Origin of the sequence: Streptomyces sp. NPDC051921 (assembly GCF_040680975.1) — a bacterium.
In the GTDB taxonomy this organism is placed as follows: domain Bacteria; phylum Actinomycetota; class Actinomycetes; order Streptomycetales; family Streptomycetaceae; genus Streptomyces.
This window is the reverse complement of the sequence record NZ_JBFAXU010000025.1, coordinates 1-57,671: the sequence shown is the minus strand read 5'-3', so window position 1 is coordinate 57,671 and position 57,671 is coordinate 1. Positions and strand designations below refer to the sequence as shown.

The window sequence follows — 57,671 nt, the reverse complement described above, 5'->3', positions numbered from 1 at the left end:
AGTGCGATGGTTCGTCCACGAGCACGGCTGTCGTGCGTACGCCGCCGTCGAGGTCCCTCGTCGCCTGGATCGTCCCGGCCAGGAAGTAGGCGCCGGCCGCCAAGGTCAGGAGGCCGACGACGAGGGGGAGGCCCACGGCCCGGCCGCGAGGGCGGCTGCGATCCCGTCGCATGTCGGTCGATCGAGTTCGTGTGCCCATGTCACCCTCCACCGGGGAGCGTAGCCATGGTCGGCCCGGCCGACGTGGAGAGGGCACCTCCCCGGACGGTGATGCAGGTCACACCGGCCTCCTGTCACGTTCCCCGGCGGCCCTTTGTCCCATGGGCGTCACCGGTACCGAAGCCGGTGCCTGAGCTGGGAGTTCGCCATGACCAACGGCCACCACGTCGTCGTCCTCGGCGCCGGTTACACGGGCATGTTCAGCGCCGTCCGGCTGGCCCACCGCACTCGCCGCACCGGCGTGAAGATCACCCTCGTCAACCCCTCGGGCCGGTTCGTCGAGCGGCTGCGGATGCATCAGATCGCCGCCGGGCAGAAGCTGCCCGACCATCGGATCGCCGACCTGCTCGCCGGCACCGGCGTCACGTTCGTCCAGGGCGCCGCCACCGCCATCGACCCCGAAGCCCGGCGCATCACCGTCGACGGCGCCGCGCCGCTCGCGTACGACACGCTCGTCTACGCGCTGGGCAGCGCGACCGACACCGGCAACGCCCCCGGCGCCGACACCCACGCCTTCACCCTCAACAGCCCCGGGCCCGCCGGCCTGTTCGCCGCACGGCTCACCGAGTGCTCCGGGGCCGGCGGCACGGTCACCGTATGCGGCGGCGGCCTGACCGGCATCGAGGCCGCCACCGAGATCGCGGAGGCCCACCCGGGGGTGAACGTCACGCTGATCAGCCCCGACGAGCCCGGCTCCATGATGGGCGACGAGGCCCGCGCCTACCTGCACCGCGCGCTGAGCCGCCTCGGCATCACCCTGGTCACCGGCGCCCGCGTCACGAAGGTGCTGCCCGAGGCCGTCCAGCTGGCCGACGGCCGGATCCTCCGTTCCGACGCCTGCCTCTGGACCGCGGGGGTGAAGGTGTCGCCGCTCGCAGCCGACGCCGGGATCGCCACCGACGACCGCGGTCTGATCCTGACCGACGCCACGCTGCGGTCCGTGTCCCACCCGGAGATCCACGCCGTCGGCGACGCCGCCGCGATCCGTATGGACTTCGGGCAGCTCCACGGCTCCTGCCAGAGCGGGCTCCCCACCGCCCAGTACACCGCCGACACCATCGCCCGGCTGGTACGCGGCAAGGCGGTGAAGCCGTTCCGCTTCGGCTACTTCCACCAGCCGCTCAGCCTCGGCCGCAGGGACGCCGTCATCCAGTTCACCAAGGCCGACTTCACACCGGCCCGCATCCGCCTCACCGGTCGCAGCGCCGTCTGGTACAAGGAGCTGGTCAGCGGCAGCCCGCTGCTGACGTACCGCTACAGCAAGCGCATGAACGTCACCACCATCATCTCCAAGGGCGGTCGCGCCACTCGTAGGCCCGCGGCATGACCGGCGCGTCACCCTCCCCCGACGCCCTGGTCCGCGCCTTGCCGTCTGCCCCGCAGCACCGGCAGCATGAGCCGGTGATCGACGCCGGCACCGGGCAGGACCCGTACCTCGAACACCGCAGACTGCTGTTCGCCACCGCCTACCGCATGCTGGGCACCGTCACCGACGCGGAGGACGTCCTGCAGGACGCCTGGCTGAAGTGGAGCACCACGGACCGCGACGCGATCAGCCACCCCAAGGCCTACCTGGTGCGCACCGTCACCAACCTCTCCCTGAACCGCCTCACCTCCGCCCGGGCCGCCCGCGAGACCTACGTCGGCCCCTGGCTCCCCGAACCCCTGCTCACCTCGCCGGACGTCGCCTCGGAGGTCGAAGTGGCCGACTCCGTCTCCACGGCCATGCTGGTCGTCCTGGAAACCCTCGGCCCCGTCGAGCGGGCCGTCTTCCTGCTGCGCGAGGTGTTCGGCTACTCCCACGGCGAGATCGCCGAGAGCCTCGACCGCCCCGAGACGACGATCCGCCAGATCGCCCACCGCGCCCGGGCGCACGTCCAGGCCCGCCGCCCGCGCTTCGACACCGACCCCGACCGGCGTCGGCAGATCACCGCCCAGTTCCTCGACGCCTGCGCGGGCGGCGACCTGAACGCCGTGATGGAACTCCTCGCCCCCGACGTGACCGCCTGGTCCGACGGTGGTGGCAAGGTCACCGCTGCCCGCCGTCCGCTCCACGGCATCGACCACGTCGCCCGCTGGCTCCTGGGGTTCCTCGCCAAACCCGAACTGGCCGCCCTGACCATGGAGTCCGCCGTCATCAACGGCGAACTCGGCATCCTCGCCCGCCTCGACGGGCACACCATCGGCGCCCTCTCCTTCGACATCGGTGAAGGGCGCATCCACAACCTGCGCTTCCAGGTCAACCCCGACAAGCTCGGCGGCCTGTCCCCCGGCAACGTCCTGGCGCCCATGGACGCCCCGCATCCGGACTGACGACGAAGGGGCCCCGACCAGCTCGGCGGTCACCGCCCCCGACTTCCGCTTCAACGGCTTCGCCGGGATTCCGGCCGAGACCCCGCGATCGAACTCCCGCCGGCCAACGAGCGGAACCGGAGAGCAGCTCCCCTCACACCGCGCCTGCCGCCCACGGGCGTTGGCTCACGGCGGTCCTCGACTGACCGCCGCTGCGGCGCCGGGACGGACCCCCTGGGAGCCCACCGGCGCCCTTATGGCGCTCGTCACATCGAAGGGATGTCACATGCGCTTGTCCCCGTGGCGTCTCCTGTGCGCGAAATCGATCAGCCCGCAGCACGGGGGACCCGGGAGAACGGAGAGAGAGCGCGATGATCGGAACCACGTTCCGTACCGACGATGTGCCGCTCGAGGGAAGATTCGACTGGTGGCGGGAGATGATCTTGCGAACGCGGTCGGCCGAGATCGTCAGCCCTCACGCCGCCGACTTCCGGGCGGAGTTGCGGCACATGGAGCTCGGTCCGGTGACGGTGTTGCACTCGTCCTTCGCACCGGCTCGGATCTGGCGCACCTCGCGCATGGCGCGCCGCAGCGACACCGGTACGTACCACGTGACCCTGCTGACCGACGGAGCGGTGGCGATGACGGCGGACGACGGACGCACCGAGGCACACGGCCCGCGCGACATCCATGTCATCGACAGCTCCCAGGCGTTCGAGCTCCGCCCCTGCGAGGAAGGCCGCGCCCTCGCCGGCATCGGCGTCGACTTCCCCCAGGCGCTGCTTCCCCTGCCGCCGCAGCGTGTACAGCACCTCCGGGGCAAGCTGCTCTCCGCTCGGGAGGGTACGGGCGCGCTGCTGGCGGACCTCCTCGCCGGCCTCCTGCGGCATGCCGACCTCCTGAGCCCCGCCGACGCGCCCCGCCTCGGCGCCACCGTCCTCGACCTGGTGCACGCCTGGCTGGCCCATGTGCTGGATGCCGAGGCCACCCTGTCAGCCGAGACCCGCGAGTGGGTCCTGACCGAGCGGGTCCAGACCTTCGTCCGGCGGCGGCTCCACGATCCCGAGCTGACACCTGTCGTGATAGCCGCCGCCCACCATGTCTCCCTCAGTCACCTGCACCGTGTCTTCACGCAGCAGTCAGGGGGGCAGACGCTGGCCGCCTGGATCCGCGCCCGCCGCCTGGAGGGAACCCACCGTGCCCTGGCGGACCCTGTTCTGCGCGCGACCCCGATCCATGTGGTGGCCTCCCGCTGGGGTTTCACCCGCGCTTCGGACTTCACGCGTGCCTTCCGCGCCACGTACGGGATGACGCCGCGCGAGCACCGCCGCCAGGCCCTCGCCGCGGCGGGCTCTTGAGGGGCACCGCAACCGTCGTCGGTGGGCGTCGCGCACCGGGTCGCGGCCCTGGGGGACCGCGACCGCACGGGCGGCCCGTCAGGAGGTCGCCACCTGGGCCAGACCTCGGTAGAAGGAGTGGTCCGAGACCTTGACGTCGTTGCCGGCGGCGTCCTTGACGATGTTGCCGGCGGCATCCCTGACGTAGAGGTCGATGGTGTACCCGCTGACGGAAGCGGGGTCGGTGGTCTCGGAATAGAAGAGGTAGTCGTACTTGGTCTGGGAACCGACGAGGGTCGGAGCGCCGCTGCGGCAGGCCTTCGCCGCCGCGTCACAGCCCACCTTGCCGTAGTGGTTCGCGTCGTCCTGGTCGGCCTCGTAGAACACGCCCCAGCCGCCGCCGGGCGCGGCGTCGGATCGGTAGAGGGCGTCCATGGCGGGCGTCCGGTTGTGGTCGGACCACGAGTTGAAGTCGCCGCCCACCACGACGATCTTGCCTGCGGCGACGTCACCGTCGAGGTCGGAGGCGAGTCGGGCGGCCTGGGCGGTGCGGGCCCGCTGGTTGATCAGGTCCGGGTCGTGGAAGGACCGCAGGTGGACGCTGCAGCCCTTGACCACGCGGCCGGGCAGGTCGGAGAGGGCCGCGTCGTAGCAGAGTGCGGTGAACGTCCGCGGCGGGTTCACGGGTTCGACCGCTCCCGTGGTCGCGTTCGTCTTGATCTGGTGCCGCTCGCCACCGAGGGCGATCTCGTCACGGTTGCTCAAGGTGCCTCGTGCGGCGACGACTTGACCGATCCAGCACCGGCGATCGTCGTTGTTCGGGTCGGTGTCCTCGTTCACCGCGCAGTTCGACGCTCCGCAGCCGGTGTAGTTGGTGAGGAGGCCGGTGTAGCCGAACTGGTAGGTGCCCGAGGCGAAGGAGTGGCTCTTGAACCACTCGTACTGCGACCAGCAGACCTCCTGCAGCATGACCATGTGTGGCTGGTACGCGTCGATCTGGTCGGTGATGTACGACAGCCTGCCGGTGCCGCCCTGGTTGCACTGACCGCCGCAGATGTTGTGACTGACCGTCTTGAGGCCGAGGGTGGCGGCTCCGGCGGCAGCCACCGCCGTGTCGGCGGACCGCTTCCCCGCTCCGGACGACTCGGCCGCCTGCCCACTGCCGGCGGAACCGGCCCTCAGCAGGTCGGCTCCGCCCTGACCGAGGCCGGCCATCAGGACGATGGCGAGGGCCGCCACGAAGGCCGCCATGGTTCTGCGCATCTGTAATCACTGCTCCTTTCGCATGGACGAGGCGTGAGCGTAACGACAGGGCCGGCGCGCCGAAGTCCCCCGCACACCGCGCTGAACCAGGTGTGGACGCAATGACAACTAGCCATGGACGCATTGCCAATTCCGTCAGTCGCGGTGTGGGGCATCCTCGATCCGCTTCCGGCCCAGAGACCGGTCGAACGATCGCCCTTCCGCCATGGAGGCGGACGGCACTGCCGGCGCGCGAACGAGCCGCGCCAACGGAGGAATCCCCATGTCATCGCGCTTCATCGGAGCCAGACGGCACAGATCCGCTGGTGGGCAACCACCTCTTCCACCCTCGCGGTCCGTACGGCGGCTGCGCCCGCCGGCCGCCACGCTGGCACTGCTCATGACCGCGCAGGCTGCCCTGGTGCTCGAGCCCACCGGTCAGGCGGTCGCCCTGTCACGAGTGCAGGTGGGCACGCAGGTGTCCGGCAGGACGCCGGGCCCGGGCCCCGCAACGGCCGCTTCGGAGCCGGCCGCCCGGCTGAAGGCCAGGCTGCAGAAGCGCCGGATCGAGGTCACCGACGCGCGTTCGGAGTCGTCGACCCGGTACGTCAATCCCGACGGCACCGTCACCGAGGAGTCCTATGCGGGCCCCATCCGGTTCAGGGGCCACGACGGTGCGTGGCACGACGTCGACCCCTCGCTCGTACAGGCCGAGGACGGTTCGATCCGGGCCGAGGGGCACCCCCACGGGCTGGCCCTCGCCGGGCGGCAGGCTGCTCCGAGGAACGTGTCGGCTCCCGGCGCGAAGAGCCCGTCGGCCGCCGTGCCACTGGTCTCCATGGACGACCCTTCGGGCCGGCGCCTGCGGCTCGACTGGTACGGCGCGCTCCCCCGGCCGTCCGTCGAGGGAACCGACGACACCGTCGCCCGCTACAAGGACGCGCTGCCGGCCACGGACCTGCTCGTCGAATCCACCCGGACCGGCTACGAGCAGTTCCTGGAGTTGAAGAACCGCTCGGCCGTCGACGCCAACGGCCGTGTCACCTATGCACTGACGGCGGTGGGACTGACCGCGAAGGCGCACCAGGACGGCTCGGTCTCCTTCGTCGACGGCAAGGGCGGGACCGCCGGATTCCTGCCGTCGCCCATGATGTGGGACGCGCGCACCGACAGGAACTCGGGCGAGCACACCCGCACCGCGAAGGTCGGAGTGGAGGTCGCCCAGGCCGGCGACACGGTCACCATCACCCTGACGCCGGACGCCGCCTTCCTCGCGGACGAGAAGACGCGCTATCCCGTCACGATCGACCCCTCGATCAATGTCGGCCCCAGCTTCGACACGTTCGTGCAGCAGGGCTACACGACCGACCAGTCGACTGCGACCGAGCTGAAGATCGGCAACAACGGCTCGTCACAGGTGGCGCGTTCCTTCCTGTCGTTCCCGATGGCCGGCATCACCGGGAAGCAGATCACCGACGCGAAACTGAACCTCTACGAGTTCCACTCGTGGTCGTGCACGCCCAAGGCGTGGGAGGTCTGGAGCACCGGCGCGGCCACCACGAGCACCCGCTCGACCAGCCAGCCCGCCTGGAACACCAAGTACGCCACGAGTACCCAGACGAAGGGCTTCTCCAGCTCCTGCGACGACGGCTGGGTCAACGCCGACGTGACCTCGATGGTCCAGGCCTGGGCGGCGAGCGGCAGCGGCTCCCACCACCTGGGCGTGCGGGCCTCGGACGAGACCGACCCGTACGGCTGGAAGAAGTTCAACTCCGGCAATGCCGCGTCCCGTACGCCGTACCTGTCGGTGACGTACAACTCCGTCCCCGGCGTGCCGACGCCCGTGGCCCCGGCCGACCAGGCCGCCACGAGCGACACCACTCCGACCCTGTCGGCCAAGGCCCTCGACGGCGACGGCGGCCAGGTCACCCTGGACTACGAGGTATGGGCTGCCGGCGCTGCCGCCGCCCTGCGTTCGGGCTCGAGCGCGGCCGTGGCCTCGGGCGCGACGGCCACCTGGGCACCGACGGCCTTGCCCGTCGGCGCCTACCAGTGGCGGGTGCGTTCCGGCGACGGCAGCGCGAAGAGCGCATGGTCGGCCTTCCGCACCCTCACGGTCGACACCACCGCCCCGTCCACGACGGCGGTGTCCTCCACCGACTTCCCCGCCGGACAGTGGTCCGGCACCCCCGACGCCAACGGTGACTTCACCGGGACCTTCACCTTCACCCCACCGACGGGGGACGTGACGGAGGTGCAGTGGAACCTGGACGGCGGTGCTTGGCAGTCGGCCGCCACCACGGGTGCCCCGGTCACCGGCAAGCCGGTCTTCCGCGCCGGTGGTCACACCCTGACCGCGCGCTCCAAGGACGCGGCCGGCAGCGTGTCGGCCGCCACTGCCTACCGCTTCTCCGCCGGCTCGGGAGCGGCGCTCCTCTCGCCCGGCGACGGTGACCGCCCGGCGCGGCGTACCGAGCTGACCGGACAGGGCAAGGCGAGCGACACCGGGGTGCGCTACCAGTACCGGCGCGGTGAGACGGACGCCTGGAAGGACGTCCCGGTCGCGGACGTCCGCCGCAAGGCCGACGGCTCGACGCCGACCGCCTGGCCCGGGAGCGTCACCGGCGGCACGTCCGAGGTGCTGATCTGGAACGTGACCGACACCCTCGCCGAGGACGGCCCGGTCGAGGTGCGTGCGGTGTTCACCGACGGCACCACCACGGACGCCTCCCCCGCCTCGCGGATCACGGTGGACCGCGACGCCGGCGAGGCACCGAGCGAGGAGGTCGGACCGGGCGGCGTGAACACGCTGACGGGTGACTACCGTCTGTCCGCCACCGACGCCTCGGCCTTCGGTCTGACGGTCGCACGCTCCTTCTCCTCCCGTCGTCCCGCCAACGGCGCACAGCAGGAGGGGCGGGCGGCGATCTTCGGCCCGCAGTGGACGGCCGGCACCACCGCCGAGGTCTCCGAGAGCGACTGGGCCTATCTGCGCAAGACCTCGGCCACCTCGGTGGCGGTCGTGGACGTGGACGGTGAGGAGGTCGGATTCACCGCGACGACGGGCGGTGGCTGGAAGCCGGAGTCCGGTGCCGAAGACCTGGCACTGGCCGGAAGCCTGACGGGGGCGTTCTCCCTGAAGGACACCGAGGGCACCACTTCGGTGTTCGGAAAGGTCGACTCCGCCGCCACCACGTGGCAGCTGACCAGCTCGTTCCTGCCCACGGACAAGTCGACCACCACGGTCGTCTCCGAGAAGGTCACGGTCGACGGCAAGACCCTGGCCCGTCCGAGGTACGTGATCGCTCCCACCTCGGCGGTGGCCGCGGACACCTGCGCCGCCACGCCGTCGGCCAAGGGGTGCCGGGTGCTGGAGTACGTGTACGCGAGCGCCACCACCGCCACCCCCACCGCGTTCGGCGACGTCGTCGGGCAGGTGAAGCAGGTCCGGCTGTGGGCCACCGACCCGGGCGCCCCGGCTGCGACGGCCACCGCGGTCTCGCAGTACGCCTACGACGGCCAGGGCCGTCTGCGCGAGGAGTGGGACCCGCGGATCTCGCCGGCCCTGAAGACGGCCTACGGCTATGACGCCGCGGGGCGCGTCGTCACGCTGACCCCCGCCGGGCAACTGCCGTGGACCTTCGAGTACGGCAAGGCCGGCAACGGCGCGGCGGCCGGGGACGGCATGCTGCTCGCCGTGTCCCGCCCGACCCTGCGGGCCGGCTCCAGGGACCAGCAGGACGGCGGCAAGGCCACCACCTCCGTCGTCTACGACGTTCCGCTGTCCGGCACCACCGCGCCCCACCAGCTTTCGACCGGAGACGCCGCCGCGTGGGGCCAGACCGACGCCCCGACGGATGCCACGGCGGTCTTCCCCGCCGACCGGATACCCGCCTCGCACAGCGGAGGCGACCTGGGCGCGGCCGACTACGACAAGGCGACCATCACGTACACCGACGCCTCCGGCCGGGAGGTGAACACGGGCCTGCCCGGCCGGCACCTGACCGTCAAGCAGTACGACCGATTCGGCAACACCACCTTCGAGCTGACGGCCACCAACCGAGAACTGGCCCTGGGCAACGCGGTCTACCAGGTCGACACACAGACCGAACTGGGCATCCTCTCGGCCTCCCCGGCCGAGCGCGCTCGCCGGCTGGGCACCGTCTCGGTCTACTCGGCCGACGGCAAGCGGGAACTGGAGGAATTCCAGCCGCTGCACCTGGTCACCCTCACCCAGCCCCTCGCGGGCGATGCGGACAGCCCCGCCCTTCCGGCCGGCGTGCAGGTCGCGGCGCGGGAGCACACCGTCAACCGTTACGACGAGGGTCGTCCCACCGACGGCACCGCCACCGTGACCGACCAGGTCACCACGACCCAGGTGGGCGCCTCGATCGACGGCTACCCCGCGGACGGTGACGTACGTACCACCGCCACCACCCATGACTGGGCCAAGGGGCTGCCCACCGGCGTGATCACCGACCCGAACGGGCTGAAGCTGACCAGGACCACCGGCTACGACACCCAGGGGCGGGTCGTCAAGGCCACGTTGCCGAAGTCCACCGGCACCGACGCCGGGGCGACGGTGACGCGCTACTGGTCCGCCACCGGCACCGGTACCTGCCAGGGCCGGCCGGAATGGGCCGACCTGGAGTGCTCCACCGGCCCGGCCGGCGTCATCACGGGCGGCGGTGCCAATCCGAGCGAACTGCCGGTCAGGACCACCGAGTACGACCGCTGGGGCAACCCGGCCAAGGTCTCCGAGACCGGCAACGGCGTCACCCGCACGACGGTCACCACCTACGATGCCGCGGGCCGTGCGAAGCGGACCGAGACCACGGGCGGAGTCGGCACGGCGGTGCCTGCACAGAGCACCACCTACGACCCGGCCGACGGCGAGGTGGCCACCGTCTCCGACGGCACCTCCACTATCGCCCGCACAACCGACCTGCTCGGCCGGGAGATCGCCTACGACGACGGGGCGGGCAACATCACGCGCACCGAGTACGACAGCCGCGACCGCAGGGTCCGGGTCACCGACTCGGCGCCCTCGACGCTCACTTACGACTACGACAACCCCGCCGGTCTCCCCACCCGGGTCCACGACTCGGTCATGGGCACCGTGGGCGATGTCACCGCCGCGTACGACTCCGACGGGCGTCTGTACAAGGAGGTGCTGCCGTGGAACATCGACGTCCAGTTCAACCTCGACCCCACCGGCAACGAGACTTCCCGCTACTGGCACTGGGAGTCCGGCTGGACCATCCAGGGCGAGTCCACCAGCGACTCCGTCCATGACCAGGTCGCCAACCGTACGACCTACACCGGTGGAGGCGCCTACCAGGAGTACACCTACGACGCGGCCGGTCGTCTGACCGGGGTCGACGACTCCCAGGCCGGTGTCACCACCCACCGGGCCTACGCCTTCGACGCCAACACGAACCGCACCTCCCTGACCACGACGGTCGACGACGTCGAGGGCGGCGCCCCCACCACCCGCACGGTCGGCTCGACCTACGACAGCGCGGACCGGCTGATCGCCGCCGGGACGGTCTACGACGCCTTCGGCCGCACCACCGCGCAGGCCGGCGGCGTCGAGAACGCCTACTACGCCAACGACCTGGTCCGCCGGATCACGGCCGACTCCAAGCGCACGACGTGGAATCTCGACGCGGCCGGGCGCCTGGCATCCTCCACGGCCGAGAGCCGGGCCGAGGACGGCACCTGGGGTGCCGCCGTCACCAAGACCGAGCACTTCGGCGGCGACGGCGACAGCCCGGACTGGACCGCCCAGGGCGACGGCACCGTCAGCCGGAGCGTCGAGGACATGGCCGGCAACCTGATCGCCACGACCAGCGCGACCGGCGACGTCGTCCTGCACCTGGCCAACCTGCACGGCGACATCGCCACGCAGATCCCCCTGGCCCCCGACACCACGCCGGTGGTCAACACGTACGACGAGTACGGAAACCCGTTGCCCGGCACCGACACCGCCCGCTACGGCTGGCTCGGCGGCAAGCAGCGCTCCACGGAGACCCCCAGCGCGGTGGTCCTCATGGGCGTGCGGCTCTACGACCCCGGCACGGGCCGGTTCCTGTCCGTGGACCCGGTGGCCGGCGGCAACGCCAACGCCTACGACTACGTGCACGCCGATCCGCTCAACGGCTACGACCTCGACGGAAGGTGGGGCTGGCTCAAGAAGAAGTGGAAGAAGGCCAAGAAGTGGGGGAAGGGGTTCTGGCGACGGAACAACTCCCAGATCATCGGGTTCGGGGTCGCGGCAGGCTGCAGCTTCATCACCGGATTCGCCGCGACCGTGGCGTGCGTGGCCGTGGGCTCCTCGGCCGCGGCGTCCCTGAACTACCGGTTGACCAAGTCCCGGAAGAAGCGCCACGCCGGTGGCTACTACGCGGCATCGTGGCGCGCCGCCTTCTGGGGCGGCGGAGGCAGTGTCTTCGGCCGGGTCGGGTACTGGGCCGGTAGGTACCGGCACGTCCGCAGGAGCGGCCGGATGGACCGCTCGGTCCACCATTGGGGAAGGATCTCGCGGTGACGTCGTCCGTGCGCCGAACAGGCAGGTCTGGAACGGATGTCAGGAAGGCGCAGCCGGCGACAGCTGCCGCAAGGCGGGCAAGGACGCCGTCCTCGGCCATCTCCCGCCGCAGCAGGACGCCGTCCGAAAGCCGCTGTTGGACGTCCGCCCGGACGCGGCGCCCGCGGTCGTTCTGATCCCGCGGTCCTGTGAGGGACCCGCCGGCAACGGGTGCCGTCGCACCGGCCGACGTCACTCGGGCCGCCGCGGCGACGCGGGCGCAGGGGTGCCCCGGAACGCGCAGAGCGTTCCGGGGCACCGGTCGTCCAGCGGTCCGCTCAGCCGCGCTCGACGGTGAAGGAGCACCACGCCGTCCAGGCGGAGGACGTGTCGCCGTCCTTCACGCGGACGCGCCGGCGGTAGGCACCGTCGGCGCCTGGACCCGGGTGTGCCGTCCGTGCCGTCCCACCGGGGGGAGAAGTGGCCCGGAACAGCGCCGACTTCGTCTGGTCGGCGGTACGGGTCGAGGACTCGGCACCGCCACGTCCCTCGTACGGTGTCAGGTGCGGACGATCTCCGCAGCGCCGAACGAAACGTCGAAGCGGTCGCACCAGATGCTCACGCTCGTGTACGCCGACACGTCGAGGTCCGCCGGCAGCGGATAGTTCTGGTCGCCCTTGTTCCCCTTGAGCTTGGCAAGGTTGACGTGCTTCCCGTCGTCGAAGACGCGCCAGCCGGCCGTCCCTTCCTTCACCGGCGCATCGCTCAGCCAGACGCGCAGGTCGGGGCCGTTGCTCGTGTCGAGGCCTTCGAGGCGGAGCGTGTGGGTGCCGTCCGCGAGCCGGATGATCTTCACCGTACCGGTCGTCGTGTGCTCGTGGCTCACGAACGAGCCCTGTGCCACGGTGGTCGGGCCGACGGGTGCCGTGGACGGCGTCACGGTCGCGGGGGACGACGGGCCCGTGGGCACCGTCGCCGTCGGCGTGGCCGGGGAGGGCAGCGCCTCGTTGACGGTCTCGTCCACCCACAGCGCCCAGGGCTTGAACCACACCAGCCCCGCCACCACGAGGACCGCGGTGACGACCGCCGCCCCCGCCCACCACTGCTTCTTCATGACGCGCCCCACGGCGCACCTCCTTCGGACCTCACGTCTTCTCCGGGCCATCCAACGCGACGCGGAGCACGGGCGGGAGGTCCGGCCCGATGACGAAAGGCTTACGTCATCGGCCGGGGCCACGGCGCGTTCACGTGCGCAAAGCTCGGCGCAAGACGGGCACGCATCACCGGCCGCGAGCCGCATCTCCGACGCGCGGTCCAACCACCGGAAATCCCGGCCGCGTGTACTAGGCTCCGCCGCTAGTACCACTCGATCGACCGTTCGCCCACCCAATCGGCAGGAGGCCCGATGATCGGCGTGCTCGTGACTTTCGCGCAGACCGACAAGTTCGATCGTTCCACCGTCGCCAGGATCGCCGACGAACTCCGGGGACCGTTCGAAGGAATGGCCGGCCTTCGCTTCAAGAGCTTCATGCTGGACGAAGACGGTGGTCGGGCGAGGAACTTCTACGTGTGGGACGACGAGGAGAAGGCCCGCGCCTTTTTCACGGAGGAGCTCGTCGACAAGGTGACGGGCGTTTATGGCGTCCCGCCCACCATCGAATATCTCGATGTCGTCGGGTTCGTCGACAACTCCGGCACCTGATTCTCGAAGAAACCGCCGCGAGTGCCCCTGCCGTCCGCGCCGTTCCGGCCCATCGGGGCATGGCACGGAACTTCCTCATGTGCGACCGAGGAAAACCGCCGCCGAAGCCCTGGTGGGACATTCCTTTGCGTCGGCGCACGGGTAAGTGCAGGGCGGCCGTGGCCTGGACGGGGTCGGGTCACCACTGGGCGACGAGCGGCGTGTCCGGTCCGTGCCGCCGCCAGGCCTCGCTGAGGCGGACGAGGCGAGCGGGGGCGGCGATGCCGCGCACGGTCGAGATCTTGCCGCCGGCGACGTCGAACGTCACGGCGCCGATGACCCGGTCGTCGAGCACGAAGAGGATGGCGGGGGCGCCGTTGACGGGCGCGTAGTGGAGGGCAGGCGTACCGCCCGCCAGTCGCCGCTTCGCGGGTGTGGGCTTGAAGCCGGCCCGTACGACGGCGGCGATGCGCCGCGGCGTGTCGTACCGCAGCAGCTTCTCGGCCAGGCCGCCGGCGCCGTCGGAGATCGCGGTCGCGTCGTCGGTGAGCAGCGCCACCAGTTGCTCGGTGCGCCCCGAGGAGGCTGCGGCGAGGAACTCCTCGACGATCCTGCGGGCGGATGCAGGGTCGACTTCGCCGCCGCCGCGGCGCGCCGCGGTGATGCGGCGGCGGGCCCTGTGGAGGTGCTGCTGGCTGCCGGACTCGGTGATGTCGAGGATCTCGGCGATCTCGGCGTGGCTGTAGGCGAACGCCTCGCGCAGGACGTAGACGGCCCGTTCGAGGGGAGACAGGCGCTCCATGAGCATCAGCACCGCCAGGGAGACCGACTCGCGCTGCTCGAAGGTGTCGGCCGGGCCGAGCAACGCATCGCCGTCGAGCAGCGGTTCGGGCAACCAGGCACCGGCGGTGCGTTCACGGCGGGCCTGGGCCGAGCGGAGCCGGTCCAGGCACAGGTTGGTGACGACCTTGGTCAGCCATGCCTCCGGCACGTTGATCCGCTGCCGGTCCGCGGCCTGCCAGTGCAGGAACGCGTCCTGCACCGCGTCTTCGGCGTCGGTGGCGGAGCCCAGTAGCCGGTACGCCAGCGAGGCCAGCCGGTTGCGGCCGGCCTCGAACCGGCTGATGTCGAAGCGCTCAGCTGCGGTGCTGTCCATGCGACCACCCTAGGGCGCCGATTCCGATGGTGAGGGGGGACCCCGCTACGCGCTCGCCTTCTCGGCGCGGGACGCGTCCGGTGCGGCGGCCAGGCGGTGTCGGCGCTTGGGCAGGCCGAAGGTCGGGTGGGCGGTGGCCCACAGCGACATCCTGACGATGCCCGCCTTGATCCGCGCGGCCTTCCGGCCGCCCACGTACTTCGGCTTCGCCCGCCCTTCGCCGTCGACCATCTGCAGGATCCCGTCCCGCCGCCCGAGGCTGATGTGGTTGCCCACGTACTCCAGCTTGGTGTCCGCGACCTCCCGGCCCGTCAGGCGTCCCACGATCGCGTCCGTGGCCTGCCGGCCGGTGTAGCCGGCCGAGGCGCAGGACATCGGCAGCGGTCGGCCGTTGTCGCCGATGGCGTAGGCGCTGTCGCCGGCGGCGTAGACGCTCGGGTGCGAGACCGAGCGCATGGTGCGATCGACGACGATCCGCCCGTTCTCGGTGACCTCCAGCCCGCTCGCGGCGGCGATGGGGGTGACCGCGAATCCGGCCGTCCACACGGTCGCGTCGGAGGCCAGGGCGGTGCCGTCGGCGCACAGCACCCGCGTGGCTTCGACGGCTTCGACGGCGGTGTGCTCCAGGACGGTGATGCCGAGCCGCTCGCAGGCGCGGCGCAGGTGACGGCGGGCTCCGGTGGCGAGCGGGGCGCCCAGCTCGCCGCGGGCGACCAGCGTGACCGACAGGCCGGGCCGGGATTCGGCGATCTCGGTGGCGGTCTCGATGCCCGTCAGACCGTCGCCGACGACCAGCACGCTCCCGCCTCCGTCCGCGTTGCTCAGGCTGTCCAGGCGCTCGCGCAGGCGCAGCGCGGAGGGCCGACCGGCCACGTCGAAGGCGTGCTCGGCCACGCCGGGGACGCCGTGGTCGGCGCCGTGGCTGCCGAGCGCGTAGAGGAGCGTGTCGTAGCCGAGCTCACCGCCGCCGTCGGCGTCGGCCACCGCGACGGCCCGGCGCTCGGGGTCGACGGCGGTGACGCGCGCCAGGCGCAGTCGTATCGCCGTGCCCGCGAAGACGTCGGTGAGCTGGGGGGCCGCGATCTCCTGGCCGGCCGCGAGCTGGTGCAGCCGCAACCGCTGCACGAAGTCCGGCTCGGCGTTGACCACGGTGATCTCGGTGTCCGCCGGGGACAGCCGGCGGGCCAGGGTCCCGGCCACATAGGCCCCGGCGTAGCCGGCGCCGAGGACGACGATGCGGTGCTTCATGTCTCGCTCCTGTCGTTTCGCTCGCTTCCGGTGACTTGAGCGGGACAGCGCCCTGATTCCTGACAGGAAGCGAATGTGACGTGGGTCACGCACCGAAGAGGCGGCCGGCGAGGACCCTCAGCCTCGTACGCGCGACGCGACGGGCGGACGACCGGTGCGAACGGCCGACACCACGGCGACGGCCAGCGCGGCGGCGGGGTACGCGATCGTGCCCGCGCCGGGGACGGCACGGGCTGTGACGTAGCAGGCCGCGCCGGCGACGGCGACGGCGAGCCACTCCCAGCGGCCGTCGAGCGCCACGAGGGCGATGAGGAGCAGGGCGTACCAGGAGTAGCCCGGGGTCGTCAGGAGGAAAGCGGTTCCGGTCACGAGGAGTGCTCCGCTCCAAGGGCGTCCGGGGTCGCCGCGGCGGATCACGTACAGGCTGACGGTGAGCATGCCCGCGATCACGGCGGGCACGGCCCAGGAGTCGGGCAGGACCAGGCGCAGGAGGGCGTAGCGGTTTCCGGAGGACGGGTCCTGGTAGCCCTCTTCCTCGGCGTACCCGCCCAAGTAGCCGAGGACGGAGGAGTGGGAGAGGTAGGCGTACGGGAGGTAGAGCACGGCCAGGACCGCGGCGACGGGCACCAGGGTGGCCGCAACCTCCCGTGGACGGCGTACGCCCGACAGGATGCCGGGGAGCAGGACGGCCGGCAGGAATTTGACGGCGGTCGCGAGGCCCAGGAGAGCGCCACCCCATGGACGGTGGCGGGCCGTCAGGCCGAGCGCGGCGACGGACAGGAGTACGGCGAGGGTGTCGACGTGGGCGTTGTTGACCGCTTCGAGGGGGACGGCCGGGCACCAGGCCCAGTAGGCGGCGGTGCGCGGGTCGCCGCGATCGCGGAGGATGCGCAGCAGCAGGAGGGTGACGGCCACGGCGAGGACGGCCCCGGCTGTCTGGAGTCCTTGGTGACGTGCTCCGTCCGGGGAGGCGGTGTGCACGAGGAGGAAGGCGAGCTCTGCGGCCGGCGGGTAGATGGTGTGCACCTGAGGACGGTTGATCCGGGTGCAGACACCACCGGAGACCGGCGTGAGGTCCGGACGGCCGCAGGTGGGCCCGGTGGGGAAGAGCCAGGTGTCGCGGAGCGGGACGAGGGCGGGGTCGGCGGGGGCGTGGTCGTACGGGGAGATGCCCGCGGCCTGCACCCGCCCGTCCCAGGCGTAGCGGAAGGAGTCGGTGCTCGTGCTCGGCGGGGCGAGCAGCCCGGTCGCGGCCATGGCGACGCTCCCCGCGAGGACGAGCGCGGCGGTGTGGCGGGCCGGCGCGTGGCGCAGGGCCATGACGGCTGCCGCGAACAGGACCCAGCACACGGCGTACCGCAAGGACAGGCCGACCGGGTCGGTGACGTACCCGTCCTGGCGGATGGTCGAGGCGGTGGCCGTGGTGAGCACGACCGTCAGGACGGACGCGGTCGCGGTCGCCCGGCGCGCGGCCTTCGGTGCTGTGGCGTCGGCTGTGGTGGGCGGGTGGGTCACGCCGCCACCCTGGCAGCCCGCGGGGCCGCGGGGCGCGTGGCGCGGCACGGCGTCCGCGTTTCGTAAGGTGTCGGAGCGGTCTGCGTGGCCGGTCCGCGCGGTTGCATGGGGCCATGGGATCTCGATTCGGTCGGCGCCTGAGACTGCCGACCTTCCGGTTGCCGTCGCCGAGCACGCCGGGGCTGCGGCCGGCCTCGCTCCGGCCCCCCGCTTTCTCCGGGCGGCTGCACGACGCGCGGACCGCCACCGTGGTGGGGCGCTGGCTGGGCACGGCGTTCGCCGTGTGCTTTCTGACCGGGCTGGTCAGCCATTTCCTGCAGCAGCCGCCGGGGTGGCTGGCAGATCATCTGCCCGCGCGGCCCGTGTGGGGCTACCGGCTGACACAGGGACTGCACGTCGCGGCCGGGCTCGCCGCGATCGTGCTGCTCCTGGCGAAACTGTGGGCCGTCTACCCCCGGCTGTTCGTGTGGCCGCCGGTGCGGTCGGTGCGACACGGGCTGGAGCGGCTCTCCGTGGCCGTGCTCGTGGCCTCGGCCGTCTTCCAGGTGTTCACCGGGCTGCTCAACATCGCCGAGTGGTATCCGTGGCCGTTCTCGTTCGTGCCCGTCCACTACGCCGTCGCCTGGATCGCCGCGGGGTCCGTCCTGCTTCACCTCGCGGTCAAGGCCCCCGACATCCGGGCCCACTGGAGCCGTCGGTCCGTCGGTACCCTCGCGCTGCCTGACGAGGAGCGGGACGGCCCGGACCGGCGGGCGCTGCTGCTCGGGGTGGGGGCGGCCGTGGGGGCGGTGACCGTGACGACGGTCGGTCAGTCCTTCACCCCGCTGGCCTCCCTCGATCTGCTGGCACCCCGTCACCCGGGCCACGGGCCGCAGGGACTGCCGGTCAACCGCACGGCTGCCGCGGCGGGGGTGACCGGTTCCGCCGTACGGGACTGGCACCTGGAGGTGCTCGGGCCGAGACCCTACCGGCTGTCCCTCGCGGAGCTGGGAGCGCTGCCGCAGGCGGAGGCCCGGCTGCCGATCGCGTGCGTGGAGGGCTGGAGCGTGGACGCCCGGTGGAGCGGGGTGCGGATCCGTGACCTGCTGGGGCGGGCCGGGGCCGTGCGCGGCTCCGGGCTGCGGGTGGTGTCGCTGGAGGTGGCCGGGGCGTACCGGGTGATGGAGATGGGCCGGGAGTACGCCGAGGACCCTCTGACGGTGCTGGCGCTCCGGCTGAACGGCGAGGTGCTGTCGATGGACCACGGGTACCCGGCCCGGATCATCGCGCCGAACCGGCCCGGGGTGCTGCAGACCAAGTGGGTCACCCGGCTGGAGGTGCTGTGAGGTCTTCGGTGTTCGGGTCCGTCTCCGTGACGCGGTGGGTCCTGGGTGGGCTCGGCGTGTGCCTGGTCGGGGTCGGCGCGTGGCATCTCGCGGCGCAGCCCGACCCGTACGACGCGCTGGTGTGGCTGGCGGGTGCCGTGGTGCTGCACGACGCGGTGCTCGCCCCGCTGGTGCTCGCCGCCGGTCTGCTGGTGGCGGCGGTGCCGGCCCGCCCGGTGGTCCGCGGGACGCTGATCGTCTGCGGGGCGCTGGTGCTGGTCACCCTGCCGCTGTTGCTCCGGCCGGGTGCGCCGCCGAATCCGTCGGCGCTCCCCCTCCCCTACGCGCGCAATCTGCTGGTCGTCCTGGCGCTCGTGACGGCGGCCGCCGTGGCTCTGGTGGTCCTGCCGCAGCTGTGGCGGCGGGCGCGGAGGGCGCGGTCCCGTCAGGCCCCGCCCAGGGGCTGAGGTCCGGGAACGCGGGCGAGTTCGGCGAAGTGGCGGCCGACGGCCGACCAAGTGTGGCCGATCCGCCAGCCGGCGGTCTCGGCGTGGCGTGCCAGGGCCTCGGACCCCAGCCGGGCCCAGGAGAAGGCCGTACCGAGTCCGCCGTTCCCGTCGTCGAGCCGTACCTCGCAGCGCTCGTCCACGTCGAGCGCCGCGGCCTCCGCGATCAGTCGTCCACCGGGGGCCAGAAGATCGGCGGTCCGGCGCAGCAGGGCCGCGGGGTCGCCGCCGATGCCGATGTTCCCGTCGACGAGCAGGGCGGTGTTCCAGCGTCCCTCCCCGGGCAGGCGCTCGAACACCGACCGGCACAGGGCGCTGCCGCCCCGGCGCACGGTGCTGGTCACCGCGGCCGGGCTCACGTCGATGCCGAGCGCCCGGTGGCCGCGCCCCGCCAGCGCGGTCACGAGCCTGCCCGGGCCGCAGCCGATGTCGAGGACGGCACCCCGGCACCGGGCGAGCACGCTGCTGTCCGCGGCGTCCGCGTCAGCGCACCAGCGTTCGACCTCCAGGGGCAGCAGCCAGCCATCCGTGCGGCGCAGGAAGAGCGGGCCCCGCCCGGCCCGCAGGGCCCGGGCGTACGGCTCGTCCCGCCACGCCGCCCCCGGGGCCGTGCGGGCGTGCGGGACGGCGGACGCGGTCATCGCGCAGCCCGTACGCCGGCGGTGAGGCGCCGGTGCAGCGCCGCGAAGCGTCCCGCCGGGAGCCGGGCCGCCACTGCTGCGGCGTCGGCTGCCGTGTCGACGTCCCGCAGGCACGGCAGCAGGGCGGTCCGCAGCCCGGCCGCGCGCAGACGTGCGTACTGCACGGCTCCGGTCTCCGGTACGGACATGGGGATGCCGAGCACCAGCGCGGGGTCGGGTGCGGCGAGGCCCAGGGCCCAGAATCCGCCGTCGGCTGCCGGGCCGAACCAGGCGTCGCACCGGTCGAAGGCGAGGGCGGGCGCCAGGAGGGCGGGAGTGACCTGCGGGGTGTCCATGCCGATGAGCAGAGCCGGGCCGGCGCAAGCGGCGAAGGCGGCGGCGAGGCGCTCGTCGAGGCCGCCGGCGCACTGGGGCAGGACCTCGAAGCCGGGCGGCAGCCACGGCCCGCGGTCGCCCTGGAGCACCAGGAGGTGCCGGTCGGCCGGGGTCGCGGCCACGGCGTCGAGGGTGTCGGCCAGCGCCGCCTCGGCGAGGGCCGCCGCCTCGTCAGGGGTGAAGGGCGGGGTGAGACGGGTCTTCACCCGGCCGGGGCGGGGTTGTTTGGCGATCACGAGCAGGGTCGTCATCGTGCACCTCCGAGGACGGTCGCGCGGGGAGGTTCGGCGAGGACGGCGCGCATGTCGCGGACCGCGTGCCAGGTGCCCCGCCAGGTCCCGGTGACCTTGGACTTCCCGGCCCGGGGCAGGTAGGGCACGGCCTCCTCCCGGATCCGCCAGCCGGCGTCCGCGGCCCGGACGACCATCTGGAGCGGGTAGCCGGAGCGTCGGTCGGTGAGGTCCAGGCCGAGAAGGGCCTCGCGCCGCATCGCCCGCAGCGGCCCGAGGTCGTGCAGGCGCAGCCCGGTGCGGCGGCGCAGCATCCGGGACAGGGCCAGGTTCCCGGCGCGGGCGTGCGACGGCCAGGCACCCCGAACCTGGGGCCGGCGGCGGCCGAGGACGAGGTCCGCCCCGTTCGCTGCGACGGTCCGGACGAACCCGGTCAGCAGGCCGGGGTCGAGGGAGGCGTCGCAGTCGCAGAAGCAGACGAACTCGGCGGCGGCGGCCAGCAGTCCGGCGTGGCAGGCGGCGCCGAAACCGCGCCGGGACTCCGGCACCACGGTGGCGCCGAAGGAGCGGGCGACGTCGGCGGAGCCGTCGGTGGACCCGTTGTCCACGACCAGGGCCCGCCAGCCGGCGGGGATGCGGGTGAGGACCCAGGGCAGTGCCTCGGCCTCGTTCAGACAGGGAAGGACGACGTCCACGGTGACGTCCACGGGGCAATCGGTCACGTCTGCCACCGTAGGAACTCTCGGCGGCCATGGCGGACATCGACTCCTTACGAAACACGGACGTCGCCCGGACGGGCACCCCGGCCGAGGACAGCGCCAGGCCTCAGGTGCGAGGCTGGCGCCATGAGTACGCCCCTGCCACCCGCCCGGATCCTCGTCGTCGACGACGACCCGACCGTCGCCGAGGTCGTCACCGGCTACCTCCACCGAGCCGGACACACCGTCTGCCACGCCGCCGACGGCCCCACCGCCCTGGACCGGGCCGCCCGGGAACGCCCCGACCTGGTCGTCCTCGACCGGATGCTGCCGGGCGTCGACGGACTGGAGGTGTGCCGCCGCCTGCGCGCCGACCGCCCCGTACCCGTGATCATGCTGACGGCACGTGGGGACGAGGACGACCGGATCGCGGGCCTGGAACTGGGCGCGGACGACTACGTCACCAAGCCGTTCAGCCCTCGCGAACTCGTCCTGAGGGTCGAGTCCGTGCTGCGCCGCAGCCGCGCCGCGGTGCCGGCGGAGCAGCGGCGTGCGGTCCTGCGCGGCGCCGGCATCCGGCTCGATCCCGAGACCCGCATCGCCACCAGGCACGGCATGGAACTCACGCTCACCTTGCGGGAGTTCGACCTGCTCGCGCACTTCCTCTCGCACCCCGGCACGGCGCACGGCCGGGAGCAGCTGATGCGGGACGTGTGGGGCTGGGACTTCGGGGACCTGTCCACCGTCACCGTCCACGTCCGGCGGCTGCGGGCCAAGATCGAGGACGATCCGGCGGCGCCCCGGCTCATCCGGACCGTCTGGGGCGTCGGCTACCGCTTCGACGTACCCGCCGAGGGAGATCCGCGGTGAAGGACGTCCTGTTGATCGTCCTGTTCGCCTTCGGCGGCGCGGCCTGCGCGGGCGTCCTCGGAGCCATGGCGCTGCGCCTGGTCCGTCACCGGTCGGTCGCCGTGTCCCTGGCCGTCGTCGCCGCCGTCACCGTGACCGCGATGCTCGCCGGCACCCTCGCCGTGGCGTGGGCGATGTTCCTCTCGCCGCACGACCTGACCGTCGTCACCCTGGTCGTCGCCATGGCCGCGGCCGTCTCCCTGGCCACCGCGCTGCTGCTGGGCCGCTGGGTCGTCGCCCGCAGCCGCGACCTCACCCGGGCCGCCCGCGACTTCGGCACGGAGGGCAGCTTCGCCGCCCCACCGGCCAGGGCCACCGCGGAACTGGCCGAACTCGGCCGCGAACTGGCCGCCACCAGCGCCCGACTGGCCGCCTCCCGGGAACGCGAGCGCGCCCTGGAGAGCTCCCGCCGGGAGCTGGTCGCCTGGATGTCGCACGACCTGCGCACCCCTCTCGCCGGGCTGCGGGCCATGGCCGAGGCGCTCGAGGACGGGGTGGCCGCCGATCCCGGCCGCTACCACCGCCAGATCCGTACGGAGGTCGAGCGGCTCGACACCATGGTCGGCGACCTCTTCGAGCTCTCCCGCATCCACGCCGGAGCGCTGGAGCTGAGCCCCAGCCGGGTCTCCCTGCGCGACCTGGCCGCCGACGCCCTGCTGGGCGCCGACCCCGTGGCTCGAGAGTGCGGGGTGCGGCTGTCCGGTGAGGGCTTCGCCCACGTTCCGGTGGACGTCGACGGGAAGGAGATGACCCGGGTCCTGGCCAACCTGCTCGTCAACGCCATCCGCCACACCCCGGCCGACGGCACCGTCGCCGTGGCCGTCGACCGTCACGCCGACGCCGCGGTGCTGTCCGTCACCGACGGCTGCGGCGGCATCCCGGAGGAGGACCTGGCGAGGGTCTTCGACACCGGCTGGCGCGGCAGCCCGGCCCGTACTCCCCCGGCCGGCGCCGGACTCGGGCTCGCGATCGTCCGCGGCATCGTCGAAGCCCACGCCGGACGGGCCGAGGTCCGCAACGTGCCGGGCGGCTGCCGCTTCGAGGTGACCCTTCCGCTCGCCGCCACGACAACCGGCTGACCACCGCCACGACGACCGGCCGGCCGTCGGCGCGGCCCGGGTTCGGCCGCCGGCCGGCGCCGCGAACCGCGCGGGCAGCGCGTGCCGGGTGCCCCCGCCCGGACTCGCGGCCCCGTGGGAGGGCCTCCCGCCCACGGCCGGCCAGGACCGCACGGCCGGCCAGGACCGCACAGCCGGCCGGGGCGGCCGGCGTCACACCGCTGCCGCCGGGGCACGCTGCGGGGCACGGGCGAAGTCGGCCATGCCTTCGGCGAAGCCGACGGTCGGACGCCATCCCAGGTCACGGCGCAGGCGGGAGGAGTCGGCCGTGATGTGCCGGACGTCGCCGAGCCTGAACTCGCCCGTCACCACCGGCTCGGGGCCGCCGTGCGCCGCGGCGAGTGCCGCCGCCATCTCCCCGACCGTATGCGGTTCCCCGCTGCCGACGTTGTAGGCGGCGTGCCCGCCTGCCGCCGTCTCCCCGAGTGCGGCCAGCGCGGCCGCGTTCGCCCGGGCGACGTCCCGGACGTGGACGAAGTCCCGCCGCTGGCCACCGTCCTCGAACACCCGCGGAGCCTCACCGCGAGCCAGCGCGGACCGGAAGAAGGACGCCACCCCCGCGTACGGGGTGTCGCGCGGCATCCCGGGCCCGTACACGTTGTGGTAGCGCAGCGAGACCGCGCGCCCGCCCTCGGCCCGGGCCCACGCAGCGGCCAGATGCTCCTGGGCCAGCTTGGTCGTCGCGTACACGTTGCGCGGGTCGGCGGGCGCGTCCTCGCTGACCAGGCCCGGCACCAGATCGGCCCCGCAGCGCGGGCAGCGCGGCTCGAACCGGCCGGATTCGAGGTCCTCCACGGCACGCGGCCCCGGCCGGACCGGCCCGTGGCACGGACACTCGTAGCGCCCCTCCCCGTAGACCACCATCGACCCCGCCTGCACGAGACGTCGTACCCCGGTCTCGGCCATGGTGGCCAGAAGGACCGCCGTGCCGAGGCCGTTGCACGACACGTAGGCCGGCGCGTCCGCGAAGTGCTTCCCGAGGCCCACCATCGCCGCCTGGTGGCACACCGCGTCGATGCCGCGCAGCGCACGGCGCACGGCGTCCGCGTCCCGGACGTCCCCCCGTACGAACTCGGCGTCCGGCAGATCGGGGGCCGTGGGATGGGCCTCGGGGAGCAGGAGGTCGAAGAGAACGGGTTCGTGCCCTGCGGACGCCAGTGAACCGACGACGTGCGAGCCGATGAACCCGGCTCCGCCTGTGACGAGTACGCGCATGGCGGGCACGCTACGGACTCCGGCCTTGTGGCGCCCGTTCCCGCGACGGGCCGTAAGGGTTCCGTCATCCGCGCCGACCGACCGGGCGGACTCCCCCCACCGGCCGTGCTCGTCCGTGGAGGCGTGCGCCACTCCCGGATGGCGCACCCGGATGGCGCACGGCGGCCGGTGGGCGGCCGTGCCCGGATCGGCGTGCGGCCGCGGACGGGTGTGCTCGCCGCGCGGACGGCCGGGGGCGTGCGTACGTTGGCGGCTGAGGTGCGCCTGGGAACGAGGAGCCGGTAGCCCGTGATCATTGACTACAGAGCGTTGTTCGCGGCGACGCCGAGCCCGTATCTGGTGCTGGCGCCGGACCTGGTGATCGTGGACGTCAACGAGGCGTACCTGCGGGCGACCGGCCGGACCCGGGAGGACCTGGTCGGCCGGCACCTGTTCGACGCCTTCCCGGACAACCCTGCCGATCCGGAGGCGGACGGGGTGCGCAACCTCGGGGCGTCGCTGGGACGGGTGCTGGCCACGGGCGAGACCGACACCATGGCGGTGCAGAAGTACGACATCCCCGTGGTGCAGCCGCCAGGCGGCTTCGAAGAGCGTTGGTGGTCCCCGGTCAACACGCCGGTCGAAGGACCGGACGGGCGGGTCGCGTTGATCATCCACCGGGTGGAGGACGTCACCGCGTTCATGCGCTCCCGCCGCTTCCGGCCTCAAGGCGAGGGCGTGCGGCTGAGCGAACGCGAGGAGGGCATGGAGGCCGAGCTGTACGCTCGGGCGCGGGAGCTCCAGCGGCTGAACGAGGAGCTGCGGGCGGCCCACGCCCGGGAGCGGGAGATCGCGGTCACCCTGCAGGAGGCGATGCTGCACTCCCCCGATCTGGCCCGCCACAACGACGTCGCGGTGCGCTACCTGCCCGCGATCGGCTCGCTGAACGTGTGCGGCGACTGGTACGACACCGTCGACCTGCCCGAGGGGCGGTTCACCGTCGCCGTCGGTGACGTGGTCGGTCACGGTCTGGAGGCCGCCACCGTCATGGGCATGTTGCGCAGCGCCCTGTCCGCGGCCAGCCGGGCGGCGTCCGGGCCCGCCCAGGCCCTGGAGGTGCTGGGCATGTACGCCCGCTCCGTCGTCGGAGCCCTCGCCGCGACCGCCGTCACCACGCTCGTGGACACCCGCTCCAGGCTGCTCGTCTACTCCAGCGCCGGACACCCTCCGCCGGTCCTGCTGCACATGGACGGCACCTGCGAGCTGCTGGACCAGGCCACCGACCCGCCGCTGGGAGCGAGGCCCGAGCACGTCCCCCGGCCCCAGGCCGGCACCGCCTACCGCCCGGGCGACACCCTCGTCCTCTACACCGACGGGTTGATCGAACGCCGCCATGAGGACATCTACACCGGCCTGGAGCGGCTCACCACCGCCGTGGCGGCCCTGAGCGAGCTCGGCCCCGAGCGGCTGGCCGATGCCCTGCTGGGGCGGCTCGGTGTGGCCGGCGGCGCCCGCGACGACATCGCACTCGTCGTCGTCCGCCTCTGATCCGGCACGCCGACTCCCGGGCGTCGATGTGCCGGACCGCCCCGACCGTCGCACGGCCCCGTGGGTCTTCCTCCGTCCGCACGGGGGGGGCGGCGCTGATCTCCGCCGCCCGCGGCGGCCGGTCCGGCGCCACGACCGCGGAGCCCCGGCGCCCCGCGGCTCCGGGGGCTGCGCCGACCGCGGAGGCCGGCCCGGCGCCCTGGTCCGACGGCGGGGGCGGTCAGCGTCCGGAGACCGGCTTCCCGGCCTGCGCGGTCCAGATCGTCTTGCCGGTGCTCGTGTAGCGGGTGCCCCAGGAGTCCGCCAGCTGGGCGACCATGAACAGGCCGCGGCCTCCCTCGTCCGTGGTCGCGGCGTGGCGCAGGTGAGGAGAGGTGGCGGCGGTGTCGGACACCTCGCAGATGAGCGAGCGGTCGTGGATGAGCCTCAGCCGGATCGGCGGGTTCCCGTAGCGGATCGCGTTGGTGACCAGCTCGCTGACGATCAGCTCGGTCGTGAAGGCGATCTCTCCCAGGTGCCACGAGGTGAGTCGGCGCTCCGTCAGGGCGCGGGCCTTCGCGACGACGGCGGGGTCGCTGGGCAGGTCCCAGGTGGCGACGCGGTCCTCGGCCAGGAGGCGGGTACGGGCCAGGAGGAGCACGGCGTCGTCCTCCCGCGCGGCGGAGGGGAGCGCGGCGTCGGCGGACGTCCGGGCGAGTGCGTCCAGCTGCGCGTGCGGCTGGACCAGGGCCTCGCACAGCCTGCTCAGCGAGCTGTCGACATCGCCTCCGCGACTGTGGACGAGGCCGTCGGTGAACAGGGCCACGAGGCTGCCTTCCGGCAGGTCGACGTCGGCGGCCTCGAACGGCAGCCCGCCGAACCCCAGCGTGGGCCCGACCGGCATCCTGAGGAGTTCCGCCGCGCCTCCCGGGCGGACGACGACCGGCGGCAGATGCCCGGCGCTGGCCGCCGAGCAGCCGCCGGAGACGGGGTCGTAGACGGCGTACAGGCAGGTCGCGACGGCCTCGGCGGGATCGCCGGCCGCCTGCTGGAACTCCTGCGTACGCCGCATCAGCTCGTCGAGGCGGGTGAGCAGTTCCTCGGGCGGCAGGTCCGACCAGGCCAGCGTGCGAACAGCCGTACGCAGCCGGGCCGCACGGGTGACCGCGACGAGCCCACGGCCGCTGACGTCGCCGACCACCAGCCCGACCCGGGCCCCGGAGAGGGGGATGACGTCGAACCAGTCGCCCGCGACGCCGGCATGGGCGCGGGCCGGGAGGTAGCGGTGTGCGGCCTCCAGTGCGCTCGGCTCGGGCACGCCGCTCTCCAGCAGACCCGTCTGCAGGGTGAGCACGTCCTGGTGCTCACGGGTGTAGCGGCGGGCGTTGTCCAGGCACAGGGCGGCTCGCGCGACCAGCTCCGCGGCGAGGGCCAGGTCGTCCGCGTGGAACGGTTCCGGCCGCTGCCACCGGTAGAGGTGGGCCAGCCCGAGGGTGACGTCACGGGCCCGCAACGGCAGCGTCATCACGGAGTGCACACCCGCTCCGAGGATCTTCGCGGCCTGCTCGGGACGGCGGGCCAGCCAGTCGGCGTCCTCGGCGAGCACCGGGATCAGCCGCGGTGCGCCGGTGACCATGCTGCGTGCCTGCGGGGTGTCCGGATGGTAGGTGATCAGCGCGTCCACCGGGTGCGTCGCCTCGGGCGCGTGGGCGAGCACCGAGCGGATCGCCGCGCGCCGGAGGACGGCCGCGCCGGGCACCGGACCCGAGGGCGGTTCCTCGCCCCTGGCGACACCCTCCAGGAGGTCGACGGCCATGAAGTCGGCCAGCTCGGGAACCATGACCTCGGTCAGTTCCCCCGCGGTCACGGTGACGTCGAGGGTGGATCCGATGCGCTCGCCGGCCTCACTGAGCAGAGCCAGGCGTCGTTGCGCCCGGTGGCGGTCGGTGATGTCGACGACGGCTGACGCCACACCGAGCACCCGTCCGGAAGGCGCCGCCAGCCGGAAGGAGGAGACCGACCAGACCCGCTCGCCCTCCGGGCTGCCGGCGCTCTCCCGGCCGGAGTGCTCGACCGTCTGCACGGGCTCACCGGTCTCCAGCACCGTACGGAGCCGCCGCTCCACCTCGTCGGACTGCGGACCGGGGAGCAGGTCGCGGGCATGCCGTCCGAGGACCTCCTCGGCGGGGACGCCCCGCATCCGCTCCAGCGCGGGGTTGACCCGTACCAGCCGCAGCTCGGTGTCGTAGACGGCGAGACCGATCGGGGACTGGCCGAACAGCCCGTCCAGAACCGCCGTGGACTCCACGCCCGACGGCACACCCAGCGGGGACAGTCCTCTGCTCATGGCCGCCTTCCTGGGACGACGTCCTGCGGTCGTGGCCCGCGCGCCCCCTCGTCCATCGTGCAGGCCACACCCGGCGGACCGCACGTCGCGCCGGGTCCGCCGCCCCGTGTGCCGACGGCCCGGACGGCGGCCGAGGGGTACGGGACGGGGGACCGTCCGGCCCTCCCGGCCGCCGTCGCGCGCGGCGGACACTGGATGCGCACACCGACGAGGACGTCCCGGACGAGCTCTTTCGCGTCCCCTCGGCTCGCCGCGGCGCCGGCGGCCGCCGGCTGCGCCTCCGTGCGGACGACGAGATCGAGGAGGAGATCCGCCGTTCCGTGCTCGGCGAGGCTCCCCTCCCGCCGGGGCCGGCCCCCGGCTGACCCTGCGCTCACAGACGGAACCACCGCTCCTGTCCGGGGGCGACCGTCACGCGCCGTCCGCCAGGGAGCACCACGGGGAGCGGGCCCTCGGGCGAGGCGGGCACACGGACGGCCAGCCGGCCGGGGAGCATCCGCAGGCGCACCCCTCGATGACGGCCGCAGCACACGGTGAAGGTGAACCGCGGGATCTCCGCGAGGGGCACCGGAGCCACCCGCAGCCCTTCCGGTCCCGTCTCCAGGCCGGTGATCCCGCGCTCGACCAGGTCGATCGTGCCCGCCATGGCGCCGAGGTGGATGCCCTCGCCGGTCGTTCCGCCCTGTACGTCGGCCACGTCGGCGAGCAGGGCCTCCTCGCAGTAGCGCCAGGCTCCGGCTCCCTTCTGCCGGGCCAGCACCCAGCCGTGGACGAGACTGCTGAGCGTCGATCCGTGGCTGGTGCGCCGCAGGTAGTACGAGACGGTCGAGCGCCACGTCTCGTCGTCCAGCCGGTAGCCCAGTCGGCGGAACAGGCCGTACAACTCCTCGGGGCGGAAGAGGTAGCCGAGCATGAGGGTGTCGGCCTGCTTCGACGCCTGGTAGCGGTTGACCGTGTCGCCCTCGGCCTCGAGGATCCGGTCGAGCCTTCGGATGTCGCCGTACCGGGTCCGGTACGCCTCCCAGTCGAGCTCCGCCAGGTCCCCGTAGCCCTCGAACTGGCTCACCACGCCCTGGTGGAAGGGGACGTGCAGGAGGTGCGAGACGTCGACCCAGCGGGCGACCTCCTCGTCGTCGAGTGCGAGCGCGTCCCGCAGCTCTCCCCGCCGGGCATCGGGCAGTTCGCCGAGCAGGTCGAGGCCCCGGGAGAGCACCCACGCGGCTGTCGCGTTGGTGTAGGCGTTGTCGTCGATCCCGGGGGTCGCGGCATCGGGATAGGCGTCGTGGAATTCGTCCGGTCCCACGACCCCGTGGATGCGGTAGCGGCCGGTCGCCGGGTCGAGGACGGCGGCCCCGGCCCAGTAGCGGGCCACGTCGAGGAGGATCTCGGCCCCGGCGGAGTGGAGGAATCCGCGGTCACCGGTGGCCTGGGCGTACCGCCAGACGTTGTACGCGACGGCCGAGCCCACATGACGCTGGAGCCGGGAGTGGTCGGTCAGCCAGCGTCCCGAGCGCGGGTTGAGGTGCATGACCTGCGTCTCCTCCCGGCCCGAACCGGCACTCTGCCAGGGGTACATCGCCCCTTGACGACCGGCGAGGCGGGCTGCGGCGCGGGCGGCCGGCAGGCGGCGGTGCCGGTACATGAGCAGCGCCCGGGCCACCTCGGGGAAGTGGAGGTCGAGATAGGGCAGGACGAAGAGCTCGTCCCAGAAGACGTGCCCCCGGTACGCCTCGCCGTGCAGTCCGCGCGCGGGCACCCCCACGTCGAGGTCCGCCGTGTGCGGGGAGAGCGTCTGCAGCAGGTGGAAGACGTGCAGCCGCAGGATGCGGCCCGGCTCGCCGGGCACGTGCAACTCGCCCTGCTCCCAGACGCGCTCCCAGGCCGCCTTGTGCGTCGAGAGCAGCCGGGGGAACGCCGGGGCGCGAGCGAGCACGTCGACGGCGGCGGAGAGCGGGTCGACGGTGGGCCAGTCCATCGAGGTGTGCAGCGCCAGCGTCTTCACGATCATCGCCGAGCGGCGGGGAAGGACGGGCAGCCGGTACGTCTGCACGGTGCCGGTCGGCGTGACGACCGCCCGTGCGGGTCGAGCGGGGCGGGTGACCGTGCGCACGGCCAGGGCGACCTGTGTGCCGGGGGCGGTGGTGCGGCAGGAGAGCCAGGCGACGCCGTCGAGCCCGAATCCGGTCCGGTGGTCCACGAGGTGACGCCCGTCGAGGTGCCGGTAGCGCGCGACTCCGGCGTTGGTCACCGCGCCGTCGAGGACGGACTGCACCTCGACGGCTCCGCTCCAGCCGTAGGCGCGGAACAGCGTGCACTGGGCCGCCAGGCGCGGGTCGCCCATGTGGACGACGCGGATGTGGCTGACGCGCAGGCCGCGCCCCCGGGGGTCCTCGAAGAACAGGCGCCGGGTGAGCACACCCGCGCGCAGGTCGAGGTGGACGTCGTAGTGACGCAGTTCCCGGGCGTCGGGTGTCAGCCAGTCACCGGGTGGTCCGGCGTCGGGCAGGCAGCGGTAGCGCAGCAGTGTCCAGTTCGGCAGGTTGACGAGGTCCTCGTTCTCGACGTGCTCACCGGCGACGACAGAGGTGCGGCGGTCGTAGCAGCCTGCGAGGTAGGTGCCCGGGTAGTGGGTGGTGTCGGCGGTGCACTCGGGTGCGGAGCCCCGGGTGGCGAACCGGCCGTTGCCGAGGGTGCAGAGGGCTTCGACCAGCGCCTCGCGGTCCGGGTCGTACCGGTCGTAGCTCCACGTCCAGCCGGTGCTCATCCGCGCTCGCCCCACACGCTCCGGACCAGCGTGGTGAGGTCGGGAACCACGAGGTCGGCGCCCTGCTCGCGCAGCGGGGCGGCAGCGCGCCGGACCGGGGTGCGGTCGACGCCGGCGACGAGACCGAAACCTCCGCGACGCGCCGCCTCGACCCCGGCGAGTGCGTCCTCGGCGACCGCGGTCTCCTGCGGGCGGCTGCCGAGGAGCAGGGCCGCGCGCAGGAAGAGCGCGGGGTCCGGTTTGCCGGCGAGGCCCAGCCGGGCGGCGTCCTCGCCGTCCACGACCACCGTGAGGAGACCGGAGAGCCCGGCGGCACGGATCAGTGCCCGGGCGTGCCGGGACGCGGACACCGCTGCGCACGGCACGCCCGCCGTGCGCAGGGCCGCGAGAGCGGTCCCGGCGTCGTCGAAGGCGGGGACCCCTTCCGTACGGAGCAGGTCGAGGAACGCCTGTTCCTTGCACGCGGCGACCGCCCAGACCGTCGCGCAGCCGGGCGGATCGCGGGGCGTTCCCGCCGGGAGTCCGAGGCCCCGGGCCGCCAGGAAGGCCGCCGCCCCGTCGTAGCGGGGTCTGCCGTCGACGAAGCGGCGGTACTCGGCGTCGGCGTCGAAAGGTGGCTGCTCGCCGCCCGCCACGGCCTCCAGGCAGGCGTCCAGAGCGGTCTTCCAGGCCTTCGCGTGCAGACCGGCCGAGTCCAGGAGCACACCGTCCGTGTCCAGCACGAGGGCCCGGAGCGGGCGCGGGCGTCGCCGCGGTTCCCGCCCACGGGGCTCCGCCCGGTCCACCGGCGTCCCATCACCCCGCTCGCCGTGTTCCCGGCCCGGGTGGGTACGGTCACCGGCAGCACGGTCCTGGTCGAGAGCGGGCATGCGCGGATCCTCCTCGACTGCGGTCCCTTCCAGGGTTTCGCTCCCCCGCCGCGCCGCAACCGGGAGCGGTTCGCCGGGAGGCCGCGGGCCGGCCGTGGTCGTCACCCGCGCCCCCGCCGACCGGTGCGGCTCCCCCGCGCACCACCTGCCGCGCGCACGACGGGCCACCTCCGCCGGTCCGGGCCCGTCCGGCACCCCGAGGTGGCGCTCGCGGCCCCGCCCGTGCCCGACCCCCCTGCGCGAGTCTGCGAGGGGAAGGGCTGGCGACACCTCGTGAGCACCGTGCGGAGACGCCAGGATCCCGTCACCGGGGCGAGCACCGCGGCGCGGCCCCTCCGGCCGCCGCTACGGGTACTGCGCAGGTCGTCGGACGTCCGGCCCGCTCCCCGCGTCGCGCGGCGCCGGAGCGGGCGCGTCCCCGGACGCACATGCGGTCCGTGCCGCCCTCCGCCGGGTCCGCCCGGCCGGAGCGCCGGCTCAGGCCGAGCTGACGCCGCTTCGGGCCAGGGCGAACACCCCCACGACGATCAGCGCGATGCCCGCCAGCTGGGGCAGCAGCCACCAGCCGCTCCGGAGGTGCTCCTCGTAGAGCAGTACGCCGAGGGTCAGGCTCACCGTGGCGTCGCCGAGGGTGAGGGCGGGCTGCGAGGCGACGAGCGGGCCGCCCTGCATGGCGTGCTCGAGCAGCAGCACGGCCGCGATCCCGGCCCCGCAGAACGCGTAGGTCTGCCAGGACGTCAGGAAGCCGACGAGACCGTCCTCCCCGAGGATGTGCATGGAGGTCTTCATCAGGGCGGCGGTCAGCGCGTAGCAGATCGCCGTCGCCGCGCCGAGGCAGCCCGCCCGCGCCCGGCCCGACGGCCGTCGCAGCCCCGCCGCCGCGAGCGCCACCACGGCGACGGCGCAGACGACGAGCGCCGGCACCCAGCGGTCCAGCTCGACACGGGTGCGGTTTCCGGCGGGTGAGGCGGCCAGCAGGGCCACGCCGAGCCCGCACACCACGGCGGCGACGGCCGCCCACAGCCGGCCGGGCAACCGTTCGCGGGCCATCACGGAGGCGATCAACAGGGCGAGGGGCAGTTCGAGCACGAACAGCGGCTGCACGAGGGACAGCGCGCCCGTCGCCAGGGCCGCCGCCTGCCCCACCCCCGCGACGATCACGGCAAGGATGCCGGCGAGCCAGAGAGGACGCCGCACCAGGTCCAGGATCAGCCCGGGACGGAAGGAGTCCGACCGCGGGACGGTCAGTGCGGCACGCCGCTGGAGCACGGTGGCCAGCGCGTTGCTGAACGCGGCACACAGCGCGAAGAGAACCGGCAGGACGACGCCCATGCCCCCATGATCTCCGGGACCGGGCGCCCGGCGGGTGACGACACCGGGGCGGCAGCGAGGTCGTGTCGCGCCGGCACGTCCCCCCGGCCGGGAAACCGGGCCCCGCCCGCCGCCGGGGCGTTCGGCCGAGCCGGCGGCGCGGACCGCGCGGCGCCGTGGACGCCGGGGGATGCGCGGCCCCGCCGCTCCCCGTGGCGCGGCGGGGCCGTCGCTCAGCGCCCGGCCCCGTCGTCGTGGCCCACGAGGGCGAGGAAGCGCCGGGTCAGGTCGTGCAGCCAGGCGGCGCGTTCCGTGGCGATCTCGCGGAGGCGTGTGTCGTCGCTGCGGGCGACGACGTGGCCCATGTAGGCCTCGTTGAAGCGGCCGTGCTCCTGGTGGAGGGTGCGCAGGGCCCGGGCCACGGGCCGTTCGGGGGCGTCGACGAGCCGGGCGAGTCGGGCGGCGTGCGGTTTCCATCGGCCTTCGACGGCCTGGCGGAGGAGGGCGTCGAGGTCTCCTGCCCGGCGGATGACGCGGAGGAGCCGGTCGGGCTCCAGACCCAGGGCTTCCGCGAGGAGGAGGGTCTGGCGGTTGCCTCCGGTCCAGTGGTGGTCCTGCTCGGCACGGGCGTAGGTGGGCGCGTCCATGCCGATGCGCTCGGCCAGGCGGTCGGCGGTGAACCGCCGGGCCAGGCGGTGTTCGCGCAGGGACCTGGGTCGCAGGGCCATGAGTTCCGGCACCGGGCACCACAACGCGTCCGCCAGGGCGAAGAGTTCGGTCTCCGAAGGGGCCAGTGCGCCCTGCTCCCACGACAGGACGGCGGTCGGTGTGCGGTGCAGGCCCAACTGGGCCATGGCTGCGGCGACCTGTTCGGGGGTCAGGCCGATGCGCAGACGGGCGGCGCGGGCCTGTTCGGGGGAGAAGGGCGGGTGGGGCACGGCGGATCACCTCGGTGGACGGCTCCGCGGAGCGGGGGCTGCGCGGCACGGGAGCGGGGTCAGCGGGTCCCTGCGGGCTGCGGTTCCGTCCCGTCGTCGTACGGGGTCAGCGCCTCCCAGTCGATGTCGCTCCGTGTGCGACGGCTCTCGAACAGATGGAAGAAGAGGTTCAGCAGGACCGCCGACAGCGTGCCGAGGGTGATGCCGCTGCCCAGCACGGCCCGTACCTCGGTGGGCATGCGCTCGAAGAAGGGTGCGACGGCGTTCGGGAGCATCGCGGCACCGAGGCTGACGGCCAGGATGAGGGCGTTGCGTTCCTCCTTCAGGTCGACCTTGGAGAGGATCTGGATGCCGACCGTCGCGACCATGCCGAACATCACGACGGCCGCGCCGCCGAGCACCGGGTGGGGCACCGAGGCCACCACCGCGCCGGCCTTCGGCACCAGGCCGAGGAGGATCATGAGGACTCCGGCCGCCACGACGACGAACCGGCTGGTCACGCGGGACATCCGGACCAGGCCGATGTTCTCGGCGAAGGCCACGTACGGGAAGGAGTTGAAGACGCCGCCGAGCACGGTGGCGAGTCCGTCGGCCCGCAGCGCGCGGCTGACCGTGTCGCCGTCGACCTCCCGGCCGGTGATCTCGCCCATCGCGTACACGTCTCCGGTGGTCTCCACCATGGTGATGAGCATGACGACGATCATCGCCAGCACCGGGAACACGGAGAAGTGCGGCAGCCCGTAGTGGAAGGGGGTGCTGACGCCTAGCCAGTCGGCCTGGTCGACCGCCCCGAGGTCGGCGTCGCCCAGCAGCCAGGCGACGGTGGTGCCTCCCACCAGTCCGAGCAGGACCGCGACGCTGCGCAGGAAGGGCCCGCCGAAGCGCACCACGAGCAGGATGAACAGGAGTGTCCCGCCCGCGTACGCGAGGTGCTCGGCGTCCCCGTAGTGCGGGCCGCCGAGGAGCGCCGAGCCGCCTCCGACGTCCTGGAGCGCGACCGGTATGAGGACGATGCCGATGACCGTGAGGAGGGTGCCGGTGACGATCGGGGGGAAGTACCTGGTCATCCTCCCGGCGAAGGGGGCGAAGAGGAAGGCGGCGAGCCCGCCGGCGATCACGGCGCCGTACACCACGAGCAGCCCGGCGGTGCCGCCGCCCGCGCCCTGACCGATGGCGATCATGGGCGGTACGGCCGTGAACGTGGCGCCCTGGACGAGCGGCAGCCTGGCGCCGATCCGCCAGAAGCCCCACGCCTGGATGACGGTCGCGATCCCGGCCGTGACCAGGTCGGCGTTGATCAGGTAGACGAGCTCCTGCCGCGAGAGTCCGAGGCTGCTCCCCAGCAGGACCGGAACGAGCACCGCACCGGCGTAGAACGCCAGGACGTGCTGGATTCCGTAGAGCGAAAGGGCGGGGAGCGGAAGGACCTCGTCCACCGGATGCGTGGTGGTGCGGGATCGTCGGCCCGGGGCCAGTGGTGCCATCTCTGCCTTGCCTGGGGGTAGGTGAATGAGAGGAGGGCGGCGCCAGGTCGCGAGGGGAGCGCCGGGCCGCGAAGTGAGCCTCGAAGGGGGCATCCGGGCGGCCGCGCGGATCGGGCGGTTCACCGGCTGGCGGCACGGGGTTGCCGGTGCGCGACCAGGCGTCCAGACAGGGAGGCGTGGGGCCGGGGCGGACAGACCCGGGCCGGAGACAGATCCTGGCGGATGGGCAGGCTCGCGCGCAAGGCGTGCGCTCATGTTTCCAAAGGAACACCGAGCGGTAACTTACGAATCGATGGCCAAGTGCCGCCGAGACTACGGAATTCGTTGCCCCACCCTGCGAACACTTCGCCGCCCAGAACCCTTGACGCCCCCGGCGAGCCCCTCCCATACTGACGGCCAAATCGATTTGGCCACTCGCTTTGGCTCCCCGTCCAGGGCCGGATCGCGGCTGAACCCCCGACGTGTCGAACGCCGATCGGAGCTCGAACGTGTCCCGTCCCCGTCAGTCCCCGCCCCGCACGGATCAACCGCCCCTGCAGCAGGCCCACCGGCCCGCGGACGTCCATCCCGTCGACGCGTCACGCCCCTTGGGCCGGATCCTGCTCTTCGGAATCCAGCACGTCCTCGTCATGGCCGCCACGCCGATCTCGGCGATCTTCCTGATGAGCGCCACCCTGCGGCTCGACGCCGGTCTGACCGTCGACCTGCTCTCCGCCGCCTTCGTGCTCTCCGGCGTCGGCTCCCTCGTCCAGTCCCTCGGTCCATGGAAGTTCGGGCCCCGGCTGCCCTTCATGATGCTGCCGGGCGGCGCGCCGCTCGTGCTCTTCCTCGCCATCGCCGGACAGCACGGCCTGCCCACGGCGTGCGGCGCGGTCATCCTGACCGCGCTCTTCACCTTCGTCGTGCTGCCCGTCTTCTCACGGCTCCTCCGCTTCTTCCCCGCCCTCGTCATCGGCACGATGATCGTCATCGTGGGCGTCAACCTCGTGAAGGTCGGCGCCGTCCTCGTCACCGGACGCCCCGGTCAGCCGGGCTTCGCCGAGCCGACGAACCTCGCACTCGGCATCGCGACGATCGGGTCCACGGTCGTCATCCACCTGCTGTCCAGCGGTGTCGTACGCCAACTCGCGGTCATGCTGGGGCTGCTCGCCGGCACCGCGCTCGCGGTCGCCCTCGGCCGCGTCGACCTCGGCCGGGCCGCCGAGGGCGGACTGGTCGGCCTGCCGCACCTGTTGCCGTTCGGCTCCCCGCAGTTCGACCTGCTCGCCGCGCTGCCGCTGATGCTCTACAGCCTCGCCTCGATGGCGGAGGCCACCGGCCAGACCGTCATCAACGCCGAGGCCGTCGGCAAGGAGATCGACCGGCGCACCGACGTGCCCAAGACCGTCCGCGGGGACGCCCTCACCTCGCTCCTCGGCGGGTTCTTCGGCCTGCCGCTCATGGTCACCAGCGGCGAGAACATCGGGATCGTCCGCGTCACCGGCGTACGCAGCCGCTTCGTCACCGCCACGGCCGGCGTCGTCCTCATCGTCATCGGATTCCTCGCCCCGGTGACCCGGGCGATCAGCGTCATCCCCTCCGCCGTCGTCGGCGGCACCGCCATGGTCGTGTTCGCCGTGATCACCGTGCTCGGCGTCCAGATGCTGGGCCGCGCCGATCTCGACCGGCACACCAGCACGTTCGTGGTGGCCGTCGCCCTGGCCCTCGGCCTGCTGCCGATCCTCGTCCCCGGGGTGTACGCCGGCTTCCCGCCGAACGTGCGCATCCTCCTCGAAAGCGGCGTCGCCGTCGGCGCGTTCGTCGCCGCCGTGCTCAACGTCCTCTTCCACCACGTCAGGCCGGGTGTGGCCGCCCGCCTGTCCACCTTCCGCGCGGAAAGCGACCGATGAACCAGCACACGCACGAGCTCCTCGAACGCCCCGGCCCGCTCCTTCTGCTCCCGGACGCCGTCCTCCTGCCCGAAGGCCCCGCGGACGGCCACGCGGTCGCCGTGGCCGACGGTTCCTTCACCGCGGTGGGACCGGCCGCAGAACTGCTCCGCCGCCATCCGGGGCTCGACCCCGTACGCCTGCCCGGGCAGCTCCTGATGCCCGGCTTCGTGGACGCCCACCACCACCTCACCCAGAGCTTCGGCTCGGCGCTCGCCTTCGGTGAGCCCTCGGAGATCTTCCGCCGGGTGTGGGTGCCGCTGGAGGGCTCGCTGGACGAGGAATCGGCTTACGTGGCGGCCAAGCTGGCCGCACTGGAAGCGCTGCGGGGCGGCTTCACCACCGTCGCCGACGCCGGGACCCGCGCGGACGTCGACGTCGACGTGGTCGCGTCCGCCACGCGCGACGCCGGCATCCGCTGCGTCCTCGGACTGGTGTGCAACGACGCCGACGACCGGGCCCCTTCGGACCCGCCCCCGGCCGGGCCGGACCGCACCGGCTCGGTCCCCGGAGTCCCCGACCGCTCCGTCCACGGCCGCCGTCTCCCCGGCCGCGCCGCCCCCGAACCCACCGTGCACGACCCCACCCTGCACGACCGCGACGCCGTCCTCGACCGCGCCGAGAAGCACCTCGCCCGCCACGAGGGCGACCCCCTCGTCCACGCCTCCCTCGCCGTCTCCGTCCCCGAGGCCGCCACCGAGGAGACCCTGCGGCGCACCGCCCGGCTCGCCGCCGAGGCCGGGGCGGTCGTCCAGATCCACGTCAACGAGCACCTGGCCGCGGTCGAGCGCTCGCTGCTACGCCACGGCCTGCGCCCCCTGGAACACCTGCACGCGATCGGCGCGCTCGGCCCCCAACTGCTCGCCGCACACGCCACGTTGCTCACCCCGCGCGAGCTCACGCTGCTCGCCGGCACCGGGACCGCGGTGAGCTACAACCCGGTGGCCAGCGCCTGGAAGGGCAACGCCGTCGCGCCCGCCACGGCCATGGCCGAGCGCGGTGTCCGGTTCGGTCTCGGCACCGACGGGACCCGCGGGGACGGCTTCCGGCTCGCCGAGGCGGCCGAGTTCGCCCAGCGGCTCGCGTACGGCCTCGCCACCGGCGACTCCTCGTGCGGCGCCGGCTGGACGTGGCTGGAGCACGCCACCCGCGGCGGCGCCGACGCCCTGGGCCTCGGCACCCGCACCGGAACGATCGCCCCGGGCCTGGCCGCCGACTTCCTCCTCGTCGACGTCACCACCCCGGAGCTCGCGCTCTCCTGGGACCTGCCCTGGGAACTCGTACGGCGGGGCAACCGCGACCAGATCACCGCCGTGTTCGTGGAAGGGCGCCTGCGGCTCCGGCGCGGCCGGCCCGTGGGCTGGGACGACCACGCCCTCGTGCGACGCGCGGCCGAACTGGCCCACGAGGCCGTCGGCCGGGCGGCGATCACCCGGGCGCACCCCACCTCCACGGCGGCAAGGGAACGGAGCACCGCGCGGTGACCGTCGAGACGCTGGCGGTGCTCGCCGTCACCGTGACCGCCGCCTCCTTCGTCCAGGGCAGCAGCGGTCTCGGCTTCGCCCTGATCGTCGCCCCGGTGGCCGGGCTCCTCGATCCCGGCCTGCTCCCGGTGTTCGTCCTGGCGTCGATGGTTCCCCTCAACCTGTACGTCGCCTGGCGCGAACGGGCCGCGCTCGACCTGCGGGGCGCGGGGTGGATCGCCGGCGCGCGGCTGGCCGCCACGCCCGGTGGTCTGGCGTTGCTGTGGCTCGTCCCGGACGACGGTCTCGGTCTGTTCGTCGGCCTCGCGACGGTGTTCGCGGCCGTCGTCAGCCTGGCGGCCCCCGTCTTCACACCCGGCAGGGCCGCCTATGTGGGCGCGGGCGTGGTGACCGGCCTCACCGAGACCGCGACGGGGGTCGGCGGCCCGCCGCTGGCCCTGGTCTACCAGCACCGGCCGCCGGGCGAGCTGCGTTCCACCGTCGCCCTGTGCTTCCTCGTGGGTGAGGTCGCCTCGCTGGTCCTGTTGTTCGGGACCGGGCAGGGCGACCCGGCGGACCTCGGGTGGGCGCTCGCCCTGACGCCCGCGATCGCCGCGGGCGCGTGGCTGAGCCGCCTGGTGCACCACCGGGTGGACGCGCGCCGGATGCGTCTGTTCGTGCTCGTCTTCGCCCTGGTGTCCGGTGTGGTCCTGATGCTCGGGCCCTGACCGTACGAGGGAGGCGCACCCTCCCCCGCCCCGCGGTCCGGGTCGGGGGATCAGGTGCCGGACGTACGGCGCAACGACGACGCCCGGGCGATCACCGTCGGCGCGGGCACCGTGGCCACCGGAGCGGCGGCCTCGCCGCGCAGCCGGCCCAGCAGCAGCTCCACGGCCGCGGCGGACGCGCGGACCAGGTGGAGGTCGACGGCGGTCAGCGGCGGCTCGCAGGTGCGGGCGCGGAGGCCGTCGTAGCGGGTGACGACCATGACGTCGTCCGGGACGGCCCGCCCGCTGTCCCGGATCGCCCGCACCGCGCCGACCGCGAAGGCGTCCACGAGGGCGCACACCGCGTCGATGCCGGGGTGCTCGGCGAGCAGGGCGGCACAGCACTCGTAGCCCGCCTGCTCGCCGCCCGACTCGGGGGCGGTCGCCACGATCGGCTCCCAGCCGTGTTCCTTCGCGAGCCGCTCGAAGGCCGCGCGGGCGTCGACCGACGAGTGCCGCGCACCGGAACCGACGATCAGGGCCGGCCGCCGGGCCCCCTGCTCGCGCAGATGGGTCAGCAGCACCTCGGCGACCTGGCCGCCGCGCAGGTCGACGTACGGCACGTCCGCGTCCGGCGAGACGGGGCGGCCGAGCGCCACGTACGGCAGTCCTCGCTCCTTCAGCACCACCGCCGCCGCGTCGTCGACGTCGGGCTCGACGACGATCGCCCCGTCGATGTCGACGGAGTACAGCGCGGCCCCGGACTGCACGGGCGGAACGAGCACGAGCGCGTACTCGTGCAGGAGGGCGCTCTCGGCGGCAGCGGCGGCGACCTCCATGTAGAACCCGAGCCGGGACGGCCCGCCGGCCACCGCGAACGGCATCGACGAGGCGAGCCCGATGGCCCTGGCCTCACCGCGCCGCAGCCGTTGCGCCCGCAGGTTGGGCCGGTACCCCAGGTCTGCGGCGACCTGCTTGACGTGCGCCCGGGTCCGGGGGTCGACCTTGCCGATCCCGTTGAGGGCGTGGGAGACCGTCGTACGCGACACGCCGGCGGCACTGGCGACGTCGGCGATCGTGGGCGGTCTCGAACCGGACCCGGAAGGGGGCATCTTCCGTCGCTCCTCATGTCCTCTTGACGGTGCTCGTTACAGGTGACGCCCCCATCTTCGCCGACGCCCGGGCGTCGGGCGGCGAATCCGCCGCAACGGATCACTGCGGTCAGCCGCCGACGGGCAGCGGGCCGGGAGCTCGCGGGCCCAGGGCCGGGAGCTCCCGGCCCGTGGACCGTGGACCGCGGGCCGCGAGCGGCGAGCCGCGAGCCGTGGGCCGCGGTGTCAGGACCGAGGAGTCCGCACGAGCTGAGTCCGGCAGGAGGAGCGTTCCTGCCAGGGGGCGCTGGGGGGCTGGTCGGCGCCGCGCGCCGGACCGCCCGCGCGCGCAGGGTCCGCCGCCGGCGCCGCGCGCGGTGAGGCTGCCAGGACGCGGCCGAGCACCCCCGTCCAGCCCGGTCGTCAGCTCCGGCCGGCCACCTTTGTCGGTCAGGTCAGGTCAGGTCGGGCGTGGCCGCACGCGAGCGCGCGTCACGGGTTCGTCGGCGGGTGGCCCGTACCGGGCGGACATGCGGGCAGCGGGGGGAGGGCGGTCTCGTGGAGCCAGGACGAGAGCAGGCCGTCCACCGGCTCGGCCGCGTAGCGGGCCACATGGGCGGCGAAGCCCGCGGTGGTCACCACGCCGTGGCGGTTCATGCCGGTCCAGTCGCGCAGCATGCGGAAGAACGCCCCGTCACCCAGCGCACAGCGGATCGCGTGCACAGCGAGGCCCCCACGCAGATACAGGCGGTCGTCGAACATCAGCTTGCGACCGGGGTCGGCCAGCACCAGGTCCTGCGACTGCGAGGCCAGCAACCGGTGCGCGATGAGGGCCAGTTCATGTGCGCTGCGGCCGTCGGAGCGCTCCGACCAGAGCCATTCGGCGTACTTCGCGAAGCCCTCGTTCAGCCAGATGTGCCGCCAGTCGGCGATGGTCACGCTGTTGCCGAACCACTGGTGTGCGAGCTCATGGGCGACGAGCCGCTCCGAACCCCGTACGCCGTCCACGTGGTTCGCGCCGAACAGGGAGAGCCCCTGGGCCTCCACCGGCACGTCCAGCTCCTCGTCGGCGACGACGACCGCGTACTCGCCCAGCGGGTAGGGGCCGAACAGTTCCTCGAAGAGCCGCATCATCGCGGGCTGCCGGGCGAAGTCCCGGGAGAACTTCGGCAGCAGATGCGCGGGGACGTGGGCGCTCTGCGGAACACCGCCGAGTCCGGGGTCGCCGAGCAGCACGGTCTGGTACATGCCGATGGACAGGCCGACCAGGTAGCTGGAGGTCGGGGCGGTCTGCTCGTACACCCAGGTGGTCGTCGAGGCCTTGGTCGTCCGCGTCAGCAGTCGGCCGCCCACCACCACCGCGTACGGGGAGGGGGTGTTGACCGAGACGAGGTAGGAGGCCTTGTCGGCGGGCCGGTCGTTGCACGGGTACCAGGAAGGCGCGCCGACCGGCTGGCTCGCAACGAGCGCGCCGTCGGTCAGCTCCTCCCAGCCCAGGCCGCCCCAGGGACTGCGCACCGGCTTGGGGTTGCCCGACCAGTGCACCTCCACGGTGAAGGCCGCGCCGGCGGGAAGGGGCTTGGGCGGCCGGATGCGCAGCTTGCCGCCCCGGTGGGTGTAGTGGGGTGCCCGGCCGTTCACCTGGAGCCGGCCGACCTTGAACCCGGCAAGGTCGAGGGCGAACTCGGTGAGCTGCGCCCGGCCGACGATCGCGCTGAGCCGGGCCGTCCCGGCCAGCCGGTTGGGGCCGGGACGGTAGTCCAGTGCGAGCTCGTAGCGGTGCACGCGGTAGCGGGGATCACCGTTGGCCGGAAAGTACGGGTCCGACGCCGTCGTCCTCTGGCCGCTCACTGCCGCTTCCGCTCCCTGCGCCGTGCTGGAACGCCGCAGTCCCCTCAGGACCGCCACGCCTCGATCGGATTGCCCAGCCAGCGGGTGTCGGCGGGGACGGACTCCCCGGCCATCACGAGAGAGGCGGGTCCCAGTGTGCTGCGGGCCCCGACCGCACTGCCGGGCAGGACGATTCCGCCCGGGCCCAGGGTGGCGCCCTCGCGGAGGACCACAGTATCCGTCCTCAAGATCCGGTCGTGGAAGAGGTGCGTCTGCAACACACAGCCGCGGTTCACGGTGACCGCGTCTCCCAGCGCCACCAGGTCCGCCTCGGGAAGCCAGTAGCTCTCGCACCACACCCCCCGGCCGATCCGGGCGCCCAGTCCACGCAGCCACAGGGCGAGGAGCGGGGTCCCCGGCACGCCTCCGGCGAGCCAGGGCACGGCCAGGACCTCGACGAACGTGTCGGCCAGTTCGTTGCGCCACACGAAGCCGCTCCACAGCGGGTGCTCCCCCGTGCGGTGACGGCCCACGAGCAGCCATTTCGCGGCCACGGCGACCACCGCGGCGGTCGCCCCCGCGGCGAGCAGGACCGCCCCGGACAGCAGCGCGGCCCCCACCGCCCCGACGCCGCTCGCCGCGGCCAGGGCGCACAGCGCGGCCACGGTCAGGACGGTGAGCGTGGCCGAGCAGAACACCGGGACGAGCCGGCACAGCTCCACGAGGCCCCGGGCCCACAACAGGTGCGCGGGCGGGTCGTAGGTGCGGCGCCGGTCCGCGTCGCCCGCGGTTCGCGGCAGCCTGACCGGCGGCAGGCCCAGGTAGGAGCTGCCCTTCTTGGCCTTCTTGGGAGTGGCCGAAAGGACGCCGACCAGCCCGTCGTCGGGCACGCTGCGGCCCGGCGCGGTCATTCCGGAGTTGCCGAGGAACGCCCGCCGGCCGATCTCGGAATGTCCGATGCGGACCCATCCCCCGCCCAGTTCGTAAGGAGCGGTCAGGGTGTCGTCGGCGAGGAACGCGCCTTCGCCGACGGTCGTCAGGCTCGGGAGCGCGAGCACGGTGGACACCTCGGCGCCCCGGCCGATCCTCATGCCGAGCAGCCGTAGCCACACGGGGGTGACCAGCCCGGCGTACAACGGGAACAGGGTCTCCCGGGCGAGGTCCATCAGCTGGGTCACGGTCCATGCCTGCCAGCCGACCCGGCTGTACGTCGGGTGGGTCCCGGTCCGCAGCCCGAGGCTGAGCAGGCGCACCGAGACGAGCAGCAGCAGCGCGTACGCCAGCCCGAAGGCCAGCGCCGCCGGCACCACGGCCGTCAGCGCGTGACGCAGGGCATCGGCGAGCCCCGCGTCGGCGGGCACGAACAGGCTCACGACGAGCAGCGCCGGCAGGGCGGCGAGCAGGGGCAGGGCCGTGAGGCCGAAGCCGGTCGCGCCGTACACGGCGCGCCAGTGCGCGGCGCGCGGCGGGCGCTCCTGGGGCCAGTTCCGCTTGGCCTTGCCGGTCTTGACGGCGGGTACCCCGGCCCAGCGCTGGCCGGTCGGGATCTGTCCGGTGACGGCGGACCCGGGGGCCACCTCGGCCCGCTTGCCGACCCGCGCCCCCGGGAAGAGCACGCTGCGGGTGCCGACGACCGCGTCCGCTCCGACCCTGACGGGGCCGATCTCCAGTCGGTCCCCGTCCAGCCAGTGCCCGGAGAGGTCCACCTCGGACTCCACGGCGCAGCCGCGACCGAGCTTGAGCATGCCGGTCACGGGAGGCACGGAGTGGAGTTCGACGTCGGGGCCGACCTTGGCTCCGAGGGCGCGTGCGTAGCGCTCCAGCCAGGAGCCGGTGAGGGAGGTCGCGCCGACCAGGTCGGCGAGTCGTTCGGCCGTCCACAGCCGCAGGTGCACGCTTCCGCCACGCGGGTGGCGTCCCGGCTCGACCCCGCGCAGCAGGAGGCGTGCGCCGCCGGCCGCGAGGAGCAGCCGGCCGGGCGGACTGTGGAGCAGGACGGCGCCGGCGGCGACGAGCCACCACGAGGCGGTGGGCGCCCACGGGTAGGGCCCGAACCGGTGCAGGACGTTGCCCAGGGCGAGGAGCGCCACCGTCCAGCGCAGCCCGACCAGGGTGAACAGCGGGAGCAGCAGCAGCGACTGCGTCACCTGGGAGCGGAACGGGACCGGAGCGACGGTCCGGGCCGCGCCGTCGTCCCGCACCGACTGCTCGAGGTGGCGGGCCAGCTTGCGGAGGGTGGGGCGCTGGTAGACGTCCACCACGGCCACGGTCGGGTAGCGGGCGCGCAGCCGGGTGGTGAGCTGGGCGGCGCCGAGGCTGCCGCCGCCGATCGCGAAGAAGTCGTCGGCGGCACTGGTGACGGCCACTCCCAGCGTCTCGCTCCACTGCTCGGCGAGCCAGGCCTCGGTGCCGTGGAGCCGCTCGGCGGGGCCGCCGGGCTCGAGCTCGGGCACCGGCCAGGGCAGCGCGTCGCGGTCCACCTTCCCGGAGGTACGGGTCGGCAGCCGGTCGACCGGTGCGAGGAGCGGTACGAGGGCCGCCGGCAGTTCGGCGCGCAGCCGCTCGACCGCCGCCGCGCGGTCCCATCCCTCCTGGGTGACGAGGTAGCCGACGAGGAGCTGGTTGCCGCTGCGCGCGGTGCGGACCGCGGCGGCGGCTCCGGCGACGCCGGGAAGGGCCTGCAGAGCGGCGTCCACCTCACCCAGTTCGATGCGGCGGCCCCCCAGCTTGATCTGTTCGTCGCCCCGGCCGAGGAAGACGAGTCCCTCCGGCTCCGCGCGGACGAGGTCGCCGCTGCGGTAGGCGCGCTGCCAGCCGAGGGAGGGGAGCGGGGCGTACTTCTCCGCGTCCTTCGTGGGGTCGAGGTAGCGGGCCAGGCCGACGCCGCCGATCACGAGCTGGCCGCTGCCGCCCATGGGCACCGGCTCGCCGGACTCGTCGACCACGGCCAGTTCCCAGCCGTTCAACGGGAGACCGATGCGGATCGGTTCCTCACCGGTGAGGAGCGAGGCGCAGGCGACGACGGTGGCTTCGGTGGGACCGTACGTGTTCCATACCTCGCGGCCCTCGGTGACCAGGCGCTGGGCCAGTTCGGGCGGACACGCCTCCCCGCCGAAGATCAGCAACCGGACCTCGCCCAGGTCCTTGGGTTCCCAGAGCGCGGCCAGGGTCGGCACGGTGGAGACCACCGTGATCTCCTGTGCCACCAGCCACGGACCGAGGTCGGCGCCGCTGCGCACCTGGGAGCGCGGGACGGGCACGAGGCAGGCACCGTGGCGCCAGGCCAGCCACATCTCCTCGCAGGAGGCGTCGAAGGCGACCGACAGTCCGGCCATGACCCGGTCGCCGGGGCCGATCGGTTCCTCGGTGAGGAAGAGCGCGGCCTCGGCGTCCACGAAGGCGGCGGCGCTGCGGTGGCCGACGGCGACGCCCTTGGGCGTGCCGGTGGAGCCGGAGGTGAAGATGATCCACGCGTCGTGCTCGGGTCCGGGGCGGGCAGCGGGGGCCCCGGCGGTGCGGCCGGGCCCAGGGGCCCCGGTGATCTCGACGGACCGTCCGGGGCCGAGCACCGCGCACACCCCGGCCTCGCCGAAGACCAGATCGGCCCGCTCGTCCGGGTCCTCGGCGTCGACCGGCACGTAGGCGGCCCCTGCGGCGAGCACGGCGAGGATGGCCACGTACAACTCGTTGGTCCCGGAGGGCACACGGACGCCGACCCGGTCGCCGAGCCCGACCCCGGCCGCGGCGAGGGCGCGCCGGCCACGCTCGACCTCGGTCGCCAGCGCACGGTAGGTCAGCCGGACGGATCCGTCGTCGAGGGCGGGTTCGTCGGGGTGTGCCAGGACGGTCGCCTCGAGGATGTCGACGAGCGTACGGGCCGGGGCGGTGGGCCCGGCGGAGAACCGGGCCGCCTTGCCGGGCTCTTCGCCCCTTTCCCCGTCGTCGAGCAGTGTGAGTTCACCGTGCTCAGGTGTCGCTGACATCGGCCCTCGTGTCTCGCTCCCGGAAACGTCCGGGTCGCCGGTGGAGCCCGGGTCTGCCCGGGTTGTTCCGATCCGGCGTCGCCAAACAGCCCGCCAGTCTAGTGCGCGGGCCGGGAATTCCTCGTCGATGCTCTTGCGCGTTGCGCAGGAAAGCCGATATGGAGCCGGCTCCCCGTGGACTTCCGGCCGAGGACCTGGCGCCCGACGCGGTGGTGACGTCAGGTCACGCAGGACGGTGGGGCGCGGAGCCGGGGAGGGCCGACGGCGGGCGATCGGCGACGGCCGGGAACTCACCGCGTCGCGTACGCGACAGCATCGGCATGAGGACGCACGAGGACATACGACGACGCCCGTTCGCGGGCGAGGGGCGCACCGCCTGGGTGCGCGGGCCCGCCGGGTATCTGCTGCTGCTCGGCGTGCTGTTCGTGGCCGCGCTGCTGGTCGGTCGGGCGGTGGGTCCCGTGCCGCCGGAGATGCGGCCCGGGTGGAGTCCGCCGCGCGAGGAGTCGTGGCGGCACGGGAGCGGCATGACCGGGATGGGAGAGAGTCGATGACGAAGGTCGTGACCGGCACGACGCCCCCTGGCGAGGAGACCGGGGAACTGGTGACCACGGATCTCGCGGTCGGCGGGATGACCTGCGCCGCGTGTGTGGCGCGGGTGGAGAAGCGGCTCGGGCGGATCGAGGGGGTCAGGTCGGGGGTCAACCTCGCCACCGGCCGGGCCAGGGTGCTGCATCCGCCGGAGGTTCCGGTGGATCTGCTGGTGGCCGCGGTCGAGCGGGCCGGGTACACGGCCGAGCCGGTCGCGGCCGGGACCGCCGGTCCGGGCGCGGTGACGGGCGAGGAGGGCGACGACGGCGAGGCACGGATGCGGGTCGGTCTGGTGGCGCTCCTGGCGCTTCCGGTCATGGGCGTGTCGATGGTGCCGTCGCTGCAGTTCCTGAACTGGCAGTGGGTGTGCTTCCTGTTGGCGACGCCCGTGGCGCTGTGGGGCGCCGAGTCGTTCCACCGGGACGCGCTGCGCGCGCTGCGGCACCGCACGGCCACGATGGACACCCTGGTGAGCCTGGGGGTCGTGGCGTCGTATCTCTGGTCCGCCTACGCGTTGTTCCTCGGTGGCGCGGGGACGCCGGGCATGCGGATGCCGTTCTCGCTCACGGCGAGCTCCGGTGACGCACATGTCTACCTGGAGGCGACCGTCGGCGTGCCGCTGTTCGTGCTGTGCGGACGGCTCCTGGAGGCCCGGGCCCGCCGGCGCACGGGGTCCGCGCTGCGGGCCCTCGCGGGGCTGGCGGTCAAGGACGTGAGCGTCGTCGACGCGGACGGCACCGGAACGGAGCGGCGGATCCCGGTCGAGCGGCTGCTGCCCGGTCACCACTTCCTCGTACGGCCGGGTGAACGGGTCGCGACCGACGGGGAGGTCGTGCGCGGCAGCGCGGTCCTCGACGTGTCGATGCTTACCGGTGAGAGCGTCCCGGTGGAGGCGGGCCCGGGAGACCGGGTCACCGGCGGCACCCTGGACCTCGGCGGCAGCCTGGTCGTGCGGGCCACCGCGGTCGGCGCGGACACCCGACTCGCCCGGATCACCGCGCTGGTGGTGGACGCCCAGGCGGGCAAGGCCCGGGCGCAGCGGCTGGCGGACCGGGTGGCCGGGGTGTTCGTCCCGACGGTGCTCGCGCTCGCGGTGACGGTGACGGCCTTCTGGCTGGGCGCGGGTGCCACGCCGCAGGGCGCAGTCACCACCGGGGTCGCGATGCTCGTGGTGGCGTGCCCGTGCGCGCTGGGGCTGGCCACGCCGACGGCGCTGCTGGCGGCGACCGGGCGCGGGGCCCAGCTGGGAGTGCTGATCAAGGGCCCCGAGGTCCTGGAACGGCTGAGGGAGATCGACACGGTGGTCCTGGACAAGACCGGGACGCTGACGACGGGGCGGATGCGGTTGCTCGGGGCGGTGACCGCGGCCGGGTGGAGCCGGGACGAGGTCCTGCGGCTCGCCGGGGCGGTGGAGCGCCTGTCGGAGCATCCGATCGGCCGGGCCGTCGCCGAGGTCGGCGCCGCCGGCGCCGGTGGCGGCCGTGGGGCCGCGGGGGCCCGGCGGGGTCGGGGCGCTCGCGAGGAGTCGCCGGACGTGACCCGCCCCGGCACGGCCGCGGGGCACGCGGGCGCGGACGGGGACGAGCGGCTGACGGCCCCGCGGGACGGGGACGGGCCGCGAACGGCCCCGGGGCGACCCGAGGTGACCGGGTTCTCGGCGGTGGCCGGGACGGGTGTCGAGGGGAACGTCGAGGGACGGCGCGTGCGGGTGCTGCGGCCCCGCGCGGCCGCCGCGCTGCCCGCGGAACTGGCCGCCGCGCTGGAGGAGGCCGACACGGCCGGCCGTACGGCGGTCGTGGTGGAGGTGGACGACGCGGCGGTCGCGGTACTGGTGCTGGGCGATGCGCTGCGCCCCGGCAGCGCCCGGACCGTCGAGCGGCTGCACGCGATGGGTCTGCGTACGGTCCTGCTCACCGGGGACGGTCCGGGCGCGGCCCGGCGCGTGGCGGCGGAGCTCGGTGTCGACGAGGTGCACTGGTCGGCGTCGCCGGAGCGGAAGGCGGAGGTGGTCGAGGAACTGCGGGCGGCGGGCCGGGTGCCCGCGGTGGTGGGGGACGGGGTGAACGACGCGGTGGCGCTGGCTCGTGCCGAATTGGGGATCGCTCTCGGTTCGGGGACCGACGCGGCCATCGGGGCGGCCGGGGTGACCTTGGTCCGGGGCGACATCGTTGCCGTGGTGCATGCGGTGCAACTGGCCAGGCGAGCCCTGGCCGTCATCGGATCCAATCTCACCTGGGCCTTCACCTACAACGTGCTCCTGATCCCGGTGGCCGCGGTCGGTCTGCTCAATCCCATGCTCGCCGCGCTGGCGATGTCGGGCAGTTCGCTGCTGGTCGTGGGCAACAGCCTCCGCCTGCGCACCTGGCGGCCGCGCGAGGAGGGGACCGGCTCCCGGTGAGGGCTGCCCTCACGCCTGGGCGGGGAGGAGCCCCTCCTTGAGCGCGGTGACGACGGCCAGCGTCCGGTTGGGGCTGTTGAGTTTGGCGAGAACGTTGGCGACGTGCCGCTTGGCCCCGTGCTCGGAGATCGCGAGCCTGCGGGCGATCTGCTTGTTGCTCAGACCGTCGGCCACGAGGGACAGGACCTGCTGTTCGCGGGGGGTGAGGGAGACGGGGCGTGGCGAGTTCACACCGCCGCGCTCCCGCACCTGCGAGAGCAGCTGGCGGGCGAGCGTGGACGGCATGGAGATCTCGCCTATGGAGATCCTGCGCAGGGCGTCGACGAGATCCGCCCTGGTCAGCTCCGACTGAATGAGAAATCCGTCGACGGGTAAACACGCCGCCTGCACAATCATGTGCTGGGCGGCGCTCTCCAGCAGGAAGAGCACTTTGACGCCTTTTTCGGCCACTTCACGGAGCGACTCTTCGAGTACGTCGAACTCGTGCCCCGTACAGGACATGATGACCAGGTCGACGGGTATTCGATCCAGAATGTTCGTGAGGGCCTGACAGGATTCGGCCTCGACCAGGTGCCGAATACTGATGGCGGACAGCATGGTCTTCAGACCGAGCCTCGCCATCTCGTTGGGGACGACGAGAGCGACGTCCAGTCCCTCCTCGGTCTCCCGCAGGTACTCCTGGACAGGGGTGTGGACCGTCTCGGTCACGACGGGGCCTCCTTGGTTGCTTACCAGCTTCGGGCCGCCCGCCATTTCTCCTGGCCGACGGTGGTGGTAGAGCGGTGGAGCATGGTGACGCTGCGGAACATTTTCTTGCCGTGACGTGCCGAAAGGCACTCGTGCTCGCACCGGAACCCCGTTCCGCCTTCGGCGGCAAAGCATTTCAACAGGGTCCTACTATGCGGTGCTAGTAGCCGTGACAGTATCCACCCAGGCACCACCAGGCAACGAGGCCAACAGCCTCGTCCTGCGGACCGAATTGTTCACGCCACCCCCACCGGAAGGGCCACGGCGCTCCGGCCGGGCCGCCCGGAGCGGTGGACGCGTCGCCCGGTCGGGCCGATCGGGCACCCTCGCTCGGACCCGCCGGAGGACGCCCTGCGCCCCGCGCGCGACTGCCTAGCGTGGGGCCACATGGGAATGGCACAGACCTCGATACCCCAGGCCGTGCGGCGGGCCGCGGAGCACGGCGGTTCGCTGACCGTGCTCGACGCGTCGATGCGGCCGACCCGACTGAGTCTGCGTGAACTCGACGAGCGCGCGACGGCCACGGCCGTCGGCCTCCGGCACCTCGGCGTGGCCCCGGGCGACCGGGTGTGCGTCCTCGCGCCCACCACGCCCCGGATGCTGCTCGCCCTGTTCGGTCTGTGGCGCCTCGGGGCCGTACCGGTGATGCTGCCGCACGAGCGGCGCGCGGACGACACGGAGACCCGGGCGCTGATCGCCCACCGAGTGGCGGTCTCCGGGGCGAAGGCCCTGATCACGGACCGGGCACCGGAGTTGCGGGCGCTGCTCGGGCGGGCCGTGCGACCGGCCGACGGGAGCCCGTCCGCGGGCGTCGGGGACCTCGACGGGGTCCGCGTGCTCGGCCTGGACGAGGCGACGGCGGGCGGTGCCGGTCCCGTTCCTCCCGTGCCGGAGGCCGACCGGCTGGGCATGCTGCAGTTCACGTCGGGGACGACCGGAACGTCGAAGGCCGTTCCCGTGCTGCAGGGGCAGCTCATCGGCAACGTGCTGACCTGCATGGAGACCCTGGACATGCGGCCGGGCCACACCTATGTGAGCTGGCTGCCCTTCTACCACGACATGGGCATCGTCTCCGTGGTCGGCCTTCTCTCCCAGGGCGTGCACACGGTGGTGCTGCCCACGGAGAACTTCCTGCGCCGGCCGTCGTGCTGGATGGAGACGGTCAGCACGTGGCGCGCCGAGATCACGGCGGCGCCCAACTCCGCGTACCGGCTGGCCGCGAAGGCCCAGCAGCTGCGCCCCGCGAACCTGGACCTGTCCCGGCTCCGGGTGGCGATCAACGGCGCGGAGCCGGTCACCGCGGACATCGTCGACGAGACGCTGCAGGTGCTCGGCAAGTCCGGGATGCCCGTCGAGAGCCTGTGTCCGACATATGGGATGGCTGAGACGACGCTGGTCGTGAGCGCCGCTTCGGCGGACCGTGCGGTGCGGATCCTCTCCCCCGGCGAGGGCCCGTCCGGTGGCGAGTACCCGCGGCCGGCCCGCCCGCTGGTGTCCTGCGGGCGGCCGCTGCGGGGAACCGAGGTGACCGTCCACGCCGCGAGCGGGGAGGAACTGCCCGAGGGCCACATCGGCGAGGTGCAGGTGCGCGGGCCCGGGGTGACGGGTGGCTACTGGACGGGCCCCGGGGCGCCGCCGGCCGGCTCCGGGATCCTGGAGGACGGCCGCCTGCGCACCGGCGACCTCGGATTCCTGTACGAGGGCGAGCTGTACGTCTGCGGCCGGATCAAGGACATGATCATCGTGGGCGGGCGCAACCTGTATCCCGAGGACTACGAGATCGCCGCCGAGGGCGTCCCCGGCGTGCGCCCGGGCCATGTGATCGCCTTCTCGCTGCCGGACGCCGAGCGCATGGTGGTCGTCGCGGAGGGAGTGGGGGGCGAGGAGACCCTGCGGCGCACGGCCCGTGAACTCTTCGACCGGCTGCGGACGGTGGTGCAGCACGCCCCGGCCGAGGTCGTCGTGGTGCGCGCGGCGACGCTGCCGAGGACCTCGTCCGGCAAGAAGCGGCGCGGCGCGTGCCGGGACATGTATCTGACCGGAGCGCTCCAGGTGGTGTGCGGGGCGCGCTGACGCGTCCGGCACCGGCTCCGACGCCCGGACCCCGTGGGCCCCGCCGCTGCGGCGGGGCCCACGCGCGCGTCCGACCGGTCCCGTGCCGGTGGCGGTGCCGTGCGGTGCCGGCGGCGGGTGCAGGTGCCGTGCCGGTGGCGGTGCTGGGCGGTGCCGGCGGCGGGTGCAGGTGCCGTGCCGGTGGCGGTGCCGTGCCGGCTGGCGGTGCAAGTGCCGTGCCGGCCGGCGGTGCAGGTGCCGTGCCGGCCGGCGGTGGCGGTGCACGTGCAGGTACCGGGCCCGTGCAGGTATCGGTCCCGTGCCGGCGCCGCGCTGCGCGAAGGGCCGGCCCACCGGGGTGCTCCCCCGTGGACCGGCCCCCTTCGCTCGGATCGGCCGGGCTCGGCCCGGCTCGGCCGGGCTCGGCCCGGCTCGGCCCGGCTCGGCCCGGCTCGGCCCGGCTCGGCTCGGCTCAGCTCATCTCGTCGACGAAGCTGCTCGACACGTGCGCGGCGAGGGAGACCAGTTCGTCGGTGGCGCGCACGTAGCGCAGCAGCGTCGGCAGGTGGCCGGTCACCATCAGATCGCCGTCGAGCATGCCCTCGATCGGGTCGATCTCCCCCGCGATCACGCCCTTCCACGAGGTGTACGGGGCTCGGATCACGAAGGTGGAGTCCTTGGCCCGGTCCTCCCCGACGTCGTACTCCGCCCACTTGCACTTGCCGCCGCCGAACTCGGTGAGGCACCAGACGTCGGCCGGGACGCCGCTCTCCTCCTCCGCCTCGAAGACGAAGGCGATGTCCGCCTCGAACGTACTCGCCGCTTCCTCGAACTCCTCCGAGTCGTTGATGAGCCGGACATATGACTGCAGCCAGTCGGCACTGGGAAAGACGCTCACGAAGTCCCCTCGGTCTCGTACGGTCCGGTCCTCCGTTGTAGCCCGGTCCGGGGCTCCGCTCACAGGGCAAACAGGACGCCCGTGCCGCAGCACGTCCGGGGAGGCCGACCGGGCACCCCGTTCGGACGCGGCGCGCGCACGAACGACGCTCCGATCCGCGCTGTCGGCGTCGGGGGCCACCCGCCCACGCTGACCCCATGACCACCATTGAGGTAGAAGGTCTCCACAAGGCGTACGACGACGGAACGGTCGCGCTCGGCGAGGTCGACTTCACGGTGCGCGCCGGGGAGGTGTTCGGTTACCTCGGGCGCAACGGGGCCGGCAAGACGACCACCGTACGGGTCCTGTCGACGCTCATCCGGCCGACCTCGGGCCGGGCCCGGGTCCTGGGGTTCGACGTCGTCGCGCAGCGCGAGCAGGTCCGGGACCGGATCGGCCTGTCGCTCCAGCAGGCCGCGCTCGACCCGCTGATGACGGGACGTGAGCACCTGAAGCTGATCGCCTCGCTCCGCTCCGGCGGCCGCCGCGGCGGCCGGGGCGGTGGGGACGGCGGAGGCATGGGGCGCGCCGAGCGCGCGGCCCGGATCGAGGAACTGCTCGAATCGTTCGGTCTCACGGAGGTCGCGGACCGGCTGGTCGCCACCTACACGGTCGGCATGCGACGGCGCCTCGACGCCACGCTCGCGCTGGTGCACCGGCCCACGCTGCTGTTCCTGGACGAGCCGACCACCGGACTCGATCCGCAGAGCCGCCGGGCGCTGTGGACGTTCGTACGGCGCTTCCGCGACGAGGGCGGCACCGTGTTCCTCACGACCCAGTACCTGGACGAGGCCGACGCGCTGTGCGACCGGATCGCGATCCTGAAGGAAGGGCGCATCGCGGTCATCGACACCCCGCAGGGCCTGAAGCAGGGCATCGGCGGCAAGGTCCTGAAACTGCCGGCGGACGCGGCCGGCGTACGGGACACGGCTGCGGCGCTGGTCGGGGACGCGGCCTGCCGGGTCGACGGCTCCGTCCTGAGCGTCGACCTGTCCGCCAAGGAGGATCTGCTGCCGGAGCTGCTCGCCCGGCTCAGGGACGCCGGCCTCCCGCTCAACCGGATGACCGTGGCCGACCCGACCATCGAGGACGTCTTCGTACGGCTCACCGGCGAGACCCTGGAGAGCGGGGTCGGCTCGGGCACGGCGGTCGGGGCGGCGGCCCTCAGCCGGACCATCGGCAGCGGAAACACCGCAAGCACCGGACAAGGAGGATTCTGATGGCGGCCACCTCCGGCACGCTCACCCTGCTCGGACGGAACCTGCGCGAGGGCGTGCGCAGCCCCGTCATCGCGTTCGCCTTCCCCGTCCTCTTCCCGCTGTTCCTGATCACGCTGGTGGCGTCCAGCTACGAGCGGATGGCGTTCATCCCCGGCTTCCCGGTGACGCCGTACGCCGCGTACATGGCGCCCGGGCTGCTGCTCTTCACGGGCATGATGGGCTCCGGTTACTCGGCCACCGCACTCGTCCTGGACGCGCAGAGCGGCTTCCTCGACCGGCTGCGCCTCCAGCCGGTGCGCCCCACCGCCCTCCTGCTCTCGCGGCTGCTGTTCGACGCGATCCGGGTGGTCCCGGCGGTCGTGGTGGTGCTGGTCATCAGCGTGCTGCTCGGAGCGCGCGTGGAGCGGGGCGCACTGGGGGTCGTGGCCATCCTGCTGCTGTGCTCGCTGTGGTCGGTGGCGTACGGCGGCCTCTTCTACGTGGTCGCGCTGCGTACCCGCAACCCGCAGGCCCCGCTGGCGATGGCCCCACTGTCGGTGCTGCTGCTGTTCGCGAGCCCGGCCGCGGCACCCCCGTACCTGCTCCAGCCGTGGCTGGCCGAGCTGACCCGCTGGAATCCGTTCACCTACGTCATCGAGGGCATGCGGGCGCTGATGACGGGACCGACGAGCGGCACCGTCGGCGAGGCGCTGCTCAAGGCGGTGGCCGTGCTGATCGGCATCACCATCGCGAGCCAGCTGTTCGTGATCCCGGCCTTCGCGCGGCTGGTCGAGGACTGAGGGGCGGAGCCATGTCGCAGATGATCCTGTACTGCTTCCCGCACGCGGGGGGCTCGGACGCGATGTACCGGTCCTGGGCGGACGAGCTGGCCCCGGAGGCGGAGGTACGGGTGCTGGGGCGCGGCCCGTGGGCGGGGGCCGGTGCCGCGGCCCCCACCGGGCCGGAGCCCGGTTCGGTGCCGGCCCTGGCCGTCGCGTGCGCGGAGCGGCTGTCCGGCGAGCAGCGCCCGTTCGCGTTCCTCGGGCACAGCCTGGGCGCGCTGATCGCCTTCGAGACGGCGCGCGAGCTGCGTCGACAGGGGGCGAACGGCCCGCACACCCTCTTCGCGTCCGGCCATGTCGCCCCTCATCTCCCCTCCCCCGGACCGGAGTTGGCCGCGCTTCCGCCGGCGGAGTTCTGGCACGAGGTCGGGCTGCTCGGGGGGACGCCGACCGAGCTCGCGGAGCACACCGAGCTGCGCGAGGCGGCGGAGCCGCGACTGCGCGCCGAGTTCAGGGCCGCGGAGAGCTACCGCTACACCCCCGGGGTGCCGCTGGACTGCCGGATCGTGGCCCTGGCGGGGACGGAGGACGACCGGGCGCCCGTGGCGCTGGCTGACCCCTGGCGGCTGCACACGATCGGCGCGTTCGAGCTGGAGGTCGTGCCCGGCGGGCACTTCTTCGTCGCCGACAGCCGCGAGAGGTTCCTGGACCGCGTCCGCTCCCGGCTGGTCGGTGTGCCGCTGCGCTGAGCGACGGCGGCCTCCACGCGGAAGGGCCTGCCTCCTTCGGGAGGCAGGCCCTTCGGTGTGCGCGCGGCCGGTGCCGGCCCTGGGGCCGGGGTCAGACCTGAGGGGTGCGGGACTGCAGGGTGTACGTGGCCTCGACGCGGTACGTGCCCTTGTTGCCGCCGCCGCGGTCGACGTTGACGTCGGCGGTGCGGACGACCTTGAGGTACAGCCCGTCCTCCTTGTCGAACCACACGTCGGCCACGGCGTCGCCGTCGAGCCCGTCGCCCTTCACGTAGCTGTCGATCCGCACGTGGTGGGCGTCGCGCGACTCGCCGCCGACGGCGACCTTCTCGTCCCCGACGTATTTGATGACGATGCGGGCGCGGTTGCCGTGGGAGACGCAGATGGTCTCCTCCTTGCCGCCGGCCTTCACGGCGTCACCGCCGACCTGGACCATCGCGGGCTTGCAGACGTGCGCCTCGTCGCCCTCGATGCCCGCGAAGCTCACCTTCTGCATGTGGGCGAGACACAGGTACTCGCCCCGTCCGCTGCACTGGCGGTGGGCGTCGACGTGCTCCTCGATCGGGGCGAAGTACAGCTCCCACACGCAGCCGCTGGAGTGGTGGACCCGCGCGTAGGTCTGCTTCGGGAACGGCCGCTTGTAGCTGTCACCCGCGTAGATGATCGAGTCCTGACCGCTGGTGGCGTACGTGTACACGCCCGCCTTCGGCTTGGTGAAGCCCTTGATCTGTTTGCTGGGCGCCACCGGGTTCTTGATCTGGCCGAGTTCCTCGCGGAATGCCGCCGGATGCGCGCGGTAGGTGTCGAGGGCCTTCGCGAGCGTCACGGGCTTGCCCTCGGGCGTGATCGCCTCGGTGCGGTTGGCGATGATGAACGCGCCGGCCGCGACGAGCACGGCCAGGACGGGGATGAGGCGGAGCAGGGTCCGCCCGACATTCCGCTTGGGGGTGGGGCCTTTCACGGTCGCTCCTTCTGCAGACGGCAGTCCCCTGCACCCTGCGTCGGCGCCCTGCTCCGTTCCAAGCCCAGCAGGACGCGGCCGAAGAGGCCAACCTCCCGCCCCCCTCGATCGGTCACCGCCGACGTCGCCGGCTGTCCGGTCTGCTCCGCCAGCCCTTCGGGGGTGGCGGGTGCCCCGCGCCCGCGGGAAATGTGGCCGGGTACTCAGTCCCGCGCACGGAACCCGGCCTGCGCACGGTACCGGCCTCGTCCGCGGACGCTTCGCCGAACGGCACTCCGGAGGGGATGCAGTGAACCCGACCAGCAGCGGACACGTGGGCACGAGCGCGACGGACCCCGCGGTCCTGCTCTCTCTCGAACCCGCCGAGCGCACCGACCGCCTCGGTGCCTACCTGAGCGACCGCTACGCGCGGATCACCGGGCGGGAGGGTCCTTCGGACCCGGACGAACCGCTCTTCCTGGAGTCGCTCCAGGCGACCGAGTTCCAGCTGACGGTGGAGTCGGAGCTGGGCACGGCCCCGTCGCTGCCGGATCTCGTCGGGTCGCCGACGCTGCGGGCGCTGATCGAGCTGGTCGACACCATGCTGACGTCGCCGGAGACCGCAACGGGTGCTTCGGCGGTGGTGGATGTGGTGCCCGATGCGGCGGGGCGGTACGAGCCGTTCGGTCTGACGGACGTGCAGCACGCCTACTGGCTGGGCCGGTCGGGTCTGTTCGAGCTGGGTGACGTCTCCACCCACCTCTACCTGGAACTGTCGTCGGACGACTTCGACCTGGACCGCGCCCACACCGTGATCCGCCGGCTCGTCCAGCGGCACGA

The 57,671-nt window shown here is 73.4% G+C and carries 42 protein-coding genes (1 of these 42 running past the window's edge); 20 read left to right on the top strand and 22 right to left on the bottom strand.

Annotation, left to right across the window (positions count from 1 at the left end):
* Positions 1-172 carry the 5' portion of a hypothetical protein gene (locus AB0M16_RS29065; RefSeq protein ID WP_365348088.1) on the bottom strand. It extends 278 nt beyond the left edge of the window, so the window shows 172 of its 450 coding nt (coding positions 1-172); the start codon lies at positions 170-172; its stop codon lies beyond the left edge, outside the window.
* Between the two features lie 195 nt (positions 173-367).
* Between AB0M16_RS29065 and AB0M16_RS29060 the strand changes: the two genes are divergently transcribed.
* From AB0M16_RS29060 to AB0M16_RS29050, 3 genes are all read left to right on the top strand, one after another.
* Positions 368-1,546 carry an FAD-dependent oxidoreductase gene (locus tag AB0M16_RS29060; RefSeq protein ID WP_365348086.1) on the top strand — a complete coding sequence of 393 codons (1,179 nt, stop codon included), beginning with the start codon at positions 368-370 and terminating at the stop codon, positions 1,544-1,546.
* A gap of 74 nt (positions 1,547-1,620) precedes the next feature.
* Positions 1,621-2,532 carry an RNA polymerase sigma-70 factor gene (locus AB0M16_RS29055; protein WP_365348084.1) on the top strand — a complete coding sequence of 304 codons (912 nt, stop codon included), beginning with the start codon at positions 1,621-1,623 and terminating at the stop codon, positions 2,530-2,532.
* A 350-nt stretch (positions 2,533-2,882) separates the two neighbouring features.
* Positions 2,883-3,869 carry an AraC family transcriptional regulator gene (locus AB0M16_RS29050; protein ID WP_365348082.1) on the top strand — a complete coding sequence of 329 codons (987 nt, stop codon included), beginning with the start codon at positions 2,883-2,885 and terminating at the stop codon, positions 3,867-3,869.
* Positions 3,870-3,947: 78 nt separating this feature from the next.
* On the opposite strand, the gene AB0M16_RS29045 is transcribed toward AB0M16_RS29050, so the two are convergent.
* Positions 3,948-5,111, bottom strand: coding sequence for an endonuclease/exonuclease/phosphatase family protein (locus AB0M16_RS29045; RefSeq protein ID WP_365348080.1), 1,164 nt, complete (start codon positions 5,109-5,111; stop codon positions 3,948-3,950).
* Positions 5,112-5,490: 379 nt separating this feature from the next.
* Here AB0M16_RS29045 and AB0M16_RS29040 point away from each other — a divergent pair, with 379 nt between their 5' ends.
* Positions 5,491-11,640 carry a DNRLRE domain-containing protein gene (locus AB0M16_RS29040; protein WP_365348078.1) on the top strand — a complete coding sequence of 2,050 codons (6,150 nt, stop codon included), beginning with the start codon at positions 5,491-5,493 and terminating at the stop codon, positions 11,638-11,640.
* Between the two features lie 538 nt (positions 11,641-12,178).
* On the opposite strand, the gene AB0M16_RS29035 is transcribed toward AB0M16_RS29040, so the two are convergent.
* The gene (locus AB0M16_RS29035; protein ID WP_365348237.1) at positions 12,179-12,733 is read right to left on the bottom strand and encodes a DM13 domain-containing protein; all 555 of its coding nucleotides are present in this window, start codon (positions 12,731-12,733) and stop codon (positions 12,179-12,181) included.
* Positions 12,734-13,024: 291 nt separating this feature from the next.
* Between AB0M16_RS29035 and AB0M16_RS29030 the strand changes: the two genes are divergently transcribed.
* Positions 13,025-13,321: a hypothetical protein gene (locus tag AB0M16_RS29030; protein WP_365348076.1), complete on the top strand. Its 297-nt coding sequence runs from the start codon at positions 13,025-13,027 to the stop codon at positions 13,319-13,321.
* A gap of 178 nt (positions 13,322-13,499) precedes the next feature.
* On the opposite strand, the gene AB0M16_RS29025 is transcribed toward AB0M16_RS29030, so the two are convergent.
* The 3 genes from AB0M16_RS29025 to AB0M16_RS29015 form a co-directional block, all read right to left on the bottom strand.
* Entirely contained in the window at positions 13,500-14,456 is a 957-nt protein-coding gene (locus AB0M16_RS29025) for a sigma-70 family RNA polymerase sigma factor (protein WP_365348075.1), read from the bottom strand.
* 45 nt (positions 14,457-14,501) lie between these two features.
* Positions 14,502-15,704 carry an FAD-dependent oxidoreductase gene (locus AB0M16_RS29020; protein WP_365348073.1) on the bottom strand — a complete coding sequence of 401 codons (1,203 nt, stop codon included), beginning with the start codon at positions 15,702-15,704 and terminating at the stop codon, positions 14,502-14,504.
* Between the two features lie 117 nt (positions 15,705-15,821).
* Positions 15,822-17,219, bottom strand: coding sequence for a glycosyltransferase family 87 protein (locus AB0M16_RS29015; protein WP_365348071.1), 1,398 nt, complete (start codon positions 17,217-17,219; stop codon positions 15,822-15,824).
* 113 nt (positions 17,220-17,332) lie between these two features.
* Here AB0M16_RS29015 and AB0M16_RS29010 point away from each other — a divergent pair, with 113 nt between their 5' ends.
* Positions 17,333-18,544 (top strand): molybdopterin-dependent oxidoreductase, encoded by a 1,212-nt coding sequence (locus AB0M16_RS29010; protein WP_365348069.1) that lies wholly within the window; start codon positions 17,333-17,335, stop codon positions 18,542-18,544.
* 26 nt (positions 18,545-18,570) lie between these two features.
* Positions 18,571-18,990 (top strand): hypothetical protein, encoded by a 420-nt coding sequence (locus AB0M16_RS29005; RefSeq protein ID WP_365348067.1) that lies wholly within the window; start codon positions 18,571-18,573, stop codon positions 18,988-18,990.
* Here AB0M16_RS29005 and AB0M16_RS29000 read toward each other — a convergent pair.
* Genes AB0M16_RS29000 through AB0M16_RS28990 form a run of 3 tightly spaced genes read right to left on the bottom strand, consistent with a single transcriptional unit; the run spans position 18,969 to position 20,997 of the window.
* The gene (locus AB0M16_RS29000; RefSeq protein WP_365348065.1) at positions 18,969-19,670 is read right to left on the bottom strand and encodes a class I SAM-dependent methyltransferase; all 702 of its coding nucleotides are present in this window, start codon (positions 19,668-19,670) and stop codon (positions 18,969-18,971) included. The genes AB0M16_RS29005 and AB0M16_RS29000 overlap by 22 nt on opposite strands.
* The gene (locus AB0M16_RS28995; RefSeq protein ID WP_365348063.1) at positions 19,667-20,296 is read right to left on the bottom strand and encodes a DUF2064 domain-containing protein; all 630 of its coding nucleotides are present in this window, start codon (positions 20,294-20,296) and stop codon (positions 19,667-19,669) included. The genes AB0M16_RS29000 and AB0M16_RS28995 overlap by 4 nt, the downstream gene beginning before the upstream one ends.
* Positions 20,293-20,997 carry a glycosyltransferase family 2 protein gene (locus AB0M16_RS28990; protein ID WP_365348061.1) on the bottom strand — a complete coding sequence of 235 codons (705 nt, stop codon included), beginning with the start codon at positions 20,995-20,997 and terminating at the stop codon, positions 20,293-20,295. The genes AB0M16_RS28995 and AB0M16_RS28990 overlap by 4 nt, the downstream gene beginning before the upstream one ends.
* A 123-nt stretch (positions 20,998-21,120) precedes the next feature.
* Between AB0M16_RS28990 and AB0M16_RS28985 the strand changes: the two genes are divergently transcribed.
* Both AB0M16_RS28985 and AB0M16_RS28980 read left to right on the top strand, forming a co-directional pair.
* Positions 21,121-21,843, top strand: coding sequence for a response regulator transcription factor (locus AB0M16_RS28985; RefSeq protein WP_365348059.1), 723 nt, complete (start codon positions 21,121-21,123; stop codon positions 21,841-21,843).
* Positions 21,840-22,961, top strand: coding sequence for a HAMP domain-containing sensor histidine kinase (locus AB0M16_RS28980; RefSeq protein WP_365348057.1), 1,122 nt, complete (start codon positions 21,840-21,842; stop codon positions 22,959-22,961). The genes AB0M16_RS28985 and AB0M16_RS28980 overlap by 4 nt, the downstream gene beginning before the upstream one ends.
* Positions 22,962-23,153: 192 nt before the next feature.
* Here AB0M16_RS28980 and AB0M16_RS28975 read toward each other — a convergent pair whose 3' ends face one another.
* Positions 23,154-24,215, bottom strand: coding sequence for an NAD-dependent epimerase/dehydratase family protein (locus tag AB0M16_RS28975; RefSeq protein WP_365348055.1), 1,062 nt, complete (start codon positions 24,213-24,215; stop codon positions 23,154-23,156).
* A 288-nt stretch (positions 24,216-24,503) separates the two neighbouring features.
* Here AB0M16_RS28975 and AB0M16_RS28970 point away from each other — a divergent pair, with 288 nt between their 5' ends.
* Positions 24,504-25,742: a SpoIIE family protein phosphatase gene (locus AB0M16_RS28970; protein WP_365348053.1), complete on the top strand. Its 1,239-nt coding sequence runs from the start codon at positions 24,504-24,506 to the stop codon at positions 25,740-25,742.
* A gap of 220 nt (positions 25,743-25,962) precedes the next feature.
* Here the strand turns inward: AB0M16_RS28970 and AB0M16_RS28965 are convergent, their stop codons facing one another.
* The 6 genes from AB0M16_RS28965 to AB0M16_RS28940 form a co-directional block, all read right to left on the bottom strand.
* Positions 25,963-28,068, bottom strand: coding sequence for a SpoIIE family protein phosphatase (locus AB0M16_RS28965; protein ID WP_365348051.1), 2,106 nt, complete (start codon positions 28,066-28,068; stop codon positions 25,963-25,965).
* 373 nt (positions 28,069-28,441) lie between these two features.
* Complete coding sequence (locus AB0M16_RS28960) at positions 28,442-30,832, bottom strand: glycoside hydrolase family 65 protein (RefSeq protein ID WP_365348049.1); 2,391 nt, start codon at positions 30,830-30,832, stop codon at positions 28,442-28,444.
* On the bottom strand, positions 30,829-31,701 hold the full coding sequence (locus AB0M16_RS28955) for an HAD-IA family hydrolase (protein WP_365348047.1): 873 nt from the start codon (positions 31,699-31,701) through the stop codon (positions 30,829-30,831). Before AB0M16_RS28955 ends, AB0M16_RS28960 begins: the two co-directional genes overlap by 4 nt.
* A 477-nt stretch (positions 31,702-32,178) precedes the next feature.
* Positions 32,179-33,033 carry a DMT family transporter gene (locus tag AB0M16_RS28950; protein ID WP_365348045.1) on the bottom strand — a complete coding sequence of 285 codons (855 nt, stop codon included), beginning with the start codon at positions 33,031-33,033 and terminating at the stop codon, positions 32,179-32,181.
* 212 nt (positions 33,034-33,245) lie between these two features.
* The gene (locus AB0M16_RS28945; protein ID WP_365348043.1) at positions 33,246-33,950 is read right to left on the bottom strand and encodes a helix-turn-helix transcriptional regulator; all 705 of its coding nucleotides are present in this window, start codon (positions 33,948-33,950) and stop codon (positions 33,246-33,248) included.
* A gap of 59 nt (positions 33,951-34,009) precedes the next feature.
* Positions 34,010-35,434 carry a nucleobase:cation symporter-2 family protein gene (locus AB0M16_RS28940; RefSeq protein WP_365348041.1) on the bottom strand — a complete coding sequence of 475 codons (1,425 nt, stop codon included), beginning with the start codon at positions 35,432-35,434 and terminating at the stop codon, positions 34,010-34,012.
* 488 nt (positions 35,435-35,922) lie between these two features.
* Here AB0M16_RS28940 and AB0M16_RS28935 point away from each other — a divergent pair, with 488 nt between their 5' ends.
* From AB0M16_RS28935 to AB0M16_RS28925, 3 genes are read left to right on the top strand one after another with little or no spacing between them, the layout of a single operon-like run.
* Positions 35,923-37,323, top strand: coding sequence for a uracil-xanthine permease family protein (locus AB0M16_RS28935; protein WP_365348039.1), 1,401 nt, complete (start codon positions 35,923-35,925; stop codon positions 37,321-37,323).
* Positions 37,320-38,846, top strand: a complete 1,527-nt coding sequence (locus tag AB0M16_RS28930; protein ID WP_365348037.1) for an amidohydrolase family protein — start codon at positions 37,320-37,322, stop codon at positions 38,844-38,846. Before AB0M16_RS28935 ends, AB0M16_RS28930 begins: the two co-directional genes overlap by 4 nt.
* Complete coding sequence (locus AB0M16_RS28925) at positions 38,843-39,553, top strand: sulfite exporter TauE/SafE family protein (RefSeq protein ID WP_365348035.1); 711 nt, start codon at positions 38,843-38,845, stop codon at positions 39,551-39,553. Before AB0M16_RS28930 ends, AB0M16_RS28925 begins: the two co-directional genes overlap by 4 nt.
* 50 nt (positions 39,554-39,603) lie before the next feature.
* On the opposite strand, the gene AB0M16_RS28920 is transcribed toward AB0M16_RS28925, so the two are convergent.
* The 3 genes from AB0M16_RS28920 to AB0M16_RS28910 form a co-directional block, all read right to left on the bottom strand.
* Positions 39,604-40,644 carry a LacI family DNA-binding transcriptional regulator gene (locus tag AB0M16_RS28920; protein WP_365348032.1) on the bottom strand — a complete coding sequence of 347 codons (1,041 nt, stop codon included), beginning with the start codon at positions 40,642-40,644 and terminating at the stop codon, positions 39,604-39,606.
* A gap of 471 nt (positions 40,645-41,115) precedes the next feature.
* Positions 41,116-42,474: a M1 family metallopeptidase gene (locus tag AB0M16_RS28915; RefSeq protein ID WP_365348030.1), complete on the bottom strand. Its 1,359-nt coding sequence runs from the start codon at positions 42,472-42,474 to the stop codon at positions 41,116-41,118.
* A 44-nt stretch (positions 42,475-42,518) separates the two neighbouring features.
* The gene (locus AB0M16_RS28910) at positions 42,519-46,436 is read right to left on the bottom strand and encodes a Pls/PosA family non-ribosomal peptide synthetase (RefSeq protein WP_365348028.1); all 3,918 of its coding nucleotides are present in this window, start codon (positions 46,434-46,436) and stop codon (positions 42,519-42,521) included.
* A gap of 320 nt (positions 46,437-46,756) precedes the next feature.
* Between AB0M16_RS28910 and AB0M16_RS28905 the strand changes: the two genes are divergently transcribed.
* Positions 46,757-46,990, top strand: coding sequence for a hypothetical protein (locus AB0M16_RS28905; RefSeq protein WP_365348026.1), 234 nt, complete (start codon positions 46,757-46,759; stop codon positions 46,988-46,990).
* Entirely contained in the window at positions 46,987-49,425 is a 2,439-nt protein-coding gene (locus AB0M16_RS28900; RefSeq protein WP_365348024.1) for a cation-translocating P-type ATPase, read from the top strand. Before AB0M16_RS28905 ends, AB0M16_RS28900 begins: the two co-directional genes overlap by 4 nt.
* Positions 49,426-49,434: 9 nt before the next feature.
* Here the strand turns inward: AB0M16_RS28900 and AB0M16_RS28895 are convergent, their stop codons facing one another.
* Positions 49,435-50,133: a response regulator transcription factor gene (locus AB0M16_RS28895; RefSeq protein ID WP_365348022.1), complete on the bottom strand. Its 699-nt coding sequence runs from the start codon at positions 50,131-50,133 to the stop codon at positions 49,435-49,437.
* 426 nt (positions 50,134-50,559) lie between these two features.
* On the opposite strand from AB0M16_RS28895, the gene AB0M16_RS28890 reads away from it, so the two are divergent.
* Positions 50,560-52,245: an AMP-binding protein gene (locus AB0M16_RS28890; protein WP_365348020.1), complete on the top strand. Its 1,686-nt coding sequence runs from the start codon at positions 50,560-50,562 to the stop codon at positions 52,243-52,245.
* Positions 52,246-52,696: 451 nt separating this feature from the next.
* On the opposite strand, the gene AB0M16_RS28885 is transcribed toward AB0M16_RS28890, so the two are convergent.
* A complete protein-coding gene (locus AB0M16_RS28885) occupies positions 52,697-53,122 on the bottom strand; it encodes a hypothetical protein (protein ID WP_365348018.1) in 426 nt (141 codons plus the stop codon).
* 197 nt (positions 53,123-53,319) lie between these two features.
* Here AB0M16_RS28885 and AB0M16_RS28880 point away from each other — a divergent pair, with 197 nt between their 5' ends.
* Genes AB0M16_RS28880 through AB0M16_RS28870 form a run of 3 tightly spaced genes read left to right on the top strand, consistent with a single transcriptional unit; the run spans position 53,320 to position 55,891 of the window.
* On the top strand, positions 53,320-54,381 hold the full coding sequence (locus AB0M16_RS28880; protein WP_365348016.1) for an ATP-binding cassette domain-containing protein: 1,062 nt from the start codon (positions 53,320-53,322) through the stop codon (positions 54,379-54,381).
* Positions 54,381-55,160: an ABC transporter permease gene (locus AB0M16_RS28875; RefSeq protein ID WP_365348014.1), complete on the top strand. Its 780-nt coding sequence runs from the start codon at positions 54,381-54,383 to the stop codon at positions 55,158-55,160. The genes AB0M16_RS28880 and AB0M16_RS28875 overlap by 1 nt, the downstream gene beginning before the upstream one ends.
* A gap of 11 nt (positions 55,161-55,171) precedes the next feature.
* A complete protein-coding gene (locus tag AB0M16_RS28870; RefSeq protein ID WP_365348012.1) occupies positions 55,172-55,891 on the top strand; it encodes a thioesterase domain-containing protein in 720 nt (239 codons plus the stop codon).
* A gap of 91 nt (positions 55,892-55,982) precedes the next feature.
* Here the strand turns inward: AB0M16_RS28870 and AB0M16_RS28865 are convergent, their stop codons facing one another.
* Positions 55,983-56,852 carry a hypothetical protein gene (locus AB0M16_RS28865; RefSeq protein WP_365348010.1) on the bottom strand — a complete coding sequence of 290 codons (870 nt, stop codon included), beginning with the start codon at positions 56,850-56,852 and terminating at the stop codon, positions 55,983-55,985.
* A gap of 289 nt (positions 56,853-57,141) precedes the next feature.
* On the opposite strand from AB0M16_RS28865, the gene AB0M16_RS28860 reads away from it, so the two are divergent.
* On the top strand, positions 57,142-57,671 hold a 530-nt coding region (locus tag AB0M16_RS28860), incomplete at its 3' end, for a phosphopantetheine-binding protein (protein WP_365348008.1).

What these genes read in the sequence shown, in the direction of transcription:
- AB0M16_RS29060 (WP_365348086.1), top strand. Translation starts at nt 368, where the DNA reads ATGACCAACGGCCACCACGTCGTCGTCCTCGGCGCCGGTTACACGGGC.
- AB0M16_RS29050 (WP_365348082.1), top strand. Translation starts at nt 2,883, where the DNA reads ATGATCGGAACCACGTTCCGTACCGACGATGTGCCGCTCGAGGGAAGA.
- AB0M16_RS29045 (WP_365348080.1), bottom strand. Translation starts at nt 5,111, where the DNA reads ATGCGCAGAACCATGGCGGCCTTCGTGGCGGCCCTCGCCATCGTCCTG.
- AB0M16_RS29040 (WP_365348078.1), top strand. Translation starts at nt 5,491, where the DNA reads ATGACCGCGCAGGCTGCCCTGGTGCTCGAGCCCACCGGTCAGGCGGTC.
- AB0M16_RS29035 (WP_365348237.1), bottom strand. Translation starts at nt 12,733, where the DNA reads ATGAAGAAGCAGTGGTGGGCGGGGGCGGCGGTCGTCACCGCGGTCCTC.
- AB0M16_RS29030 (WP_365348076.1), top strand. Translation starts at nt 13,025, where the DNA reads ATGATCGGCGTGCTCGTGACTTTCGCGCAGACCGACAAGTTCGATCGT.
- AB0M16_RS29025 (WP_365348075.1), bottom strand. Translation starts at nt 14,456, where the DNA reads ATGGACAGCACCGCAGCTGAGCGCTTCGACATCAGCCGGTTCGAGGCC.
- AB0M16_RS29020 (WP_365348073.1), bottom strand. Translation starts at nt 15,704, where the DNA reads ATGAAGCACCGCATCGTCGTCCTCGGCGCCGGCTACGCCGGGGCCTAT.
- AB0M16_RS29010 (WP_365348069.1), top strand. Translation starts at nt 17,333, where the DNA reads ATGGGATCTCGATTCGGTCGGCGCCTGAGACTGCCGACCTTCCGGTTG.
- AB0M16_RS29000 (WP_365348065.1), bottom strand. Translation starts at nt 19,670, where the DNA reads ATGACCGCGTCCGCCGTCCCGCACGCCCGCACGGCCCCGGGGGCGGCG.
- AB0M16_RS28995 (WP_365348063.1), bottom strand. Translation starts at nt 20,296, where the DNA reads ATGACGACCCTGCTCGTGATCGCCAAACAACCCCGCCCCGGCCGGGTG.
- AB0M16_RS28985 (WP_365348059.1), top strand. Translation starts at nt 21,121, where the DNA reads ATGAGTACGCCCCTGCCACCCGCCCGGATCCTCGTCGTCGACGACGAC.
- AB0M16_RS28975 (WP_365348055.1), bottom strand. Translation starts at nt 24,215, where the DNA reads ATGCGCGTACTCGTCACAGGCGGAGCCGGGTTCATCGGCTCGCACGTC.
- AB0M16_RS28965 (WP_365348051.1), bottom strand. Translation starts at nt 28,068, where the DNA reads ATGAGCAGAGGACTGTCCCCGCTGGGTGTGCCGTCGGGCGTGGAGTCC.
- AB0M16_RS28960 (WP_365348049.1), bottom strand. Translation starts at nt 30,832, where the DNA reads ATGAGCACCGGCTGGACGTGGAGCTACGACCGGTACGACCCGGACCGC.
- AB0M16_RS28955 (WP_365348047.1), bottom strand. Translation starts at nt 31,701, where the DNA reads ATGCCCGCTCTCGACCAGGACCGTGCTGCCGGTGACCGTACCCACCCG.
- AB0M16_RS28950 (WP_365348045.1), bottom strand. Translation starts at nt 33,033, where the DNA reads ATGGGCGTCGTCCTGCCGGTTCTCTTCGCGCTGTGTGCCGCGTTCAGC.
- AB0M16_RS28940 (WP_365348041.1), bottom strand. Translation starts at nt 35,434, where the DNA reads ATGGCACCACTGGCCCCGGGCCGACGATCCCGCACCACCACGCATCCG.
- AB0M16_RS28930 (WP_365348037.1), top strand. Translation starts at nt 37,320, where the DNA reads ATGAACCAGCACACGCACGAGCTCCTCGAACGCCCCGGCCCGCTCCTT.
- AB0M16_RS28920 (WP_365348032.1), bottom strand. Translation starts at nt 40,644, where the DNA reads ATGCCCCCTTCCGGGTCCGGTTCGAGACCGCCCACGATCGCCGACGTC.
- AB0M16_RS28910 (WP_365348028.1), bottom strand. Translation starts at nt 46,436, where the DNA reads ATGTCAGCGACACCTGAGCACGGTGAACTCACACTGCTCGACGACGGG.
- AB0M16_RS28905 (WP_365348026.1), top strand. Translation starts at nt 46,757, where the DNA reads ATGAGGACGCACGAGGACATACGACGACGCCCGTTCGCGGGCGAGGGG.
- AB0M16_RS28900 (WP_365348024.1), top strand. Translation starts at nt 46,987, where the DNA reads ATGACGAAGGTCGTGACCGGCACGACGCCCCCTGGCGAGGAGACCGGG.
- AB0M16_RS28890 (WP_365348020.1), top strand. Translation starts at nt 50,560, where the DNA reads ATGGGAATGGCACAGACCTCGATACCCCAGGCCGTGCGGCGGGCCGCG.
- AB0M16_RS28880 (WP_365348016.1), top strand. Translation starts at nt 53,320, where the DNA reads ATGACCACCATTGAGGTAGAAGGTCTCCACAAGGCGTACGACGACGGA.
- AB0M16_RS28875 (WP_365348014.1), top strand. Translation starts at nt 54,381, where the DNA reads ATGGCGGCCACCTCCGGCACGCTCACCCTGCTCGGACGGAACCTGCGC.
- AB0M16_RS28870 (WP_365348012.1), top strand. Translation starts at nt 55,172, where the DNA reads ATGTCGCAGATGATCCTGTACTGCTTCCCGCACGCGGGGGGCTCGGAC.